51 protein-coding genes, 1 tRNA gene, 1 pseudogene and 1 riboswitch (2 of these 54 running past the window's edge) are annotated in these 56,585 nt (G+C 63.7%); of the genes and pseudogenes, 19 read left to right on the forward strand and 34 right to left on the reverse strand.

Annotation, left to right across the window (positions count from 1 at the left end; genetic code table 11):
• Positions 1-570, forward strand: partial view of an extensin family protein gene (locus L6639_RS20680; protein ID WP_237863476.1) — the 3' portion only. Its footprint begins 531 nt before the window's first position; the window shows 570 of its 1,101 coding nt (coding positions 532-1,101); its start codon lies off the left edge, out of view; it ends in the stop codon at positions 568-570.
• 42 nt (positions 571-612) lie between these two features.
• On the opposite strand, the gene L6639_RS20685 is transcribed toward L6639_RS20680, so the two are convergent.
• Complete coding sequence (locus L6639_RS20685) at positions 613-1,296, reverse strand: L,D-transpeptidase (protein ID WP_237863477.1); 684 nt, start codon at positions 1,294-1,296, stop codon at positions 613-615.
• A gap of 339 nt (positions 1,297-1,635) precedes the next feature.
• On the opposite strand from L6639_RS20685, the gene L6639_RS20690 reads away from it, so the two are divergent.
• Together L6639_RS20690 and L6639_RS20695 are read left to right on the forward strand one after the other, a co-directional pair.
• Complete coding sequence (locus L6639_RS20690; RefSeq protein WP_237863478.1) at positions 1,636-2,613, forward strand: magnesium transporter CorA family protein; 978 nt, start codon at positions 1,636-1,638, stop codon at positions 2,611-2,613.
• Between the two features lie 207 nt (positions 2,614-2,820).
• Positions 2,821-3,039 (forward strand): hypothetical protein, encoded by a 219-nt coding sequence (locus tag L6639_RS20695; protein ID WP_237863479.1) that lies wholly within the window; start codon positions 2,821-2,823, stop codon positions 3,037-3,039.
• Between the two features lie 187 nt (positions 3,040-3,226).
• Here L6639_RS20695 and L6639_RS20700 read toward each other — a convergent pair whose 3' ends face one another.
• A complete protein-coding gene (locus L6639_RS20700; RefSeq protein ID WP_237863480.1) occupies positions 3,227-3,979 on the reverse strand; it encodes an SDR family NAD(P)-dependent oxidoreductase in 753 nt (250 codons plus the stop codon).
• 51 nt (positions 3,980-4,030) lie between these two features.
• Complete coding sequence (gene pdxH / locus L6639_RS20705; RefSeq protein WP_237863481.1) at positions 4,031-4,672, reverse strand: pyridoxamine 5'-phosphate oxidase; 642 nt, start codon at positions 4,670-4,672, stop codon at positions 4,031-4,033.
• Positions 4,673-4,827: 155 nt separating this feature from the next.
• On the opposite strand from pdxH, the gene L6639_RS43490 reads away from it, so the two are divergent.
• On the forward strand, positions 4,828-5,193 hold the full coding sequence (locus L6639_RS43490) for an RT0821/Lpp0805 family surface protein (RefSeq protein WP_377807068.1): 366 nt from the start codon (positions 4,828-4,830) through the stop codon (positions 5,191-5,193).
• A gap of 110 nt (positions 5,194-5,303) precedes the next feature.
• Complete coding sequence (locus L6639_RS20715; RefSeq protein ID WP_237863483.1) at positions 5,304-6,269, forward strand: DnaJ C-terminal domain-containing protein; 966 nt, start codon at positions 5,304-5,306, stop codon at positions 6,267-6,269.
• 318 nt (positions 6,270-6,587) lie between these two features.
• Here L6639_RS20715 and L6639_RS20720 read toward each other — a convergent pair whose 3' ends face one another.
• Both L6639_RS20720 and L6639_RS20725 read right to left on the reverse strand, forming a co-directional pair.
• Positions 6,588-7,361, reverse strand: coding sequence for an anti-sigma factor family protein (locus L6639_RS20720; RefSeq protein WP_237863484.1), 774 nt, complete (start codon positions 7,359-7,361; stop codon positions 6,588-6,590).
• Positions 7,362-7,467: 106 nt separating this feature from the next.
• A complete protein-coding gene (locus tag L6639_RS20725) occupies positions 7,468-7,956 on the reverse strand; it encodes a sigma-70 family RNA polymerase sigma factor (protein WP_128953175.1) in 489 nt (162 codons plus the stop codon).
• A gap of 171 nt (positions 7,957-8,127) precedes the next feature.
• Here L6639_RS20725 and fabI point away from each other — a divergent pair, with 171 nt between their 5' ends.
• The 5 genes from fabI (at position 8,128) to L6639_RS20750 (ending at position 12,633) form a co-directional block, all read left to right on the forward strand.
• Positions 8,128-8,940, forward strand: a complete 813-nt coding sequence (gene fabI / locus L6639_RS20730) for an enoyl-ACP reductase FabI (protein WP_237863485.1) — start codon at positions 8,128-8,130, stop codon at positions 8,938-8,940.
• A gap of 12 nt (positions 8,941-8,952) precedes the next feature.
• Positions 8,953-9,552 (forward strand): histidine phosphatase family protein, encoded by a 600-nt coding sequence (locus L6639_RS20735; protein ID WP_237863486.1) that lies wholly within the window; start codon positions 8,953-8,955, stop codon positions 9,550-9,552.
• A gap of 199 nt (positions 9,553-9,751) precedes the next feature.
• Positions 9,752-10,840 carry a chorismate synthase gene (aroC, locus tag L6639_RS20740; protein ID WP_237863487.1) on the forward strand — a complete coding sequence of 363 codons (1,089 nt, stop codon included), beginning with the start codon at positions 9,752-9,754 and terminating at the stop codon, positions 10,838-10,840.
• Between the two features lie 83 nt (positions 10,841-10,923).
• Positions 10,924-12,114, forward strand: coding sequence for an adenylate/guanylate cyclase domain-containing protein (locus L6639_RS20745; RefSeq protein WP_237863488.1), 1,191 nt, complete (start codon positions 10,924-10,926; stop codon positions 12,112-12,114).
• 18 nt (positions 12,115-12,132) lie between these two features.
• Positions 12,133-12,633: a GNAT family N-acetyltransferase gene (locus L6639_RS20750; RefSeq protein ID WP_237863489.1), complete on the forward strand. Its 501-nt coding sequence runs from the start codon at positions 12,133-12,135 to the stop codon at positions 12,631-12,633.
• Positions 12,634-12,642: 9 nt separating this feature from the next.
• On the opposite strand, the gene clpS is transcribed toward L6639_RS20750, so the two are convergent.
• From clpS to L6639_RS20775, 5 genes are read right to left on the reverse strand one after another with little or no spacing between them, the layout of a single operon-like run.
• Positions 12,643-12,948 carry an ATP-dependent Clp protease adapter ClpS gene (clpS, locus tag L6639_RS20755; protein WP_237863490.1) on the reverse strand — a complete coding sequence of 102 codons (306 nt, stop codon included), beginning with the start codon at positions 12,946-12,948 and terminating at the stop codon, positions 12,643-12,645.
• A gap of 44 nt (positions 12,949-12,992) precedes the next feature.
• On the reverse strand, positions 12,993-13,334 hold the full coding sequence (locus L6639_RS20760) for a DUF190 domain-containing protein (protein ID WP_237863491.1): 342 nt from the start codon (positions 13,332-13,334) through the stop codon (positions 12,993-12,995).
• Between the two features lie 2 nt (positions 13,335-13,336).
• Entirely contained in the window at positions 13,337-13,762 is a 426-nt protein-coding gene (gene crcB, locus L6639_RS20765) for a fluoride efflux transporter CrcB (protein ID WP_237863492.1), read from the reverse strand.
• Positions 13,763-13,768: 6 nt separating this feature from the next.
• A complete protein-coding gene (gene crcB / locus L6639_RS20770; RefSeq protein ID WP_237863493.1) occupies positions 13,769-14,203 on the reverse strand; it encodes a fluoride efflux transporter CrcB in 435 nt (144 codons plus the stop codon).
• Positions 14,178-15,386: an MFS transporter gene (locus L6639_RS20775; RefSeq protein WP_237863878.1), complete on the reverse strand. Its 1,209-nt coding sequence runs from the start codon at positions 15,384-15,386 to the stop codon at positions 14,178-14,180. Before L6639_RS20775 ends, crcB (L6639_RS20770) begins: the two co-directional genes overlap by 26 nt.
• 114 nt (positions 15,387-15,500) lie before the next feature.
• Positions 15,501-15,579, reverse strand: a riboswitch (Fluoride riboswitch).
• Between the two features lie 203 nt (positions 15,580-15,782).
• On the opposite strand from L6639_RS20775, the gene L6639_RS20780 reads away from it, so the two are divergent.
• The 3 genes from L6639_RS20780 to L6639_RS20790 all read left to right on the forward strand — a co-directional run bounded on the left by L6639_RS20780 (position 15,783) and on the right by L6639_RS20790 (position 18,212).
• A complete protein-coding gene (locus L6639_RS20780; protein ID WP_237863494.1) occupies positions 15,783-16,643 on the forward strand; it encodes a DUF1194 domain-containing protein in 861 nt (286 codons plus the stop codon).
• A 171-nt stretch (positions 16,644-16,814) separates the two neighbouring features.
• Positions 16,815-17,450: a hypothetical protein gene (locus L6639_RS20785; protein WP_237863495.1), complete on the forward strand. Its 636-nt coding sequence runs from the start codon at positions 16,815-16,817 to the stop codon at positions 17,448-17,450.
• Between the two features lie 171 nt (positions 17,451-17,621).
• Positions 17,622-18,212: a hypothetical protein gene (locus tag L6639_RS20790; protein WP_237863496.1), complete on the forward strand. Its 591-nt coding sequence runs from the start codon at positions 17,622-17,624 to the stop codon at positions 18,210-18,212.
• On the opposite strand, the gene L6639_RS20795 is transcribed toward L6639_RS20790, so the two are convergent.
• The 9 genes from L6639_RS20795 to L6639_RS20835 all read right to left on the reverse strand — a co-directional run bounded on the left by L6639_RS20795 (position 18,209) and on the right by L6639_RS20835 (position 28,357).
• Entirely contained in the window at positions 18,209-19,288 is a 1,080-nt protein-coding gene (locus tag L6639_RS20795) for an Acg family FMN-binding oxidoreductase (protein ID WP_237863497.1), read from the reverse strand. The genes L6639_RS20790 and L6639_RS20795 overlap by 4 nt on opposite strands.
• A 110-nt stretch (positions 19,289-19,398) precedes the next feature.
• Positions 19,399-20,646, reverse strand: a complete 1,248-nt coding sequence (locus tag L6639_RS20800) for a class I SAM-dependent RNA methyltransferase (RefSeq protein ID WP_237863498.1) — start codon at positions 20,644-20,646, stop codon at positions 19,399-19,401.
• Positions 20,639-21,373, reverse strand: a complete 735-nt coding sequence (locus L6639_RS20805) for a TlyA family RNA methyltransferase (protein ID WP_237863499.1) — start codon at positions 21,371-21,373, stop codon at positions 20,639-20,641. Before L6639_RS20805 ends, L6639_RS20800 begins: the two co-directional genes overlap by 8 nt.
• A 24-nt stretch (positions 21,374-21,397) precedes the next feature.
• Entirely contained in the window at positions 21,398-21,952 is a 555-nt protein-coding gene (locus L6639_RS20810; RefSeq protein WP_237863500.1) for a nucleoside 2-deoxyribosyltransferase, read from the reverse strand.
• Between the two features lie 38 nt (positions 21,953-21,990).
• Complete coding sequence (gene dxs, locus L6639_RS20815; RefSeq protein WP_237863501.1) at positions 21,991-23,919, reverse strand: 1-deoxy-D-xylulose-5-phosphate synthase; 1,929 nt, start codon at positions 23,917-23,919, stop codon at positions 21,991-21,993.
• A gap of 582 nt (positions 23,920-24,501) precedes the next feature.
• Positions 24,502-24,753, reverse strand: a complete 252-nt coding sequence (locus tag L6639_RS20820) for an exodeoxyribonuclease VII small subunit (RefSeq protein ID WP_027554315.1) — start codon at positions 24,751-24,753, stop codon at positions 24,502-24,504.
• 73 nt (positions 24,754-24,826) lie between these two features.
• Positions 24,827-25,756, reverse strand: a complete 930-nt coding sequence (locus tag L6639_RS20825) for a histone deacetylase family protein (protein ID WP_237863502.1) — start codon at positions 25,754-25,756, stop codon at positions 24,827-24,829.
• Positions 25,757-25,889: 133 nt separating this feature from the next.
• Positions 25,890-27,548 carry a bifunctional metallophosphatase/5'-nucleotidase gene (locus L6639_RS20830; protein WP_237863503.1) on the reverse strand — a complete coding sequence of 553 codons (1,659 nt, stop codon included), beginning with the start codon at positions 27,546-27,548 and terminating at the stop codon, positions 25,890-25,892.
• Positions 27,549-27,598: 50 nt separating this feature from the next.
• Positions 27,599-28,357, reverse strand: a complete 759-nt coding sequence (locus tag L6639_RS20835; protein WP_237863504.1) for an enoyl-CoA hydratase-related protein — start codon at positions 28,355-28,357, stop codon at positions 27,599-27,601.
• Between the two features lie 300 nt (positions 28,358-28,657).
• Between L6639_RS20835 and L6639_RS20840 the strand changes: the two genes are divergently transcribed.
• Positions 28,658-29,905 (forward strand): MFS transporter, encoded by a 1,248-nt coding sequence (locus L6639_RS20840; RefSeq protein WP_237863505.1) that lies wholly within the window; start codon positions 28,658-28,660, stop codon positions 29,903-29,905.
• A 148-nt stretch (positions 29,906-30,053) separates the two neighbouring features.
• Here the strand turns inward: L6639_RS20840 and L6639_RS20845 are convergent, their stop codons facing one another.
• Positions 30,054-31,832 carry an acyl-CoA dehydrogenase family protein gene (locus L6639_RS20845; protein WP_237863506.1) on the reverse strand — a complete coding sequence of 593 codons (1,779 nt, stop codon included), beginning with the start codon at positions 31,830-31,832 and terminating at the stop codon, positions 30,054-30,056.
• Positions 31,833-32,077: 245 nt separating this feature from the next.
• Here L6639_RS20845 and L6639_RS20850 point away from each other — a divergent pair.
• Positions 32,078-32,152, forward strand: a tRNA-Gln gene (locus L6639_RS20850).
• An 11-nt stretch (positions 32,153-32,163) separates the two neighbouring features.
• Here L6639_RS20850 and L6639_RS20855 read toward each other — a convergent pair.
• The 9 genes from L6639_RS20855 to L6639_RS20895 form a co-directional block, all read right to left on the reverse strand.
• The gene (locus tag L6639_RS20855) at positions 32,164-33,291 is read right to left on the reverse strand and encodes an ABC transporter permease (protein ID WP_237863507.1); all 1,128 of its coding nucleotides are present in this window, start codon (positions 33,289-33,291) and stop codon (positions 32,164-32,166) included.
• Position 33,292: 1 nt separating this feature from the next.
• Positions 33,293-36,031, reverse strand: coding sequence for a ribosome-associated ATPase/putative transporter RbbA (gene rbbA, locus L6639_RS20860; protein ID WP_237863508.1), 2,739 nt, complete (start codon positions 36,029-36,031; stop codon positions 33,293-33,295).
• Positions 36,018-36,929, reverse strand: coding sequence for an HlyD family secretion protein (locus L6639_RS20865; RefSeq protein WP_237863509.1), 912 nt, complete (start codon positions 36,927-36,929; stop codon positions 36,018-36,020). The genes rbbA and L6639_RS20865 overlap by 14 nt, the downstream gene beginning before the upstream one ends.
• Before the next feature lie 440 nt (positions 36,930-37,369).
• Positions 37,370-38,212, reverse strand: coding sequence for an ABC transporter permease (locus L6639_RS20870; RefSeq protein ID WP_237863510.1), 843 nt, complete (start codon positions 38,210-38,212; stop codon positions 37,370-37,372).
• A gap of 6 nt (positions 38,213-38,218) precedes the next feature.
• A complete protein-coding gene (locus tag L6639_RS20875) occupies positions 38,219-39,145 on the reverse strand; it encodes an ABC transporter permease (protein WP_237863511.1) in 927 nt (308 codons plus the stop codon).
• Complete coding sequence (locus L6639_RS20880) at positions 39,142-40,209, reverse strand: ABC transporter ATP-binding protein (protein WP_237863512.1); 1,068 nt, start codon at positions 40,207-40,209, stop codon at positions 39,142-39,144. The genes L6639_RS20875 and L6639_RS20880 overlap by 4 nt, the downstream gene beginning before the upstream one ends.
• Positions 40,210-40,275: 66 nt before the next feature.
• Positions 40,276-41,457, reverse strand: coding sequence for an extracellular solute-binding protein (locus L6639_RS20885; RefSeq protein ID WP_237863513.1), 1,182 nt, complete (start codon positions 41,455-41,457; stop codon positions 40,276-40,278).
• 49 nt (positions 41,458-41,506) lie between these two features.
• Positions 41,507-42,340, reverse strand: a complete 834-nt coding sequence (locus tag L6639_RS20890) for a GntR family transcriptional regulator (RefSeq protein WP_237863514.1) — start codon at positions 42,338-42,340, stop codon at positions 41,507-41,509.
• A gap of 350 nt (positions 42,341-42,690) precedes the next feature.
• Positions 42,691-43,065, reverse strand: coding sequence for an Ig-like domain-containing protein (locus L6639_RS20895; RefSeq protein WP_237863515.1), 375 nt, complete (start codon positions 43,063-43,065; stop codon positions 42,691-42,693).
• Positions 43,066-43,390: 325 nt separating this feature from the next.
• On the opposite strand from L6639_RS20895, the pseudogene atpC reads away from it, so the two are divergent.
• Positions 43,391-43,510: pseudogene (atpC, locus tag L6639_RS20900) on the forward strand (F0F1 ATP synthase subunit epsilon); the annotation flags it as partial.
• A gap of 210 nt (positions 43,511-43,720) precedes the next feature.
• Positions 43,721-45,127: an OprD family outer membrane porin gene (locus L6639_RS20905; protein WP_237863516.1), complete on the forward strand. Its 1,407-nt coding sequence runs from the start codon at positions 43,721-43,723 to the stop codon at positions 45,125-45,127.
• A gap of 248 nt (positions 45,128-45,375) precedes the next feature.
• Here L6639_RS20905 and L6639_RS20910 read toward each other — a convergent pair whose 3' ends face one another.
• Positions 45,376-46,263: a VOC family protein gene (locus L6639_RS20910; RefSeq protein ID WP_237863517.1), complete on the reverse strand. Its 888-nt coding sequence runs from the start codon at positions 46,261-46,263 to the stop codon at positions 45,376-45,378.
• 172 nt (positions 46,264-46,435) lie between these two features.
• On the opposite strand from L6639_RS20910, the gene L6639_RS20915 reads away from it, so the two are divergent.
• Complete coding sequence (locus L6639_RS20915; RefSeq protein WP_237863518.1) at positions 46,436-47,623, forward strand: CaiB/BaiF CoA transferase family protein; 1,188 nt, start codon at positions 46,436-46,438, stop codon at positions 47,621-47,623.
• Between the two features lie 413 nt (positions 47,624-48,036).
• Positions 48,037-51,144: a DEAD/DEAH box helicase gene (locus L6639_RS20920; protein WP_338076553.1), complete on the forward strand. Its 3,108-nt coding sequence runs from the start codon at positions 48,037-48,039 to the stop codon at positions 51,142-51,144.
• Positions 51,145-52,081: 937 nt separating this feature from the next.
• Here L6639_RS20920 and L6639_RS20925 read toward each other — a convergent pair.
• The 4 genes from L6639_RS20925 to L6639_RS20940 form a co-directional block, all read right to left on the reverse strand.
• Positions 52,082-52,762: an SDR family NAD(P)-dependent oxidoreductase gene (locus L6639_RS20925; protein WP_237863519.1), complete on the reverse strand. Its 681-nt coding sequence runs from the start codon at positions 52,760-52,762 to the stop codon at positions 52,082-52,084.
• Positions 52,763-52,766: 4 nt separating this feature from the next.
• Positions 52,767-53,972 carry a sialidase family protein gene (locus L6639_RS20930; RefSeq protein WP_237863520.1) on the reverse strand — a complete coding sequence of 402 codons (1,206 nt, stop codon included), beginning with the start codon at positions 53,970-53,972 and terminating at the stop codon, positions 52,767-52,769.
• Positions 53,969-55,393, reverse strand: a complete 1,425-nt coding sequence (locus L6639_RS20935; RefSeq protein WP_237863521.1) for a sodium:solute symporter family protein — start codon at positions 55,391-55,393, stop codon at positions 53,969-53,971. The genes L6639_RS20930 and L6639_RS20935 overlap by 4 nt, the downstream gene beginning before the upstream one ends.
• Positions 55,394-55,631: 238 nt before the next feature.
• Positions 55,632-56,585: the 3' portion of a caspase family protein gene (locus tag L6639_RS20940; RefSeq protein WP_237863522.1), read on the reverse strand. Its footprint extends 201 nt past the window's final position; the window shows 954 of its 1,155 coding nt (coding positions 202-1,155); its start codon lies off the right edge, out of view; the stop codon is at positions 55,632-55,634.

Here is a 56,585-nt window from a genome sequence, read left to right on the forward strand (position 1 = left end):
ACCATGGCATCGGCGATTGCGGATTGGGTGCGTACCGACATGGTGCCGCTGGCCACCAGCCTCGGCTCGACCATCACCGATCTGGACAATTTCGACAGCTTCGAGTGCCGCGGCCGCAACCGCGTCGTCGGTGCGATGCTGTCCGAGCACGGCAAGGCCAACGCGCTCGACGTGCGCGCGCTCAAGCTCGCCAACGGGCAATCGATCGGCCTGACCGATCGCACCCTATCCCGCGACGTGCGCGAGCGCGTGCTGCATTCGGTTTGCGCGCGGTTCGCCACCGTGCTCGGCCCGGGCTCGGACTGGTACCACGAGGACCACATCCACCTCGATCTCGCGCAGCGCCGCAACGACTACCGGATCTGCCAGTGGAACGTCTGGGATCCCTTGCCGCAGATTGCGCCCCTGCTGCCGGCGGAGCGCCCCGAGGAGGCGCCGCCGCGCGAGGTTGCGGCCAAATCGGAGGTCGGCAAGGAGGCGGCCGACGATCAGGAGAAACTCACCGCGCCGGCGGACAAGCCGGCACCCGCCTCCGGCAAGAGCAAGCCAGCAACAAAAAAGCGCCGGTGAAAACCGGCGCTTTTCGAAAGCCTTCAGATAACGCTGAAATCGCTAGTTGCTGCTCGGAAAACCGCCGCCGCCCTGCAGCGCGAGGCGCGAATTGTAGGGCGAGTCGCCATGCTTCGGCTCGAGCACCACGACGATGGTGCCGATCTTGACGCGGCTGTAGAGGTCGATGGCGTCCTCGTTGGTCAGGCGGATGCAACCCGACGAGATCGAAGCGCCGATATATTCAGGCTGGTTGGTGCCGTGGATGCGGAACAGCGTGTCCTTGCCGCCCGAGTAGAGATACATCGCGCGCGAGCCCATCGGATTGTCCGGGCCGGGGGCGACATAGGTCGGAACGCCCAGACGCGAGATCTCGCCGGGGGTCGGATGCCACGCCGGCCATTCGGTCATGCTGCCGACCTTGGCGATGCCGGACCAGGCCATGGCCTCTTCGCCGACGGTGATGCCGTAGCGGATCGCCTTGCCGCCATCCATCACATAATAAAGGTAGTGGTTGTCGGAATCGACCACGATCGAGCCCGGCGATTCCTTGCGGTGGTAATCGACAATGGCGCGACGGAACGGCTCTGCCACCGGCGTATTTTCGTACCGGATCTTGGCAAGGAGTTCCTTGTCCTTGGGCTTGAAATTCTGGGTGTTGGTGGCTTCGAAATGCGTGGCCTGCATGCAGCCCGACAGCATGAAGCCGGCAGCCAAAACTCCAACGATAACTTTTAGCGACGACATGGTTTGGTTCCAATCAAAACAATACCGCGCAGGTCCTTGAAACGTAGCACCCAAGGCCTTCGACTCCGTTGATTTCATTATCGTTGAAATCCGCCACAATTCCAGCTTTTAGGGGCTTATCCCGCGCTGCGAGACCCAACCTGTGGCTTTTTTGCCGCAAGTTTTCCGCGTCTGGGCTGGTTCTTTGGCGCGAAAAGCACAGCTGTCGATTCCGTGCCACAGTTGGGCCATGCGGCCGCCACAAATGCAAACGCTCCGTTAATGTGGTTGTCATCATGAACTTGTCAGAATCGCGCTAAGGGCAGTCATTCTGTCGCAGGCCCCGTCTTGGAGTTGTTCATGTTTTCTGTGTTCGTTCCCACCGACTCCTCCCTGAAGAAGGCCGTCGTCAACGATCTCGAGGCGGTGCCCGACCACGCCGTGTGGGTCGACCTGGTCAACCCGACCGCGGCCGAGGACAAGGCGGTGGAACGGCTGCTGGGGATCGCGATCCCGACCCGAGAGGACATGCAGGAGATCGAGATCTCCAGCCGCCTCTATATCGAGAACAGCGCGCGCTATATGACCGCGACGCTGATGTGCCACTCCGATACCGACATGCCCCGGACCACGGCGGTGACCTTCATCCTCGGCGACCATCGTCTGGTGACGGTGCGCTACGACCAGCCCAAGCCGTTCGCTCTGGTCGAGGCCAAGCTGGCCCGCACCTGCGCCCCCGCGATCACAGGCGAGATGGTGCTGATGGAACTGCTGGACGCCGTGATCGACCGTTGCGCCGACATTCTGGAACGCTGCGGTATGGAGATCGACCAGGTCAGCCACGACATCTTCGAGCCGGAGAGCGAGCGCCACGGTCACGCCAAGCAATATTCGCAGATCCTGATCTCGATCGGCCGCAAGGGCGATCTCACCTCCAAGGTCCGTGAGAGCCTGGTGTCGATCGGCCGCGTCGTGACCTTCCTGTCGGCGGTGGTGGAGGGCGTGAAATGGTCCAAGGACATGCGCGAGCAGCTCAAGACCATGCAGCGCGACGTCGCCTCACTGACCGACCATGCTTCCTATCTCTCCAGCAAGATCACCTTCGTGCTCGACGCGATGCTCGGCGTCGTCAACCTCGAGCAGAACAACATCATCAAGCTGTTTTCGGTCATGGCCGTTGTCCTGATGCCGCCGACGCTGATCGCTTCGATCTACGGCATGAACTTCAAATCGATGCCGGAACTCGAATGGGCGCACGGCTATCCATTCGCGCTGGTGCTGATGGTGATCGCCGCGATCGTTCCGTACTGGATCTTCAAGCTCAAGAAATGGCTGTGATCCGGCACGCGCTTCCGAAAATAGTGACCGAGACCTTACGCCGGTCGCCGAGACAAGCCTGATGGTGTCGCAGAATAGAGCGTCATTGCGGCCACGCCGTGATGTGTGTGCCGTGCCCCAATTCCTCCGGTAAAATTTGAGCGGTGGGCTGAACGTTTGCGCGAAACTTGTCTGCGATAAGCAGCGGGTTAGCCGCGAGGAACAACCATGGTTGAAAAACACATAACGACGCCCCCCAACGTCATCGATCTGACGAGCTATCGTCAGGTGGTGGCGAGCGGCAAGGCGCCGTCGTTGTCGGCACGCATGTGCCGGCACTGTGGTGCTCCGCTGCTCGATGGCGAGAACGATGACGACTGCTCGACGGCATTCAACGCAGCCGCACCGCGGTTGCGCGAACGGTCGCGTCGAATTCGCCTGGATTGAGGAAGCGGAAGGAAGGGCGGGCGATCCAGTCTTGCGGCGGCGTTGTCTGGATCGCCTAGCTTCCCGCCTTTCGCGGCAAATTCCCTAGCGCTTTACGATCTCAGCCGTCGAGACGATCGTCTCGGCGACGATGCCGTTGCGACGCCGTACTGGCAAACCGGCCAAAGCGTCACCTTCGATGCGTCACCTAGACGTGCTGGCCGCCGTTGATGTGGATCTCGGCGCCGTTGACGTAAGAGCTGGTGTCCGTGCACAGCACGTAGACGATCTTGGCAACTTCGTCCGGCGTGCCGAGCCGGTGCATCGGGATCTGCTGCTCGACGATCTTCTCGGTGCCCGGCGACAGGATCGAGGTGTCGATCTCGCCCGGCGCGATCGCGTTCACGCGCACGCCGACGCGGCCGAAGTCGGAGGCCATCTCGCGCGTCAGGGAGGCAAGTGCCGCCTTCGAGGTGGCGTAGGCTGCGCCCGCGAAGGGATGCACGCGCGAGCCGGCGATCGAGGTGACGTTCACGACCGAGCCCTTGGCCGCCTTCAATTCCTCGATCAGGCCACGCGCGATCATGATCGGCGCGAAGAAATTGACGTGGAAGACGTGCGTCCAGGTGTCGAGGTCGGTGTCGACAGACCCGAGCCTTGAGCCGCCCGGGCCCTTCGGCGAGATCGCGGCGTTGTTGACGAGTGCGTGCAGCATGCCGCCTTCGAGGCGGTTGCGGATATCGGAGATCGCGCGCGTGGTGTCCTGAGGATTGCCGAGGTCGACCTGGATGTGATCCTCAGGGCCGGCGTCCCACGGGCAATCCTCCGGGAAGGGATGCCGCGAACAGGTGATTACGCGCCAGCCCGCCGACGAGAAGCGGATCACGGTGGCGTGGCCGATACCGCGGCTCGCTCCGGTCAGGAGCAGCGTGCGGCGCGGCGCATTGGACGAATGCGGCATGGACATCTTTCAGGTCGGCCCAAAGATCGAGGCAAAGATCGAGACAAGGCTCTAGGGATACATCCGCGTCTTGGACCACGGCTGGCCGGCCGCGTCACGACGAAATTCGATGCGGTCGTGCAAGCGGAACGGGCGGTCGTGCCAGAACTCGATACGCGAGGGCGCAATGCGCCAGCCGCTCCAGCCGGGCGGCCGCGGCACGTCGCCGATGACGTGCTTGGCCGCGACCTTGGCAATGGCCTGCTCGAAAGCGAAGCGGCTCTCGAGCTCTTGCGACTGCTTGCTGGCCCAGGCGCCGATCTGCGCCTGCTTCGGTCGTGTGGCGAAATAGGCGTCCGCCTCGGCATCCGTTACCGGCGTCACGTTGCCGCGGATGCGGACCTGACGGCGCAGCGACTTCCAGTGAAAAAGTAAAGCCGCCTTAGGATTTGCGGCGAGTTCGCGGCCTTTCTGGCTGGCGATGTGGCTGTAGAAGACGAAACCTTGGGTATCGAAGCCCTTCATCAGCACCATGCGCACGTCGGGCAGGCCATCAGGATCGACGGTCGCGAGCGCCATCGCGTTCGGATCGTTCGGCTCGCTCTTGATCGCCTCGTTCAACCAGGCCTCGAATAGCGCAAACGGCTCATCGGCGGTGGTGAAATCACCGGATGTTAAGGGTGTCTGGTGTTTCATCGAGGTCGTGTCGGTCATGTCTGGAGTCCGAATTGCGTCCCGCGGCCCAAAGCGCGCTATCGTCTGGTACTGCCCTATATAGGGCATGGGGACGCGTTGGCCTATCGGCGATCCGGCCATCCAGCTTCGTCGTGACAATGATTCTAATCGGGCTCGGCGCCGGCGGCTGCAGCATGTCTCGCACCGACACCAACGCCTACGCCAAGGCTGACGACAGCGACCTCACCGGTTCGATCGCGCGACCGGCGAAGGACGCCGCACCGACCGAGACCGACCTTGCCTTTGCCCGCAACGCCGCCTCCGACGTGCTCAGCATCGGCGACAAGGACGCCAGCCAGCACTGGGAGAATCCGGAAACAGGCGCGCGCGGGTCGGTGACGCCGATCGCGCAATCCTATGCCGCCGAGGATGGCCGCAAATGCCGCGATTTCCTGGCGAGCTACGTCAACGGCACCACCGAAACCTGGCTGCAGGGCGCCGGTTGCCAAAGCAGCCGTGGCCGTTGGGAGATTCATACGCTAAAGCCGTGGCGGAGCTAGGAATCAGCCCCATCGACTAGTTGCAAAAATGCCACTCGCCCCCCACATGAGGCTCAGGTGGGGCGGGGAGCCCTTTGAACATTTCGATTTCCTAAGAGGAGACGTGACGGATGCGCGACCCCTATGAGGTCTTGGGGGTGCCGCGGAGCGCGACCGCTGCCGCGATCAAGAGCGCCTATCGCAAGCTGGCCAAGAAGCATCATCCTGACAGCAACAAGGATGACCCCAAGGCCGCGGAGCGCTTCTCCGAGATCAATTCGGCCAATGAGATCATCGGCGACGAGGACAAGCGCAAGCAGTTCGATCGTGGCGAGATCGACGCCGAGGGCAAGCCGCGCTTCCAGGGCTTTCCGGGCGGCGGTGGGCCGCGCGGGCGGGCGGGAGCAGGCCCCGGCGGCTTCGAGTACTCGTTCCGTGGCGGCGCTGGCCCCGGTCAGGGAGCCGGCGCGTTCGAGGACATCCTCAACAGCATGTTCGGCGGCGGGATGCGCGGTGCGCGGCCCGGGGCCGGCGGCGGTGCGCAGTTCGAATTCGACACCGGCGGGATCGGGCTCGATCTCGACGTCAATGTTGCCATGTCCGTCTCGCTGGAAGAATCGGTCAAAGGCGGCGAGAAGCGCGTCCGGTTGCCGAACGGCAAGGAGCTCAACGTCAAGATTCCGGCCGGCGTCATCGAGGGCCAGCAGATCCGTCTGCGGGGACAGGGCGAGACCGCGCAAGGCCATCCACCCGGCGACCTCCTGATCACCATCAGCATCGCAGCCCATCCGTTCTTCAAGATCGATGGCTCCGACCTGAGGGTCGACCTCCCGGTCACGCTCTACGAGGCTGTGCTCGGCGGCAAGGTCCGCGTGCCCACGCTCGGCAATGCCGTGGAACTGTCAGTCCCGAAGAACACCTCCAGCGGCCGGACCTTCCGCCTCAAAGGCAAAGGCCTGCCAAAATCTGGCGGGACCGGGGATCTCTTCGTCACCATCAGGATTATGCTACCGGACGGGAACGACGCCGAGCTTGAAGCATTGATGGAAAAGTGGCGGGACCAACACCCCTACAATCCACGTAGCGGGCTTGGTTAGGGCGAGATCGGAACTGAAGGGGTTCTCCTAAAGGCCTAGCGCATCTCCGAACGGATGATGCTCATCATACGCGTGAAGCGTGGTAGCGCTTCGCTTACTCGACGTGTCGGCTGTCCGGCGGGGCAGTCGATAAAAAGGTGCGGCCTCGAGAGGGGGACCAGCGCGGTACCAAAAACCCCAATCGAGGCCGCCCGCGTCGATCGGCGGATCGAACGCTGCTCATTTTCGCGTGAACATCCGGTGCGATAATGAGACGCGCCCATGTCTTGATTCCAAATTTTCAATGACGGAATCTGGGCACGGCGTTTGCGCGGTTGTCTAGGTGCCGTTTTTCTCGGCCTGGTCGTACACGGCCTGCGCCACCTTGGTCAGGCGATCGCGGTCGGTGCCGCCGCCGCTGACGACGTAGCCGACGCCGCGCTCGGCCCAGAACAGCGCCCCATCCTTGTCCGTCCTGGCGTAGCGCATCTGCGTTGCGCCGGTCTCGGTCTTGGCGGTGTAGATCGTGTAGCGCTCGCCCGAGGCGCCCTCATACATCAGGAAGGACGCCGGGCCGTTCGGCCCCGGCAGCAACCGTCCGCCGACGAGTTTTAGCCCGCTCGCCTCCAGATTGGGCGCGAACACGGTCCAGCCGCAGCGCCGGGTCAGCCAGGCCTGGAGGTGGTCGCGCTCATTGCCGGGCACTTCGACCGGATGGCGGACCTCGACGACATAGAGGCGGTGGGCGTCGAGTGCGTCCTCGGTAAAGCTCTGGAATGTCGAGGGCGCATTTGCGGCGCCATGTGCCACCCAGCCGGCGGTGCCGCCGGCGACGAAGGCAACCAGCGTGGCGGCGATGGCGCCATAGAGCCATTGCCGCGGACGGCGTTCCAGCCGCTCGAGCTCCAGCCGGGCCGGCACCGGCTCCTGCGCGACGCCGTCGTAACGGGCGTGCAGCATCTCGGCCATGGTCCGCCAGGACTGCACCCGCTCGGCATCGTCGGGATGGGCGGCAAGCCAGGCCTCGACGTCGGCGCGGCGCTCGGGCGGCAACTCGCCATCGACAAAGGCGTGCAATTCGTCTTCGGTCACTGGAATATTGTGGTCGTTCATATCGGTCGTCTCTGGCTCTGCGGCCCAAAATATCTGACGCGGTTCAACTGCGCTGCTTCTCTCTCCGTGCAGGGGACTCGGCATGCGCGATGCATTAATCCTGCCATCATTTCACCCGCCTGAGCGCCGGGCGCTCACCCTCCAGCGACGCTTTGACGTGGGCTCTCGCACGCGCCAGGCGGGACATGACGGTGCCGATCGGCACGCCCTGGATGTCCGCGACCTCTCGGTAGCTCATACCCTCCAGCATCACCAGCAGCAGCACCGAGCGTTGCTCCTCGACCAGCGTCGAGAGGGCTCGCTCGATGTCGCGTCCCTCGGCCTCCGTCCCGCTGGCATCCGGGTTGTTCTCCGTCAGCTGCATGAATTGCGGCCGCCTTGCCAGCGAGCGTCGCCGGTTCTTGTTGAGGTTGGTCAGGATCGTGTAGAGCCAGCTCCTGACGTCACCTCCCAGAAACAACCGCTCCGAGCGCAATGCACGCACCAGCGTGTCCTGCACCAGATCGTCGGCCGCATCCGCATCGCGCGTCAGCGCGCGGGCGTAGCGGCGCAACGCGGGGATCATGGCTTCTACACTCTGGCGAAACGCACTCATGCCGTCTTTGATGTCCTGCCATTCGGCGCGAGCGCCTATAACAATCATAACACCCGAACGGAACGGCTATTCCGGCGCTGGAAACAGCGTTAACGCCGCGTATTAGGACTGTACCGCAGGGGAGGGCTGGTGTACCTCCAGACCTGAACGAGAGCTACAGGACGTGAGCAAATGGCGCAGAAATCAGGTCTGATGCAGGGTAAGCGCGGGGTCATCCTCGGCGTTGCCAACAACCGCTCGATCGCCTGGGGTATCGCCAAGGCATGCCAGGCGGCTGGCGCCGAGATCGCGCTCACCTATCAGGGCGATGCGCTGAAGAAGCGCGTCGAGCCGCTGGCTGCCGAGCTCGGCGCGCTCGTGCTCGGCCATTGCGATGTCACGGATGCTGCGACCATCGACGCGGTGTTCGATGTGCTGAAGGAGAAGTGGGGCAAGATCGATTTCGTCGTGCACGCGATCGCGTTTGCGGACAAGGACGAGCTCGAGGGCCGCTACGTCGACACCACCGCGGACAATTTCTCCAAGTCGATGTTGATCTCCTGCTACTCGCTGACCGCGATCGCGCAGCGCGCCGAGAAGCTGATGACGGACGGCGGCTCGATCATCACGCTGAGCTATTACGGCTCCGAGAAGTGGATGCCGAATTACAACGTCATGGGCGTTGCGAAAGCAGCGCTGGAGGCGAGCGTACGCTATCTGGCCGCCGATCTCGGCGTGAAGGCGATCCGCGTCAACGCGATCTCGGCCGGTCCGATCAAGACGCTGGCATTCGCCGGCATCGCCGATTCACGCCTGCTGCTGAAATACAACGAGGTCAACGCGCCGCTGCGGCGCAACGTCACGATCGAGGAGGTCGGCGACAGCGCGGTGTATTTCCTCTCGGACATGTCGCGCGGCGTCACCGGCGAAGTCCATCATGTCGATTCCGGCTATAACGTGCTGGGCATGATGCGGCCTGAAGCGTCGGACACGTCGAAGGACTGACCACCGCCAGCAATGCCCGCGCCCACGATCTATTATCTTCGCCACGGCGAGACCGAGTGGAATGCGCTCGGCAGGCTTCAGGGCACCAAGGACATTCCGCTAAATACGCGCGGCCGCGACCAGGCCGTGCAGGCAGGCCTTATTCTGGCCGATCTCTTCAGGCGCGACGGCCACAACAAGGCGACGCTGCCCTATGTGTCGAGCCCGCTCGGCCGTGCCCGCCAGACCATGGAACTCGCGCGCGGCAAGCTCGAATTGCCCGTGACGGACTATGCACTCGACGATCGTCTGCGCGAGATCGGCTACGGCGTCTGGGAAGGGCTGACGCTGGCCGAGAGCGAGGCGAGAGATCCCGAGATCTATGCCAGGCGTCTCGCCGACAAATGGACGGTCGGGCCCGCTGGCGCCGAAACCTATGCCGACGTGCAGGTCCGCGTCCGTGCCTGGTACGACGAGCTCAAGGGCGACACCGTCGCGGTCGCTCATGGCGGCACCTGCCGCGCCCTGATGGTCTCGCTCGGCCTGGAGACGCCGGCCAGCGCCGCCGATCTCTATATCGAGCAGGGCGCCGTCTACGTGTTTCGCGACGGCCGGCTGGAGAAGTGTAGTTAAGCCAACCCGCCGTCATTCCGGGGCGCCCGAAGGGCGAACTCCGGTGCGCCCTTGCGCACCTGAGAATCTCGAGATTCCGCGTTCTATGCTTTGCATCGCCCCGGAATGACGGAACTAGGGTTGAACCTGATCCTCCTCGGCGCTACGACGTTGACAAACAAAGTTTATGCAGAACGTCAACGCTAGGCGGCAGCTCGGTATGTCCTTCAACACCTTCGGCCACATGTTCCGCGTCACCACCTTTGGCGAGAGTCACGGAGTGGCGATCGGCTGCGTGGTCGATGGCTGCCCGCCGATGATCCCGCTCAGCGAGGCCGACATCCAGCAGGACCTCGATCGCCGCAAGCCGGGGCAGTCGCGCTTCACCACCCAGCGCCAGGAGCCGGACCAGGTGAAGATCCTATCGGGCGTGATGGCACATCCCGAGACCGGCGTGCAGGTGACGACGGGTACGCCGATCGGGCTCCTGATCGAGAACACCGACCAGCGCTCGAAGGACTATTCCGAGATCAAGGACAAGTTTCGCCCCGGCCATGCCGACTTCACCTACGAGGCGAAGTATGGCCTGCGCGACTATCGTGGCGGCGGCCGCTCTTCCGCGCGCGAGACCGCGATGCGCGTCGCCGCCGGTGCGATCGCGCGAAAGGTGCTGCCCGACGTGAAGGTGCGTGGCGCACTGGTGCAGATGGGCCCGCACAAGATCGACCGCGAGAAGTGGGACTGGGACGAGATCGCGAACAACCCGTTCTTCTGTCCGGACAAGGACAAGGCCGCGTTCTTCGAAACCTATCTCGACGGCATCCGCAAGAGCGGCTCCTCGATCGGTGCCGTGCTCGAGATCGTCGCCGAGGGCGTCCCGGCAGGCCTTGGCGCGCCGATCTACGCCAAGCTCGATTCCGATCTTGCCGGCGCGATGATGACCATCAATGCGGTGAAGGGTGTCGAGATCGGCGCCGGCTTTGGCGCCGCCGAATTGACCGGCGAAGAGAACGCCGACGAGATGCGCACCGGCAATGACGGCACGCGCTTTTTGTCCAACCACGCGGGCGGGATTCTGGGCGGCATCTCCACGGGACAGCCGATCGTGGTGCGCTTCGCGGTGAAGCCGACCTCGTCGATCCTGCAGCCACGCCTCACCGTCGATCGCCAGGGCGCCGACACCGAGATCATGACCAAGGGCCGCCACGACCCCTGCGTCGGCATCCGCGCCGTCCCGGTTGGCGAGGCCATGATGGCCTGCGTGCTGGCCGACCACTTCCTGCGCGACCGCGGGCAGGTAGGGCGGTAGAATCCCAGCTTGAAGCTTTTGGGCCGCGGTATCAGTCCACCGCGCAGCTTGACGATTCCACAACTTCGTCGGCTAATGTGGGCATGGAAAGCTCCGACCTCCAGCGCATCATCAATTGGCTGATCGACGGTGCCCGGTCGTCGCGCGGGTCGGCCGAGATGATCTCGGACGCCTGCGAGCAACTGGTTGCGGCCGGCCTGCCATTGTGGCGGTTCGGCGTCTTCATCCGCACCCTGCATCCCGAGATCTACGGCCGCAATTTCATCTGGCGGCAGGGCGAGGAAGTCGAGATCGGCACTGTCGATTTCGAGATTCTCGCCACGCCCGAATTTGCGCGGAGCCCGCTTCGGATCGTGTTCGAAGAAGGGCTGGAGGTGAGGGGACGCATGGATGACCCCGACAGCAAACGCTTTCCGTTCCTGGACGACATGCGTGCCGAGGGCGTCACCGACTACATCGCGACGCCGATGCGATTTCTCGATGGTTCGATCCATGCCATCAGCTGGACCACGCGGCATCCCGGCGGTTTCAGCGAAGACGACATCGCGACGATCCGCTCCATCGTCGCGCCGCTCGCGCGCGTCAGCGAGATCGTCACCCTGCGTCGTACCGCTGTGACGTTGCTCGACACCTATGTGGGAAATCGCGCCGGCGAGCGCATCCTCGGCGGCCAGATTCGCCGAGGCCACAACGACACCATGCAGGCCGCGATTTGGCTGTCGGACTTGCGCGGCTTCACCGCGCTATCCGACCGGCTGCCGGCCGAAACGGTCGTCGATATCCTGAACCGCTATTTCGACTGCCAGGTCACGGCGATCCGCGGCCATGGCGGCGAAGTTCTGAAATTCATGGGCGACGGCCTGCTCGCGGTGTTTCCGATCGACGAATATGTCGGCGATGCCAACCATGTCTGCGCGCGCACGCTGGAAGCGGCGCGCGAAGCCCGCGCCAGCGTCGAGGCGTTGGGGCATCCGGTCGGCGATGTCGTCGAACGCTTTCGTTTCGGCGTCGCCCTGCATGTCGGCAACATCCTCTACGGCAATATCGGTGGCGGCAACCGGCTCGACTTCACCTGCATCGGCCCTGCCATCAATCTCGCAGCGCGGCTGGAGAAGATCGCCGGCCGCCTCGGGCGGACCGTCGTGGTGTCCGAGGGCTTTGCCAAAGTCTGCCAGCATGACTGGCGCAATCTCGGCGAGTTTCCGATCGCCGGGTTCTCCAAGGCGCAGCGCGTGTACGGGCTCACCGAGGAAACGCCGGTGGTGATGGCGTAGCGTGCGCGAGGCTCGCTTATGACCGTGGAATTCCGCCAGATCGAAATCGCTGATACCGACGCCTTTCGCGCTGCCGTCGATACCGTGGCCCGCGAACGCAAATACATTGCGCTGACGGAAGCGCCGCCGGTCGAGCAGGTTCGCGCTTTCGTTGCGCGCAATGTCGAGCGCGGTTATCCGCAGATCGTCGCCATCGCCGACGGCGCCGTGGTCGGATGGTGCAACGTGCCGCCGGCCAGCCGCGCCGTTTCGGCGCATGTCGGCGATCTCTTCATGGGGCTTGTTCCGGATTTCAGGGGCAAAGGTTTTGGCGAGCGGCTGTTGCGGCGAGCGATTCAAGCTGCAGATGTGTTCGGCTTCCGTCGTATCGAGCTCGGCGTGTTCGCGACCAACACAGCGGCTGCCTCGCTCTATCGCAAGGTCGGGTTTGTCGAGGAGGGCACCAAGCGGTTGGCGATCCTTGTAGACGGCATCTATCATGACGAAATCATCATGGCGCGCCTCAAGGGCCAGCCTTAAAGCGCTGGCCTATTCCTCCGGCTCCGTCGTGAACAGCAGCGGATAACCCTTGGCGCGGCCGGCGTCGGTGGCGCGGGTGGCCTTGGTTTCGGCGACGTCCTTGGTGAACACGGCGACGACGCAGGCGCCGAGCTTGTGCGCGGTGATCATGACCTTGTAAGCCTGATCCTCGGTCATCCGGAATTCCGCCTTGAGCACCATGGTGACGAATTCACGCGGCGTAAAGTCGTCGTTGATCAGGATGACCTTGTGCAGCTTCGGCCGCTCGACCTTGGTCTTCGTCCTGGTTTTCGGCGTCGTAACAGTGTCGTTCATTCCGCCTCCTGGACACGGCGGGCTCGGGTTCCCGGCCGGAGCGATCAGCTCGCGGTCTTCGCACCATATTGCAGGACCTGCACCTTCTCCAAGGTGATCAGGCCGCTCGACATCATGCCATCCAGGATGGGCAGGAATGCGTTGATGTTGTCTTCGCTGTCGACGATCTCGATCAACAGCGGCAGGTCTTCCGACAGCCGCAGGATTTTCGACGTGTGCAGCCGGCTCGACTTGCCGAAGCCCATCGGGCCGCGCAGCACGGTGGCGCCGGCGAGATGGCGCTCGCGCGCCGTCATCACGATCGCTTCATAGAGCGGCTTGCCGTCGTAATGGTCGCTCTCGCCGATGAAGATCCGCAGCGAAACAGCCTGATTGGGGATTTGCATGGTCAGCTCCTCGTCAAGCGGTTGTAGCGGCTCGCCATCATATGCCCTGCCCATACCGACACCAGCCAGCAGACGAGCGACGCCGCGACATAGGCGATGGCGGTATATTTCATGCCGCCGTGGAACAGGCGGAAGGTCTCGAGGCTGAAGGTCGAGAAAGTTGTATAGCCGCCACAGAATCCGGTCATCACGAACTGCCGGTGCTCGGGCCGCGCCAGCATGCGGCCGTCGGGGCCGGTCAGCGTCGCATAGAAGCCGATGATCAGCGAGCCCATGGCGTTGATGAACAACGTCGCGAAGGGAAAGCCCGGGCCGGTATCGAGGGCGAGCCCGACCAGATAACGGGTCAGCCCGCCGACGATGCTGCCGGCAGAGACCCAGGCATAGAGGATTGCGGTACGCCAGCGGTCGGCGGAGGAAGCCTTCATCTGCCTTTATCCTCCAAGACTGTCTGCAAGGAGGAAGCCGCAGCTCACCGCCGCAAGGCACAGTCCGACTGAGAACACGACGTTGCCGAGCGCGTGCACCGGCTCGCCGTTGCGCGCCAAGGTCAGCGTTTGCAGGCTGAACGAGGACACCGTGGTGTAGCAGCCGAGGAAGCCTGTTACCGCGAACAGCCACGGATTGGGCGTCGCGAACATCGAGCCGGGATGGGTCGCCAATGCGCCAAGAATGCCGATCAGGAAGGCGCCGGTGACATTGATGGTCATGGTGCCCCAGGGAAAGGTCTCGCCCAGCCGCCGCGCGATGGCGCCGGAGACAAAATAGCGCGCGCAGCCGCCCAGCACGCTGCCGACCACGATAGCGATCGCTCCGCTCAGCACGATGAACAGCCCCCCGTCATCACTTGTTCTCCATGGCCAGGCCATTGCCGATGGTCAACAGTCCCACCAGCGCGGCCAATGCGAAGCCGAGCCCGGCAAGGAACGTGCCGACCGGACCATAGGCATCCCAAAGCGCGCCGGCGATCACGCTCGCGGCCAGCATCGCAAGGCCGGTGAACAGGTTGAAATAGCCGAAGGCGGTGCCGCGTAGCGCCGAAGGTGCAGTATCGGCGACGAGCGCCGAGAGCAAGCCTTGCGTCAATCCCATATGCAGGCCCCACAGCACGACGCCGAGCGCCAGTCCGGCGAGATCGGGCAGCAGCGCCAGCGTAACGTCCGCGCCAGCGAGGAGGATGAGGCCAAGCGCGAGCAGGGCGGTCCGGTTGATCCGGTCCGACAGCACGCCGGCCGGATAGGCGGAGAGAGCGTAGGTGATGTTCATCAGCACCAGCACCGCCGGCACCCACATGGCATTGAGCCCGATGTTCTGCGCCCGCAGGATCAGGAAGGCCTCGCTGAAACGTGCCAACGTGAACACGACGCCGATCGCAACGACGCGCCAATAGACCGGCCCGAGCTGCCGCATCGCGGCCGCGTTGAGCGGGTTCTTCGTGGGCTCGCGGCTCGCATCCGGCTCCGGCTCGTTCACTGCGAACGTGATCAGTCCGAACGACAGGAATGCCGGCAGCACCGCCACCCAGAACACGATGACAAAATGATCTGATGTCCACCACATCAGGCCGATTGCGGCGAGTGGCCCGACGAAGGCGCCGATCGTATCGAGCGACTGCCGCAAGCCGAAGCTCGCGCCGCGCAGGCCCATCGGCGAGATATCGGCGATCAATGCATCGCGCGGTGCGCCGCGAATTCCCTTGCCGACGCGATCGATGAAGCGCGCTGCCACCAGCCAGCCCACGCTGGGGGCAAGCGGGAACAACGGTTTTGTCAGCGCGGCCAGCCCGTAGCCCAGGGCCGCGAGCAGCTTGCGGCGGCCGAGCCAGTCGGACAGGGCGCCGGAGAAGATCTTCGTGATCGCAGCGGTGGCCTCCGCGATGCCCTCGATGAACCCGACGGTGAGGGTCGAGGCGCCGAGCATGGTGACGAGATAGACCGGCAGCAGCGCATGAATCATCTCGGAGGAGATGTCCATCAGCATCGAGACGAAGCCGAGCACCCAGATCCCCCTGGGCAGCTTGGCGTGCGCAGCGTTCGGTGTGGTCGTCGCCATGTCGTGGACGGTCTCCTTGGCCTTCGTTTCAGGCAACAAAGTTTCAGGCAACAAAAAACCCGCCAGCGGCGGGTTTGTCCATGCTCCCGCCAAAGGCAGAGGCCGATTGCCTCACCTTGGGCAGGAGTCATCAGCCCATTACAGTTACGCGACCGCCGGGCGGTTGTCGGGGGACTCCATCCCCATCTGTTCGCTCAGCCTAGCATGGAAATCAGGGGGAACAAGTGGGCGCCCGGTCACGCGGCGCGATCGCGTGGCGGCGCAAGCGTGGCGACATGGCGGCGGTTTCGCGCTGGCGTGTGAAAATCCTAACCTGAATGTGAAGCACAAGCGATCTTCGCGCTTTGCGGTAAGGCGTTTGCATGTCACCATCGCGTCATACGACGGGAGACCGCGATGCGCTTGCTGTTCTCGATCGGGGCTGTGCTGGTGGCCGGCGTGCTTGCCGGGGGGGACGTCGCGGGCATCGCGGCACCAGGGCCGAAGTTCGAATCGCCAAAGCAGCGGCAGGCGGCCGATGGCGATGCGCAGTCTGTCGATATCGAGTTGATCCTCGCGGTCGACGTCTCCTACTCCATGGACATGGATGAGCTCGCGATCCAGCGCGAGGGCTATGCCCAGGCGATCCAGTCCAAGGAGTTCTTGCAGGCGCTGAAGGCCGGCCCCAACGGCAGGATCGCGGTGACCTATTTCGAATGGGCCGCATCCAGCGACCAGAAGATCATCATTCCCTGGCGCCTCATCGACGGACCGGAGACGGCGGATGCAGTCTCGGCCGAGATCTTGAAGACGCCGATCCGGCGCGCCTCACGCACCTCGATCTCGGGTGCGATCGGATTTGCGATGCCGCTGTTCGACGAGGATCCTTATCACGGGCTTCGCCGCGTCATCGACATTTCGGGCGATGGCCCCAACAACAATGGCGGCCCCGTCACGGTGGCGCGCGATCTCGCGCTCGAGAAGGGGATCGTCATCAACGGCCTGCCGATCATGGTGAAGGAGCCGTCCTATTCGACCATGGATATCGACAATCTCGACTACTACTACGAGGATTGCGTGATCGGCGGGCCCGGCTCCTTTGTGATTGCGATCAAGGATCGCGAGAAGTTCAAGGAAGCGATCCGCACCAAGCTTCTGATGGAGGTGGCCGGCCGCACGCCCGAGCGTCCGGTGGTGCGCGTTGCGGACAAGGACAAGGAGCCGCGCGTGAGCTGCATGATCGGCGAGAAGATCTGGTCGGATCGTTGGGGCCGCTGAAGCGCATCTGCGATGAGACCATTTGCCCATCACACCAGCGGTTGAAATTAACCGCTTGTTAACGACGGCATGGCCCTAATCCAAGCGTTTCTGAATGTTTCCGACTCTCCCTGGCCAGTGTTCGAAGGCCGGCGGGTTCGTCCGATCCATTCGTCGAGCAAGCCCAAGCCCATGGCCATCGTCACGCAAAGCACCAGCCAGATCTCGCCCGCTAACGAGCGGCTGTATCACCAGAGCGCTCTAGTCGGCGACTGGAAGGGCAATTGGGTGGGGAACAACCAGCCCGTCGATTTCAAAGTCGTGAACATCAGGGGTAACCGGGCGCAGGTCGAGTATACTCACAACGGGCACACCGAGCGCGGCTTTGCCCAGGTCCAAGGCACGCTCATCACCTTTGGCGGAGTTACGGTCGGCACCAAGGACGGCAAGAACATGGTGCTCCTGTTCTCCTTTGGGGGCGCTGGCAAGCAGACCGCCAACCTTCAGAAGCAAGCGCCGCCGGCCTCCGACAGCCGGCTGATGGGAAGCTGGGGCGGCTATTCCAGCGACAACGGCAAGAGCGCGAGCTTTCGCGTGCTATCCGTCGACGGCAACGAAGCGCAGGTCAGCGTCACCACCGACGGCATCACCCGCCAGGGCACCGGCATCGTCTACAAGAACGTCATCATGTTCGGCCAGGCGCAGATCGCGACGGACGACGGGCAGAACGGCAAGATCATCTACCAGGTCGGCACCAAATCCTTCATGGTGCCGGTCACGAAATATCCGCCGGCGGATTCGTCGTCTTCGGTGGACAAGACGGCGTAGCCGCTTGCGACTTCGATTATGGCATGCGCGCCGTCGACATGGCCGATGCCGACGGCAATCAGGTCACATTCAGATGGGCGTCTCTGGAACCGCCTCACGCCCGTCCCGGCTCAGCTGGTATTTGCCGCGTGCATCCCGTATAATTTGCGTACCATCCTGACGGTTAGCCGAATGTCCAGCCTTGTTCGTTCCTGCGCTCTTGCAACTCTCTTCGCGATGTTTTGCCTTGGCGGCGCGCCTGCTCATGCCCAGGTCGCGCCTCTGCAGTATTGGATTCCCGGTGGGGGTTTCGGTTATGGCGGTAGCGCCGAGAGCTACGGCAACTTTCCAAGCTTCAACACTGGTGCCGTCAACAATGGCTACGATTTCCGTCCCGGCTTTTTCGTCGGAAGCCAGCGCGGCAGTCTCGGTCTGAACGGTTTCACGCAGGCTGGATCTTCAGCCAATTTCAGCGCGCTCTCCTACGACAGCACGCAGTTCGGCTACAACATGAAGACCGCGGGCGGCTCGCCCGTGACCTTCTTTGCCGGCTTCGACACACTGAAATACGGCAACGGCATCGGCAGCTCGGTTGCGCCGCTGACCTCTGCCGCCGGGCCCGGCTACGGCGGATTTGCCGGCGTCGAATTCAAGCCGACCTCCAACCTCAGCCTGTCGTTCGGGGCCGGGTTCACCCAGCGCGACTCGAGCCGCATGGACAGCGATATCAGGTCGGACATGCTGCCCGGCGAGTCGCCGGCGCTGGGCCAACTGCGACGCTAGAATTGCATCACTTGTTCCGGGGGACGCCGCAGCGATTTTGGCAAGTCCGGGCCTGCTCCGAAACGCATCACGATGTCGGGGCGCCGTGCGCCGAGACCGAGCGAGGTCGCGAATTGGGGTCTCAGGGCCGTCACCTCGACCGGTTGGTTCACGAATGAATGTTTGAGACCCAGCGCGGTCGCCTGCAAACCGAAACGCTGGCAGGCGCGGCCGACCGCGATCCAGTGCGCCTTGTCGCTGCGGTCGGCTGCGAGCACGACAACACCGGCAGAGCTGTCGAGTTGGTCGCGGTACTTCTTGTTTTCCCCTTCTTCGGTGAAGAAGAGCCTCAGCAGCGGCCGGGCGACCCATGCGGGCAGGGATGGATTTCCCGAGACACGCGAGAACAGCCCGTCCATCGTTGCGAGCGCATCGGCCTCGTTGAAACGCATCCAGCTCACGAGCTCGCGCATGAAGGCCCGATCGCGCATCTGTGCCGAATTGCCTTCGAGCACATAGTCGGTCACCTTCTTGATTGCGGGACGGTCGGTCATCAGCATCGCGGCGACACCAGGTTCGCGGCAGGCGTTCTCGAGCTGATGCAGGATTTCGGGCGCGGCCGGCCTGCCGTCGAAAGCCGCGCGCGTGCATTGCCTGACTGGAATCGCATCGGCCAGCGCCGCTGCTGCCGGCGAGGCTTCCTCGAGCGCGATCACGATCCGCTCGCCGTCGAAAACGGAGTTGGCGCGCCAGCCGAGCGCGGATGCGGCGAGGCAGAGATTTTCGGCGGCGCATCCAAGACTGACGAAGAGGTGATGATCGTCGGGATCGACGGCCGGACAGCGGCGCTTGAAGTCGGGCGCAATCGCGATCTCATTGCCGTGGGCGGAAAAAATCCAGGGCTGCGTGTTGTGACTGTTGGCCGCAAGCGTCGCACAACGCACGAGCTCGCGGTCCCGCGGCGCAGCTCGCAAGGGGGCGCGTGACGACCTGATGGCCTCGTCGTAGGTCATGCCGGCCGCGCCAGCAGGGAGGCCGCTGACGGCGGGCGCAGAAAGCCCGAGCGTGGCCGCGATGAACTGTCGTCGGTCAACCACAAGCGTCCGCTCCGCGTACCATTGCCCAGCAAGCTTCTAGCGCCCACGAAGCACGGGGCGATTGAGCAGAATCAAGCTTGGAGCGCGTTGACGCGATCGGGACTTCGGCCCTAGCGGGTAAACCGCGCGACGATCTCGACATGGGGCGTGTGGCGAAACTGATCGACCGGAATGACATTCTCGATCTTGTAGCCGCCGTCGATCAGAAGTCGCGCGTCGCGGGCAAACGTTGCGACGTTGCACGAGACAGCCGCCACCACGGGCACCTTGCTCGCGGCGAGTTTCAGCGCCTGTGCCTGTGCGCCCTGGCGTGGCGGATCGAATACCACGGCATCGAAATCGCGCAGCTCCGGTGGCACCAGCGGACGGCGGAACAGGTCGCGCGGCTCGCACCTGATCGGCTTCAGTCCCGGCGTGCGCGCTGCTTTCGCCAGTGCGGCGATAGCGCCGGCGTCGCTGTCATAGGCGGTGACGCGGGCCTTCTCGGCGAGCCTGAGCGCAAACGGGCCGACGCCACAGAAGAGGTCGAGAACCTCTTTCGCCTTGCCGACGCGCTCGGCAACGAGAGCGGCAAGCGTCTCTTCGCCCGCGACGGTCGCTTGCAGGAACGAGCCTGGCGGCAGCGTCACCTCGGCGCGGCCCATTTTCAGCGTTGGCGGCAGGCGTTGCAGCACCAATTCGCCATGCCGCGTCAGCCGCGCAAGACGATGCTGCTCGGCAACGCGCGACAGCGCCGTGACCAGCGGCGTCGGCAGCGGGCCGGAGCCGCGCACGTCGACATCGAGGCCGTTGGCGGTAGCCGTTACCTGGATGTCGAGCGGCTTCGTCACCGGCATCTTTGACGTCAGCGGCTCGGCGAGCGCCCAGGCGGCATCGAGCGCGCCTTCCAGCGCGGGATCGAGGATCGGGCAGCGGTCGATCGGGATCACGTCATGCGAGCTCGTCGCGGAGAACCCGACCTTGAGCACGTCATGCGTGCCGAACCGGCCGTGCAGCGTGACGCGCCTTCGCCCGGCGCCATGCGCATCGACCAGCGGCGCCACATCGCAGTCGATGCCGGCCTGCGCCAGCGTTTCGACCACGATGTTGCGTTTCCAGGCATGATACGGCTCAGTCGCCCAGTGCTGGATCGCGCAGCCACCGCAGACGCCGAAATGCGGACAAAACGGCTCGATGCGCTCGGGGCTGGCGATATCGACCGCCAGCAGCTTGCGACGATCGGGATGGTGGCCGGCGACGTGGTCGACCTCGACGGTCTCGCCGCCAAGCGTATAGGGCACATAGATCGCATCGCCGGCGTCGAGCGAAACGCCGTCGCCGCGATGGCCGACATGATCGATCGTGACGCGTTCAACCACGGCGCGCGCCCAGGAAGAATTCGATATTGCCGTCGCCGCCTGCGATCGAGGATGGAAACACCTCGATGCCGGTGCAGCCGAGTGACTTGGCAAAGGCCTCAATGTCGTCGCAGATCTCCTGATGCACCGCGGCGTCGCGGATGATGCCCTTCTTGTTGTGCTTTCTGTCAGCCTCGAATTGCGGCTTGACCAGCGCCAGCAGGCTCATCGGCGCTGCCGCGAGCGACAGCGCGACCGGCAGCACGGTCTTCAGCGAGATGAAGCTGACGTCGATGACGACGACATCCGGCCGCGCCGGAAGCCGCTTGCCTTCATAGGCGCGAATGTCGGTCTCCTCCATCGAGACGATTTTGGGATGACCGCGCAGCGAGGGATGCAGCTGGCTGGTGCCGACATCAATGGCGAACACCAGGCTCGCGCCGTTCGCCAGCAGCACCTCGGTGAAGCCGCCGGTCGAGGCGCCGACATCGAGGCATACGTGATCCTCGATCTCGATCGGGTATCGCTCCAGCGCACCGGCGAGTTTGACGCCGCCGCGCGAGACATAGGGATGCGCAGGCTCGGCCTGGATCACCGCGTCCTCGGCGATCGTCTCCGACGGCTTGGCGACCTGCTTGTCGTTGGCCGTGACGAGCCCGGCCTCGATCGCCGCGCGCGCCCGCGCCCGGCTCTCGAACAGGCCGCGCTCGACCAACAGAACATCCGCGCGCTTGCGGGCAGGGGACATGATCTCTCCGGGGTGACTGAAGCGCTATGTAGCGATCAATCGCGCGGCCGCCATCCGGACGCAAGTCTCGAACGCGGCAAGATCGTGCCAGACGTCGACAGGCTGAGCTGCCGGCGTCACCAGCGGGCAGCCATGCAGCTCCAGCGCGTGGATCATCATGAGGTTGTCGACGAGGCCAAAATCCTCGACCGTCAGCCCCTGCGCATCGACCAGCCGTCCGCCCTCGGTGGTGACGTCCATGAAGCGGCCGAGGCGGTCGGCATAGGTGGCGGGATCGTTGGAGTAGGCCAGGCAAAATTTGCGGCGGCCGGCCATGTAGCCGAGCTCGTAGACGGTGCCAGGATCCGCGCCGGCACCGCGGAACGGCGTCAGGTTCGCAATGATGGCGTCGGCGTGGTCCATCATCGCCTCATTGCCGCAAAAGATCTGCCGCGAGGCGTCTGAAACGGTGAGGTCGATAGCGTTGTCGAGAGGGTAGAGGCCGGTGAGTCCGTACGCGCCGCACATCGCCGCCTTGCGGCGGCCAATCTCGACCGCATCCGGCAGGAACACGTCGGGACCTGCCAGATAGATTTTCATGAACGTCGCGCTGGTTCGCGGAAGGTCGAAGCTCGCCCTCAGGCGAGCTTGACCGTCTCGGTCTTCACATCCTTGCCGAGGGCTTCGAAGACCTTGGCGACGATGCCCTTGGCGTCGAGACCGGCACGGGCATACATCGCGGCCGGCGTGTCGTGATCCTGGAACACGTCGGGCAGGACCATCGTGCGGAACTTGACCATGCCAGTGTCGAGCACGCCCTGGTCTGTCAGGTATTGCGCGACATGCGAGCCGAAGCCGCCGACCGAACCTTCCTCGACCGTGATCAGCACGTCGTGGTCGCGGGCAAGCTTCAGCACCAGCTCGGTGTCGAGCGGCTTCATGAAGCGCGCATCCGCGATCGAGGTGGAGAGACCATGGGCGGCGAGCTCGTCGGCCGCCTTCTCGCATTCGGCCAGGCGCGTGCCGAAGGAGAGCAGGGCGATCTTGTTGCCCTGGCGGATCATGCGGCCCTTGCCGATCTCCAGCGGGATCCCAACCTCGGGCATCTCGATGCCGCGGCCTTCGCCGCGCGGATAGCGCAGCGAGCTCGGACGGTCGTTGATCGCGACCTGGGTCGCCACCATGTGCACGAGCTCGGCTTCATCAGCCGCAGCCATGATCACCATGTTGGGCAGACAGCCGAGATAGGCGTTGTCGAACGAGCCGGCATGGGTCGCGCCGTCGGCGCCGACGAGGCCGGCGCGGTCGATGGCGAAGCGCACGGGCAGGTTCTGGATCGCGACGTCATGGACGATCTGGTCGTAGCCGCGCTGCAGGAAGGTCGAGTAGATCGCGCAAAACGGCTTGTAGCCCTCGGTCGCGAGACCGGCGGCGAAGGTCACCGCGTGCTGCTCGGCGATACCGACGTCGAAGGTGCGGTCCGGGAACGCCTTGTTGAAGATGTCGACGCCGGTGCCTGACGGCATCGCCGCGGTGATGGCGACGATCTTGTCGTCCTTCTGCGCTTCCTTGACGAGGCTCTGGCCGAACACGTTCTGGTAGGCCGGCGCATTCGGCTTGGCCTTGGCTTGCGTGCCGGTGGCGACGTCGAATTTGACGACGGCGTGGTATTTGTCGGCGGAGGCTTCAGCCGGGCCGTAGCCCTTGCCCTTCTGCGTCACGACGTGGACCAGGATCGGGCCGGTCTCCATGTCGCGCACGTTCTTCAGCACGGGCAGGAGATGGTCGAGGTTATGGCCGTCGATCGGGCCGACGTAATAGAAGCCGAGCTCCTCGAACAGCGTGCCGCCGTCCATCATGAAGCCGCGGGAATATTCCTCGACGCGGTTGGCGCGGTTGGCGAGGATCTTGGGCAGGCGCTTGTTGATCTGCTTGGCCGCATCGCGCAGCGTGCGATAGGTCTTGCCGGAGTAGAGGCGCGACAGATAGGCGCTCATGGCGCCGACCGGCGGCGCGATCGACATGTCGTTGTCGTTGAGGATCACGATCAGGCGCGAGTTCATCGCGCCGGCATTGTTCATGGCCTCATAGGCCATGCCCGCCGACATCGCACCGTCACCGATCACGGCGATAACGTTGTTCTTGCCGCCGGAGAGGTCGCGCGCGACGGCCATGCCGAGACCGGCGGAGATCGAGGTCGAGGAATGCGCGGCGCCGAACGGATCGTAATCGCTCTCGCTGCGCTTGGTGAAGCCGGAGAGGCCGCCGCCGGTGCGCAGCGTGCGGATGCGGTCGCGGCGTCCGGTGAGAATCTTGTGCGGATAGGCCTGATGGCCGACGTCCCAGATCAGCCGGTCGCGCGGCGTGTCGAAGACGTAATGGATCGCGGTGGTGAGCTCGACCACGCCGAGGCCCGCGCCGAAGTGACCGCCGGTCACCGAGACGGCATCGATCGTTTCCTGCCGCAGCTCGTCGGCGACCTGGCGGACCTGCTCGACCTTGAGCTTGCGCAGGTCTTCCGGCGTCCGGATGGTGTCGAGAAGCGGCGTTTTACTGTATGCGTTCACGGCGATTTCCAATTTGTCAGCGCCGGAAGGTCATTCCGGTGCGCGATGGGTTTGCACAATATCGGCGCAGCGCGAGTCCTTAAACCGTCGGAGCCACCTGCATGGGGCAAAGCCCCGTCTTCAAGCTTAGGTGAGCTTAAGTGCGCTCCGGTTCAGTCTCTGTGATCCCTGTCACGTAGATCGGCTTCGTCCGTCCCAGCCAATTCATCAGCGATTTGAGGCACTTGACATCGAAAATCGGTCCCCACGTCAAGGCTAACAAAAAGCCACACTCCGCGCAGCTTTACACCAAAGCTTGGGCCAAAGCCAACCCACAGGGCCGATTACGGGTATGCAGGTGCAACCGGCGGGCCAATTTGGTTAATCGCGGCGCCGGTAGGAAGGTTCCAATCCTGCCCGGTTCCTTGGCAGGATTTTGGGCGCAAGAACAGCCTTTTCGGTGGAATTTCGCGGGATGACAACACCGGCGCGGGAACTCTTCCGCCCTGGCGCCCGGCGTCCTTACGCCCAGCCAAAACGGGGGCGTGCGATCTTGAAAAATTGCAGGCGGCCGATGCGCGAGGCGGGGGGCTGCGCGCGCCCTTACTGCACGTCCAGTGGGGCCGTGCCGGCGGCCTGGCCACTGGCATCGGTGGTGATCTTGTCGACGCGCGCCTCGGCCTGGCGCAACAGCTCCTCGCAGCGCCGCTTCAGGGCTTCGCCGCGCTCGTAGATCGTGACGGATTCCTCGAGCGGCACCTTGCCGTCCTCGAGCCGCTTCACGATCGTCTCGAGTTCCTCGATCGCGCGCTCGAAGGTGAGCCGGGAGACGTCGATTTGGGTATTTTCGGCCATATCCGTTTCCGATTGCCCGATTCGCTTCTGCTGCAAAACAGCAGAGTTTTGCGGGCTTAATGTGGCGGGTCTCTCAAGCGCCCATCAGGGCGCCGACATGCGCCGTAACAGATTCTTTCAGTCCTTGCAGGTCGTAGCCGCCTTCGAGCACAGAAACAACGCGGCCGCCTGCGGACTTGTCCGCAAGGTCCATCAGTTTGCGCGTGACCCAGGCATAATCCTCCCCGCGTAAATTCAGCGAGGCCAGCGGATCGCGGTAATGCGCGTCGAAGCCGGCGGAAATGATGAGCAGCTCGGGGCTGAATTTCTCCAGCCGCGGCAGGATCAGGTTTTCGAACGCGGAGCGGAATTCGGGCCCGCCGTCTTCAGACGCCAGCGGCGCGTTGACGATGGTGTCATGATCGCCGCGCTCGCTCTTGGCGCCGGTGCCCGGAAACAGCGGCATCTGATGGGTCGAGCAGTACATCACGGTCGGATCCGACCAGAAGATGTCCTGGGTGCCGTTGCCGTGATGCACGTCGAAATCGACGATGGCCGCGCGCTTGATGCCGTATTTGCGCTGCGCGTGGCGCGCGGCGATCGCGACATTGTCGAAGAAGCAGAAGCCCATCGGCTTGCCGATCTCGGCGTGATGACCGGGCGGGCGCACCGCGACGAAGGCGTTGCGGTGCTCGCCGTTCATCACAGCCTCGGTCGCGGCCACTGCGCCGCCGACGCCGCGCATCACCGCTTCCCACGTGCCAGGGGACATCGAGGTGTCGCCGTCGAGATAGACTTGGCCGCTTGTCGGCGCGACGTGGCGCAGTTCGGTGACGTAATGCTCGTTATGGCAAAGCGTGACGAGATCGAGATCGCCCTCCGGCGCCAGATCGCGCGCCAGGAACTGGAAGCGCTCGACCGACAGCGCTTCCTCCACTGCACGCAGGCGGTCCGGGCGCTCGGGATGCCCCGGCGGCGTGACGTGGTCGAGGCAAGCCTTGTGGGAAAGGAGAAGCGTGCTCATCAGGTCGGCCTCGCTGGGAACGTACTCTCGACGTCGCTTGGCGCATCCGGCGCCAAAACGCAATGCAAAACCCAATCTAGGCGTTCCCTGCGGAATGGCAAAGGGCCGCCCGTTCAGGCCCGTTTGATCCAGATCAATTGACGCGCACGATGCGGGTAGGCGGCAACGGGCCGATCGGACCATGCGCCTTAAAGAAGGCAAACAGTGCGTCGGAATCGTACCCGCCATATTGCGGCGAAGTGCCTTGCTTGGCGACGGTAAAACCGTCGCCTCCGACCGCCAGATAGTCGTTGAGGGTCACGCGGTAGCCGGTGGCCGGCTCGATCGGCCTGCCGTTGAGCGTCATCTTGTCGGCCACGATGCGTTCACCGTATGGCTTTGACGCGTCCCAGCTGTAGTTGAATCCGATCGAGACCTGGAGGATTCGCGGCCGCTTCGGATCGAGCCATTGCTGCTCCAGCATGTCCTTGAGCTGACTGCCCGTGAGCGTCATGGTGACGAGGCGGTTGCGGAACGGCTGGCTTGCGAACAGCTCGCCGTAGGACACCGCGCCATTCTCCTTCGGGATGAGATCCGTGCGGATGCCGCCGGGATTGGTCAGCGCAATGACCGCGCTGCCGTCCTTGGCATCCTTCGTCGCGGCGAGCTGTGCATCCGCAATGATGTCGCCGAGGGCGCTTTCGCCGGCCTCGTTCGGAACGCGCGACAGCGTCTGCGTCACCGATCCGGCCGGCCGGTTGGCAATCGGCGCCGAGAGCTTGTCATAAGCGTCGATCAGCGCGGTCTGCTCGGGATCCCTGGCGAGCGAGGCATTGGCGACGATGACGTTCTCGGCCTTGGCGCTGACGATGTCGCGGGTCGCAGGATCGAGCTTGAGGTCGATCGCGGTGACCAGCGTGCCGTATTTGTCGCCGCTGGTGACGAGCCGCCCGTCGATCTCGCAGACGTAAGCGCGATGCGTGTGGCCGCTGACGACGACGTCGACGGCGCGGTCGAACTTCTTGACGATGTCGACGATCGGCCCTGTGATGGCAGGGCATTCATTGTAATCGCCGGCGGGCTCACCGCCCTGGTGGATCAGCACCACGATCGCCTCGACGCCTTTCGCCTTCAGTTGCGGCACCAGCGCATTCACCGTCTCGGCCTCATCGCGAAATTCCAGTCCGGCAATGCCCTTGGGCGAGACGATGCCGGCGGTCTCCTTCAAGGTCAGTCCGATGAAGGCGACCGGGATGCCCTCGAAGTCGCGGATCTCGTAGGGCGGCAGCACGCTCTTGCCGGTGGCGGCCTCCACGGTGGACGCCGCGAGATAGTGGAATTTGGCACCTAGGAAAGCATGCGGCCCCTGGCAGCCGTCCTCGGGATGGCAGCCGCCATTCTGCATCCTGATCAGCTCGGTCTTGCCTTCGTCGAATTCATGGTTGCCGACCGAGGTGATCGCGAGCCCCATCATCGAGAGCGACTCGACCGAGGGCTCGTCATGAAACATCGCCGACAGGAACGGGCTCGCCCCGATCAGATCGCCGGCGGCGACGAAGATGGTGTTCTTGTGCCCCTCGCTCAGTTGCTTGACCAGCGTCGCCATGTATTCGGCGCCGCCGGCGGCGACCATCACCTTCTTGGTTTTGTCTTCAGGGTCATTGATGCGAATGCCGCCCGGCGGCGGACGGAGGTTGCCGTGGAAATCGTTGATCGCGAGAATCCGCAGCTCGACGGGCGGTGCGGTCTGCGCCGCGGCAGGCAAGGCGCAGAGCGCGAGCGAAAGCGTGGCAAGGATCGATTGGTATCGCATGGAACAAGATTAGTCGCTCCGCGCGAAGATTTCACGAAGGTTCTCGTTATCTACCGCTTCTTCCTGTTCGCAAACGCATTGAACGCGGCGACAGCTTCATCCGATTTCAGCCGCTCGCCGAACAGATGGCCCTCCTGATCGATGCGGCGGGTGAGCTCTTCCGGCGGGGTGCGCAGCAATTTGCGCGAGGTTGCGACGGCCTCGGCCGGCAGCCGGCAGATCTCGCGCGCGACCTTGCGGGCCTCCACCTCGGTATGTCCAGGCGAGACCACGGTATTGACGAAGCCGGCGGCATGGGCCTCGGCGGCGGTGAAGCTGCGGCCCATCGCCAGCATGGCGAAGGCGCGCTGGTAACCCATGGTGCTCGGCATCAGGAGGCTCGCGGCACCGACCGGCACGAGCCCGAGATTGATGTAGGGCGCCGAAAAGGTCGCGGCGTTGGAAGCGAGCACATAGTCGCAGTGAAACAGCATCACGGTGCCCATGCCGATCGAGGCGCCGTCCACGGCGGCGATGATCGGCTTGACGTTGAGCGCCAGCGAATAGAGGAATTTGACACCGTCCGACAACGTCTCCGGACGCGCCGCATCGGCGTGCATGAAGTCATCGATGTCGTCGCCGGCGGTGAACACGCCGGAGCCGCCGGTGATGATCATGCAGCGAATATCGGGGTTGTTCTGCGCGGTGTCGATCGCGCGGCTCATCTCGCGATACATATGCTGCGTGATCGCGTTCTTCTTGCCGGGACGGCGCAGGGTGATGATGCGTGTGCCGCGCTCGTCGGTGACGATGATGTTGCCGTTCGGCATGAGCACTCCCTGCGGTCGCCGCGGCGGCTGCCGTTGGCGAGTCTTGCACGGCTGAGCCTACATGATCCCGCAGGCGTGCCAATCCTGCCGCGCGATCATTTCGGCAGTGATGCCGTCGAGTGGTTGCATGACACCCGCCAGATGGCGGCATGTGTCGGGGAACAAACCAGCAGCGAAGGCTGCATCGCGCCTCCTGCGACGATTTGCGCATTGCAACAATTGGCTACAACGTTTCATTTGAAAAACCGGTGGTTGTACGTCACGATCAGCTGTTTCGTTCCATCAGGCCGATATTTGACGATGATCGCCGCAACGGAGGTTGACGAGTCCTCGCTGCGTTACCGCGGCTGGCGCGTGGTGCTGGCCTGCTTCCTGATGGCCTTCTTCATGTTCGGCTTTGGCCTGTATGGCCAGGGCGTGTATCTCGCCGAGCTCCAGCGCGCTCATGGCTGGTCCGGCACGCTGGTGTCCTCGGCCAGCACCTTCTCGTTCCTGCTGAGCGCCGTCCTCGTGATCTTTACCGACGATCTGCTCGTCCGCATCGGGTTGCGCGCGCTGATCCTGTGCGGGCTGGCCGCGCTTGGCGCATCGACCGCACTGCTCGGGCTGATGCAGTTGCCGTGGCAGCTTTATCTCGCCTATGCGCTGATGTCGGTCGGCTGGACCGGAATGGGCTCGGTGGTGATCGCCACCGTGCTGAACTCCTGGTTCGAGCGACGGCGCGGGCTCGCGCTCAGCCTCGCCTTCAACGGCGCCACCTGCGGCGGCATCATCCTCGTTCCCGTCCTGCTGGCGCTGAGCACCAGCATCGGCTTCCGTTCGGCCATGCTGGCGGCGACCGTCGTGATGGTGGTGCTGGTATTGCCGGTGGTTGTCGTCTTCACCGGTTGGCCGGTCGGCGCGTCGCTGCATGCGGCAGGTGCCTCCGGCGGGGGCAAGGCCGCGCGTCATTCGCGCCGGACGCTGCTCGCCAATGCATCATTCTGGACCATGGTGCTGCCGATCGCGATCGCGCTGCTGGCGCAGATGGGATTCATCATCCACCAGGTGACGTTTCTCGAACCATTGATCGGCCGCGCCAGTGCGGGCCTCGCGGTCACCATCATGGCCGCGATGGCGGTCGTCGGCCGGCTCACGCTCGGCCTGTTCGTCGACCGGCTCGATCCGCGGCTTGCCTGCTCGGCGTCGATGATCAGCCAGGCTGCGGCGCTGCTTGTGCTGCTGCAAAGCCAGAGCCCGATCGTGCTGCTGTTGTGCTGCGCGGTCTACGGCTTCTCGATCGGCAACATGATCACGTTTCCGCCCCTGATCATCCAGCGCGAGATCGGCAGTGCGGCCTTCGCTGCCGCGATGGGGCTGGGAACGTCGATCAGCGGCATTGTCAGCGCATTCGGTCCCGGCCTCGTCGGCCTCGTGCGCAGCGTGAGCGGCGATTACACCATGGCCTTTGCGATGTGCGTGGTGCTCGATGTCGTCGCCGCCGGCATCGTGCTGTGGCGGCCGGGGAAGAGGGCGGAGCAGACGCGCAATCTATCACCGTCACCCTGAGGTGGCCGCTTCTTCAGCGTCCCTCGAAGGGCGACGGCCCGGCTGCAACATCTCGGCCGGTCATCCTTCGAGGCTCCCCACGCGGCGCTTTGCGTCGCATGGCTCGTACCAGCGACAATGGCTTCGCCACTGCGCGGGGATGACGGGTCTACCCCAACAGCACCGCATCCGCCGCCGCGACCGACTCCGCGCTCTCCGTCACGGTGCGCTCGAGCGCGCCTGCCTGCACGGTGATGTTCTCGGCGAAGAAGCGCGCGAGCGAGACGTAGCGCTGCGCATCCGCAACACCTTCACTCTTCGCGGCAAGCGCCTCGGAGGCCAGCATGCAGCCGCCGAGCGTGGCACCGAATTGCTGCAGATACGGCGTCGCGCCGGCCAGCGCCTCGTTCGGCGCAGACGTGACGCGCTCGAGCAGCCACTTGCTGGTGCGCCTCAAGGCCTCCAGCGCCTCGCGCAGTTTCACGCCCGTGGTGCCGAAGGCGGGATCGTTGGACGCCTCGACCTGCTTCACAATGGCTGAGAGCTCATCGAGCAGCGCCCACACCGATGCACCGCCATTGGCGGCGAGCTTGCGCGTGACGAGGTCGATCGCCTGGATGCCGTTGGTGCCTTCGTAGATCGCGGTGATGCGCGCATCGCGATAATGCTGGGCGGCGCCGGTCTCCTCGATGAAGCCCATGCCGCCATGGATCTGCACGCCGAGATAGGCGACCTCGTTGCCGATATCGGTGGAATAGCCCTTCGCCATCGGCGTCAGCAGCGCGGCGCGTGCGGCGGCTTCAGTGCGCACCTTCGGATCCCTGGCGCGCATGGAGACGTCGAGTGCGACCGCGGTCGCATAGCAGATGGTGCGCGCGGCCGCAGTCTGGGCCCGCATCCGCATCAGCATGCGCTTGACGTCGGGATGCACGAAGATCGCATCCGAGCCGTCGCCCTTCTTGCCGATGGCGCGGCCCTGCTTGCGCTCCTGCGCATAAGACAGCGCCAGCTGATAGGCGCGATCGGCGACGCCGACGCCTTCGAGGCCGACGCCGAGACGGGCCTGGTTCATCATCGTGAACATGCAGCGCATGCCCTGGTTCTCTTCGCCGATCAGGAATCCGATCGCGCCGCCATGGTCGCCCATGGTCATGGTGCAAGTAGGGGAGGCGTGCATGCCGAGCTTGTGCTCGACGCCCGAGGCAAAGATATCATTGCGCGCGCCAAGCGAGCCGTCGGCATTGACCATGAATTTCGGCACCAGGAACAGCGAGATCCCCTTGGTGCCCGCGGGCGCATCGGGCAGGCGCGCCAGCACGAAATGCACGATGTTGTCGGTCATGTCGTGCTCGCCATAGGTGATGAAGATCTTCGTCCCCTTGATGCGATAGGTGCCGTCCGCCTGCTTTTCGGCGCGGGTGCGCAGTGCGCCGACATCGGAGCCGGCCTGCGACTCGGTCAGCTGCATCGTGCCGGTCCATTCGCCGGTGACGAGCTTTTCGAGATAGATCTTTTTCAGCTCGTCGCTGCCATGCGCGTCCAGCGCCTCGATCGCGGAGGCCGTCAGCAGCGGACAGAGGCCGAACGCGACGTTGGCGGCGCTCCAGATCTCGGTGCAGGCGGCGTTGATCGCCATCGGCAGGCCCTGGCCGCCAAAACCTTCCGGGCCCGAAACCGCGTTCCAGCCGCCTTCGGTCCAGCGCTTGTAGGCGTCCGGCCAGCCCGGCGCAGTCGTCACCTTGCCGGCATCGAGCTTGATGCCGTGCTCGTCGCCGACTTTGTTCAGCGGTGCCAGCACATCGGTCGCGAACTTGCCGGCCTCTTCCAGCACGGCAGCAGCAATGTCAGCGTCGAAATCGCCGTAATGGCCGGCGTCCACGGCGGCCTTGAGGCCGGCGCCATGGTTGAGCGACAGCAGCATGTCAGAGATCGGCGCGCGGTAGGTCATGGCTCACTCCCGAGGACAGGTTTGCCGTCGTATTCCCATGAAATGGCTGAGGCCTCAATGGGTGCGATACGGGACCGCATCGGGCCTTTGCCCCCGCCTATATTAAGGTGTGGCGCGACCGCGCCCCGGACGGTGGTATTTTGCCCCTCCAGGCGGTTGAAATGCCGCGCCGCACCCTATAGACCGGCTGCGACCAAAGGGAATCTGCGGGTGCCAGCCCGTCCGTCGTTCCCGTGGTTGCCTGATGGGGCGTAGCCAAGCGGTAAGGCAGCGGATTTTGATTCCGCCATTCGGAGGTTCGATCCCTCCCGCCCCAGCCAGCTCCCAGGATCTACTGCGCCCGCGCCAGCATCCGGCGGAATCGGGCAAGTGCGGCCGCCAGGAAGATTGCGCCAAGCCCGACAATCGCGGCGAGATGCGGCCAGACCTGGTCGATGCTGGCGCCCCGACACAACACCGACTGCGTGAACTGCACGAAATGCACGGCCGGCGAAATCTGAATCGCGACCTGGAGCGGCTGCGGCATGGCTTCGAGCGGAGAGGCCCCGCCCGACAGCATGTTGAGGATGAGGAACACCGGGATCGCGAGCAGCGCGAACTGCGGCATGGTGTTGGCGATGGTCGCGAGAAGGATGCCGAGCGAGGCGATGGCGAAGAGATAGATCACCATGCCGGAGACGAATAGCGGGATCGAGCCCGCGATCGGCACGTGCAATATGCCCTTGATCACGACAAGCAGCGAGAGCGTGCCGAAGAATGCCACCACCAGCGCGTTGGCCCAGATCTTTCCGACGGCGATCTCGTGCGCGCGGACAGGCATGACCAGGAGGTGCTCGATGGTGCCACGCTCCCGCTCGCGAATGACCGCCGCGCCGACCAGCAGGATGGTCAGCATCGTCAGGTTCTCCACCAGCGCATTGATCGCCATGTGCCAGAAGCCTTCCAGGTTCGGATTGAAGAAGGCGCGTTCGACGCTGCGCAGCGGGAGTTCGCGCGCGATGCCGCGGGAATGCACGTAGTTCGTCGTTTCCTGCTGCAGGATCGAGGACACGTAGCCGGCGCCGACTGCCGCCTGTGTCATGGCCGTGGCGTCGATGTTGAGTTGCACCGCCGGATCGCGCCCGTTCAGCACATCGGCCTGGAACCGTGGCGGGATGTCGAGCACGAAGGCATACTGGCCTTCATCCATGAGGCGGTCGACGGCAGAACGGTCGACCGGGACCGGACGGCGGAAATAGGGCTGCAGTAGCGCGTCGGCGATGCGGGTGGACAGCACCGAACGATCGGAATCGACGATGGCGATCGGTGCGTTGTTGACCTCGGTCGTGATCCCCGTCGATTCGCTATAGACGCTGAACGAGAAGGAATAGACCACGAAGAAGGCCAGCACCACGTCACTTGCGAGACTCGCAAGCTCCTTGACGCCGAGGCGGAACACGTTGGAGAGCCAGCGGGTCATTTCAGCCGTCCTGTTTGCGCAACAAGAGGCTCGCGGCCACGAGATAGGCAAGACCGAAGGCGAGCAGGATGAGATGGTTCGGATAGAGTTCGACGAAGCTGCGCGCCTTGGTGATGGTGCCCAGTGAAATGTTCTGGAACCAGAGCGAGGGAAAGCTCATGCCGATGAATCGACCGCTGCCCTGCAGGGCGGCGGCCGGGTAGAGGTAGCCGGAGAAATTGATCGCCGGGACGGTGCTGACGATGGCGGTGACGATGATCGCAGCCACCTGGCTGCGCACGAAGACGGACACGAGAATGCCGAAGGCAGTAGAGGCGAAGATATAGAGCAGGCCGCCCAGCGCGAGCGCGGCAACCGAGCCCTTGACGATTACGCCGAAGGCAAGGCTCGCCAGCACCAAGAGGCTGACGAAACTCGCGCAGCTGAAGAGAATGTAGGGCAGCTGCTTGCCGAGCAGGAACTCCGCGACCGTCGCCGGCGAGGCGTAGAGATTGGTGATCGATCCGAGCTCGCGCTCGCGCACCACGCCGAGGGCGGCGAGCATTGACGGGAAGAGCACCATGAAGATCATGACCAGTCCCGGCGTGAGCGCAAACACGCTGCGGAAATCCTGGTTATAGCGAAAACGCGGCTCGAGCGAGGCCGCCACGAGCTTCGGCACAGCGCCGCGGGTGCGGCGCGCGAGGTCCTCGACATAGGAGAGCACGATGCCGTCCACGTAGTTGCGCGTCGTCTCGGCGTGGAAGGGCGTCGCACCGTCGAGGAAGAAGGCGACCTCGGGCTGGCGGCCGGCGACGAGATCGCGGCCGTAGCCGGGCGGGATGTCGATCACCAGGCGCAGGTCGCCGGCGCGCAGACGACGATCGACCTCCGTCTCGCTGTGCAGGGGCGTCATCTGTCTGAAATAGCGCGAGGCGGCGAAGCTCTCGACCAGTTGCCGGCTGTCGGCGCTGTGGTCGCGATCGAGCACGGCGAAAGACAGGTTCTCCACGTCGAAGGTGATGCCGTATCCAAAGGTCAGAAGCAGCAGCAGCGGACCGAGCAGCGCAAAGCCCAGTCGTACCCAGTCGCGTAGCAGTTCGCGCATCTCGCGGTAGCTGAATGCCCACATGCGGCGCAGCGATGCCCGCAGGCTGTCATTCGGCAGCGGACGGGCTGCCGCCGACGTCGTCCAGACGGCGTGCGCCCCTTCGTCGACCGTCCCGTCGGGATCGGCCTCTTCGAGATAGGCGATGAACGCGTCCTCCAGGCTGGCCGTGTTCCTGGCCTGCCGCAGCTCTTTTGGCGTGCCGACAGCAAGCACCTTGCCGGCGTGCATGAGGGAAACGCGATCGCAGCGCTCGGCCTCGTTCATGAAATGCGTCGACACGAAGATGGTCACGCCGTCGCGGCGGGACAACTCGCCAAGCAGGCGCCAGAACATGTCGCGCGCGGCGGGATCGACCCCGGAGGTCGGCTCGTCGAGGATCATCACCTCGGGGCGATGCAGGCATGCCGCAGCAAGCTGCAGCCGCTGCCGCATGCCGAGCGGCAGGCTCGGCGGCTTGCTGCTTGCCGCCTCGACCAGGCCGAAATGTTCCAGGGCCCGATCGGCAACCTGCTTCACCTCCGCTTCCGCAATACGATAGAGGCGCGCATGCAGCTCGAGATTTTGGCGGACTGTCAGCTCCTCGTAGAGCGAGAAGCCCTGGGACATGTAGCCGACGCGCAGGCGCGTGGCGAGGTCGCCCGCCTCGACGGGACGTCCGAGCAGTTCGGCGCGTCCGTCGCTGATGTCCAACAGGCCGGTGAGCATCTTCATCGTCGTGGTCTTGCCGCAGCCGTTCGAGCCGAGGAACCCGAAGATCTCGCCACGCCGGATGCTGAAGCTGACATGATCGACGGCGACGAAGTCGCCGAACCGGCGCGTCAGCCCCTCGGCCACGATGGCCGGCGTGTCGTCAGCGCTCGGTGGCAAAGGCGCGATGGGCACCATCTCAGGTGCGACGCTGCCGCCGTGTAGCGCGATATAGGCCTGTTCGAAGTGCTGGGTTCCGGTCTGCTTGAGGAGCTCGGACGGAGCGCCCTGCGCCAGCACGCGGCCGGCGTCGATGGCGACGACGTGATCGAAGCGCTCGGCTTCCTCCATATAGGCGGTCGAGACCAGCACTGTGAGCTGCGGACGCTGGGCGCGAATGTCGTCGATCAGCCGCCAGAACTGTCGCCGCGACAGGGGGTCGACGCCGGTGGTCGGTTCGTCGAGGATGAGCAGGTCGGGATCGTGGATCAGCGTGCAGCACAGCGACAGCTTCTGCTTCATGCCGCCCGAGAGATTGCCGGCCGGCCGGTCGGGAAACGGAGCAAGGCCGGTCGCTCTCAACAATTGCTTGATGCGAGCCGCGCGCTCGGTCGCCGACTGGCCGAACAGGCGGCCGAAATAATCGATGTTCTCGGCGACCGATAGGCTCGGATAGAGATTGCGCCCGAGGCCCTGCGGCATGTAGGCGATGCGCGCCATGATGTCGTCGCGGTGGGCGCGCGAAGCGATGTCGCCGCCCAGTGTCCGGATGCTGCCCGCCTGCAAGCGGCGGACGCCGGCGATCAGCGCGAGCAGGGTCGATTTGCCGACGCCGTCAGGCCCGACCAGCGCCGTGGCGCTGCCGGCGCGGACGGACAGGCCGATGTCGGCCAGCGCCGTTACCTTGCCGTAGCGGTAGGCGACCTCGCTGACTTCAACGGCGAAAGGCTCAGCCGGCGACATTGGGCAGCCGGATGGCAAGCCAGGCGGGCCAAGTCGCGTTCGGAGTCACCTGGACATAGGCGTTGCCGCTGAGGCCGGCTTTGACATAGTCCCGGTAGGTGTCGAGCAGCTTCGGGTCGATGGAGAGCTTGACGCGGTACATCAGCTTCTGCCGCTCGTTCTGCGTCTCGACCGTCTTCGGCGTGAACTGCGCCTCGGCAGCGACGAAGGAGACAGTGGCAGGGAACACGGCGTTCGGAACCGAGTCGAGCACGATGCGCGCCTGCGAGCCGAGTGCGATCCGGCCGCTCTCGCCGGTCGGCAGGAAGACGGTCATGTAGACGTCGGAGAGATCGAGGATAGTGACCACACGACCGCCTGCCGCGACCACTTCGCCGGCCTGCACCAGCTTGTACTCGACACGGCCCGACACCGGCGTGTGCAGTTCGGAATCGCTGAGCGTCGCCTCGATCTGCGCGACCTGGGCATCGGCGGCCTCCCTGGCCGCATTGGCTTCGACCATCGCCGCGCGCGCACCCTCGATTTGTGCGGCGGCGACGAGGCTTTGTGCGCGGCGCCGTTCGAGATCGGCCCTGGTTCCGGCGGACGTCTGCTCAAGACGCGTCGCGCGCTGCGTCTCGATCTCGGCCAAGTCGTACTCCGCCTTGCGGATATTGATGTCGGCCTCGGCATGGGTGATGGAGGCTGCGGCGCGCTGAACCGCGGCCTTGGCGCCGGCAAGCTGTGCGCGCAGCTCCGTGGTATCGAGCGCGGCGATCAGCTCGCCCTTCTCAACGGCATCACCTTCCTTGACGCGGACTTGCGCCACCCGCCCGGGCAATTTGGAGGCGATGTCGACGCGCGTCACTTCGATGCGGCCGTTGGCGGTCGCAAGCCCGACAGGGGTCTGCACCGCCATCACTTGCGTCCAGTAGATATATCCGCCTGCAGCAAGCGTAAGCAAGGCGGCGATAGCAAATACTGCGGGGCCACGCATTGTTAGGCGCCATATCTCAACGGTCCGATCGAATGTCTTGAATAGCCTGAGATCGTCGGACCAGCTTGAGTTAGCTCAATGAGGGCGCTGCTTGGCTGGCCTCGTGGTCGACTTGGCAATGACTTGCCCAAGATTTACCCACCGCCCCAGACGCGCTCGCGGTTGGATTTTCGCTGTCAACGGTTGATCCACGATGAGAGGATCTTGGCTCAGAAGAGGGGACTTTTCGGCCTTCTTCCAAACGCCCCTTGAAATCGTTGAATTATCAAACTGATTTTGATTCCGTCATTCGGAGGCCCGGACCCACTTAGCGCGAAGCCCGCGGCGCACTCGCAACAGCGCGGCGGAATTTTTTTGTCATCTTACCTCGCTGCTTCCTGCTTAGCGCGGGCGACCATCTGGGTGGGATCGACGAAACGTAGCGCGATCAGCAGCCAGATCAGCGTGGTGATCATGTAGATGACCGCCATCGCGTCGATCGACTGGCCCGCCCTCACGCCGGCTGCATAGACGGCGTAGTAAAGCGCGACAACCAGCGTCTGGCTATCGGGCCCGGCGGTAAAAAAAGTCAACTCGAACATCGCAATCGTGCGTACCAGTACCAGTAGCAGCGCTGCCAGAATGCCCGGTGCGAGCAGCGGAACCAGGACGTAAACAAACAGCTGCCCCGTCCCGGCGCCGAACACGCGGGCCGCGGACTCGATACGCGGGTCGATTTGCTCGATAAAGGGGATCATCACCAGGATGACGAAAGGCACTGTCGGCACGAGGTTGGCAATGATGACGCCCCAAAATGTTCCGCCGACGCCGAGCCGATAGAGCACGGTCGCGAGCGGAATGCCGAACGTGATCGGCGGGATCATCAGGGGGAGCAGAAACAACAGCATGACGAGCTGCTTGCCGGGGAAGTTGCGGCGGGCCAGCGCATAGGCTGCGGGCACGCCGAACAGCCCTGATAACAGCACCACAGCGCCAACTACCTGGAACGTGGTGATCAACACATCACCGAGCTGAAATTCGTCCCACGCCGAGCGGTACCAGCGAGTCGTGTAGCCGGCCGGCAACCACGTTCCGAGCCATCGCGTGCCGAAGGAGTTGATCACGACCGTCGCAATCATCGCCATGAAGTTGATGATGAAGAAGATAACGGCTGCCCAGATCGCCACGGCCCACAGTCGCTCGGAGATGGTCTTGTCCTGGCCCATTGCCCTTTAGCCCTTTCCGCCACCCGCCGCGCCACGGTAGAACAGGTTTCGCCCCGCGAGTGCCAGCACGACGACGGTGAGTTGCACGAAGCCCATGATCATTGCGATCGTCGCGGCCATGGACGCGTCGTACTGCTCGTAGGCAGCCTGATAGGCAGCGATCGAGATCACTCTTGTATCGCCGGCCGGCGCCCCCAGCAGCACCGCCGACGGAAACACTGAAAACGTTTGAACGAAGGAGAGGCAGAAGTTGACAGCGAGCCCCTGCACCAGCAGCGGCAGCACAATATGGCGGAAGCGCGCTCGGGCCGTGGCCCCGAGCGTTGCGGCGGCCTGCTCGAGCGAGGCATCGATCCCGGTGATATAAGAGAGGGTCAGCAGAAAGGTGAAGGGGAAGCCGGACAGAATCAGGGAGATCATCACGCCGGTGTAGTTGTGCACGAGCCGCAGCGGCGCGCTGATCACGCCCAACAGCATCAGCGTGCGATTCAGCCAGCCCTGCGGACCGAGATAATTGAGCAGGCCCTCGGCGATCAGCACCGTGCCGAGCGTGATCGGGATGACGAGGATTGTCGTCAACAGCCGGCGGCGGTGCAGCTTGCGCACGCGAAGCGCGACCGGAATCGAAACCAGTACGTTGATGATGGTCGCCGGCAGCGCGAGCCGCAATGTCGCGTAAATAGTGTCATAGAGGAACGGGTCGGAGAAGAATTTTCTGTAGTTGGCAAGGAAGTCCCCGGCACGCGGCTTGAATGACAACACCAAACCATAGAGGAACGGATAGACGAAGAGACCGAGCACAAAAAGCACCGCAGGCACCACCAGAAGGGTGATGCCGTCGATGTCATGGAGCGCAAGCCGGACGCGCCAGGGAGTGCGTTCATGAGTACTCTCTTGCGTGGCGCGCGCCAGTCGATCGGAAGTATGGGTCATGATGTGCCCGCATAAATCAGCACGCGGGTCGGATCGGCGGCCAGGAGCACCCGCTCGCCCTTCCGTACTGGTTGCGGTGAGCAGAAATAGAGCTCGGTACCGTCGCTTGCACGTCCGGAGCAGTAGAACTCGCGTCCGTGGTACTGCGCGCTCTCCACAATCGCGGCTACTGGCCCGTCGCTGGCGGGCCTGAGATCGTCGGGCCGAACGGCAACGATCGCCTGATCGGCGGGGCGTTGTTCGATGGCCATCCCTTTGAGCGCAGCGCCGCCGACAGACACCTGAATGCAACCGCTGCCGCCGCCGTCGAGCACGCGCGCGGGCAGCACGTTGCGATAACCCATGAACTCCGCAACATCGGCATGCGCCGGCCGGCCGTAGAGCTCCGCCGGCGTGCCGACCTGGCGCACCGTGCCGTCGCGCATCACGACGATCCGGTCGGCCAGCGAAAGCGCCTCCTCCTGGTCGTGGGTGACATAGATGGTGGCCGAGCCGATCAGGTCATGGATGCGGCGGATCTCCGAGCGCATTTCCAGTCGAAGCTTTGCATCCAGGTTGGACAGCGGCTCATCCATCAAGACCAGCGGCGGTTCGATCACGATGGCACGTGCGATCGCCACGCGTTGTTGCTGACCGCCCGAAAGCTGACCCGGCAGCTTGTCGCCCTGCTGGCCGAGGCGGACGATGGCAAGGGCTTCCTCGACCTTGCGCGCGATCTCCTCCTTTGGCCTGCGTTGCATTGTGAGCCCGAAGCCGATGTTGCGGCGGACTGTCATATGCGGAAACAGCGCATAGTTCTGGAACACCATGCCGAAGCCGCGCTCTTCCGGCTTGAGCCGGTCGATCCGGGTCTGGTCGAGCCAGATGCTGCCGCCGCTCAGCGTGAGCAGGCCTGCGAGGCAGTTGAGTGCGGTCGACTTGCCGCATCCGGACGGGCCGAGGAGTGCAATGAACTCGCCCCGTTTGACGCTCAGGCTGACGCCCTTGAGGGCGTTCAGCATGCCAAAGCTGCGATTCAGGTCCTCCAGCCGGAGCTCGCGGAAGTCACGTCCTGCAATCGACATGTATCAAGAACTCCAGGAGAACCAGGCTGCTCTCATCTGAGGGCCATAAAGGCAGGCCACCCCGCGTCATTTCTTCTTTTGGGCGCCGATCTGCTCATCCCAGCGACCGAAGGCGTAGACGAGCTTATCGGGTGTCAGCGGCAGCTCCTGTGGGTTGCCAGTGATCGCGGCCTCATATTCCGCGCGACCGAATTCCTTGATGACGTCTTGGCTGTCCTGTGGCGCCATCGCCAGCGTGACATCCTTCACTGCCGGTCCCGGATAAAAGTAGCCGGTGTCGTAGGTGGTGGCCTGCGCGTCTTTGCCGAGCAGATAGTTGAGGAGATCGAGCAGCACCGCGAGCTTGTCAGGGCTGACGCCCTTGGGGATACACAGATAGTGGGCGTCGAGAATCCAGTGGAAGCCTTTCAGGAAGAAGACCTTTGCTTCTTTCGGCACAACGCCGAGCGCACGCGGGTTGATGTCCCAGCCCATCTGTGAGGGGATCATGTCGCGCGAACCTTCGCCGAGCTCCTTCATCACCGCGCCCGTACCCGCGGGATAATATTCGACGTTTTGCCCAAGCTCCTTGAGGAACGACCATGTCTTGTCCCAGCCGTCCTTTGGATCCTTCGGGTCTTTGTCCCCGAGGATGTAGGGAAGCCCCATCATGAATACGCGGCCCGGACCCGAGTTGGCGGGACGTGCGTACATGAATCGGTTGGGATTGGCCTTGGCCCAGGCCAGCAACTCCTCGGCCGTGCCCGGCACCTGCTTCACCTTCTCGGGCATGTATTCCATCACGGGGCCTGCTGGACAGAAGACAATGCAAACGCCCTGATTGGCCGCGAGCCCCTGCATGGCGCGCGCGCCCGGCAGATAGATATCGTCGAGCTTCGGCAGCTTGTCCGCGTAGTCCTTCACGGTCGGAATCCAGAGGTTCTGGTCGACTCCCGCTGAGAGCGCATCGATGCCGGTCAGCACGCCGTCAATGTCGACCCGGCCAGCGTCCTGTTGCGCCTTGATTTTGCCGGGCAGCTCCGGCGCCGGCGCCTTGGTAAAGGTGATCTTGGAGACGAGACTGGGCTTCTTGGCGCGGTAGGCCTCGATCGCCTTCTGCGTCAAAGCCAGGTTGCCGGCAACGTCGACGATGTTCAAGGAAACGGGGGAGGACGGCAGCGGCGGAGACGCCGCGAAAGCGCGACCGTTGAAGGCGAACGAGCCGGCGAGGCCCGCGACGACGTTGCGGCGAGTAGGTGCAAATGTCATGGCCGTTCTCTCTCCCTTTTGAATTGGCGCGCAACGTCTTGCGCGATGCTTATGGTAAGTTGTCGGCTTGTACTTTCCGCGGCCGCTTCCGGGCTTCTTGATCGAGTGCTTCGCGCCGCGGCTGCAGATTTCCGTCCTCTTCGGCGAAATAGTCGTACTTCCCACCCTTGAGAATCTCGATGGTCTTCAGAATTCCCCGCGTGTGGGTGCGCATGGCCGCGACAGCGCCCTCGCGATCCCGGGCGCAGAGCCCGTCGATGATGAGGGCGTGCTGGGCGATGACAGATGGTTGTTTGTGCAGGATCGTCATAGCGAGATAGCGCACGCGATCCATCTGTGCCTTGGCACCGGCCACAAACTGCCAGGCTGTCGGATGGCCGGCGATCGAAAAAATCCGGGCATGCATGGCCTCGTCGGCGCGGATAAAGCCCTCCTCGTCGCCGCTTCGCTGCAATGCGCGCTGGCGATCCAGAAGAGCCTTCAGGTCATCGGCCTGCCTGGAATCCATCTGCGCGACCGCCTTTTCGACCGCGGCGCATTCCAGCGTCTCGCGAACGAATTGGCTGTCCAAGACCTCGGCGAGTTTGATCGGTGCGACGAACGAGCCATATTGCGGAAATATCTCGACCAGGCCTTCATCAGCGAGCTTGATCATGGCCTCCCGGATTGGCGTTCGCGATACGCGAAAACGTTGGACCAATTCCTGATCGGTTAGGCCGGCGCGTGGCGGCAGGCGACCGCAGATGATGTCGCGGCGCAGGAGGGCATGGATCTGCTCTGCGATGGTATTGCGCCTCAACAGAATTGCGTCGGCCTCGGCGGGTGCGGAGCTGATTGGACGGCCGCCTTGGCGACCGCGATCGCGCGCCGTGCGTCGGTCCAAGCTTTCCTCCCATCTTAGAATTGGAACACTAGTATATTAGTCCGCCCCGTAGCGTCAACTCGTTGGAAATCTGGGTCAAGAGAGCGCCGAGCATCGAAACGGCCGTCAAATTGCTCAAAGAGGCCGGCAGGCCAGCTTACGGCCGAAGATTGTTTTGCTAACGCTACTGCTCTTGGGAGCGGACGCCGCGGCCCGAGCGGGTTATGCGAGAACTTGTCCGCATGAATCAGTTTTGCTGTTTCTGCCGTGACTCGCGCGGTCCGGCTCATCGCTTCGATAGCGAACAGCCGAACGACCGCGGGCCTGATTCCTGACGTGCCGCATGATTTCGAGATCGGTGTCCCAAGCGACTATTGCACAGTTGCATTCATAGTAATGATAGACGTGCCATGACCTGTTGGACCCTTGCCCGTCGCGGCGACCGCGAAGCTATCCGGACCTTTGTAGCCGGCCTTCGCCGTGTACACATAGGTCGTTACGTTAAGCTTCGTCAGGGTGCCGTGCGCAGGCTTTGTCGCGATCTTCGAACTCAGCATTTCGCCGGCGATTCTGACGGGAAACTGGCAGCTTCCACCTGAAGCGACGGCGAAATAACCGGTCGAGTTGACTCCCCAGTCGGACAACGTCCCGGTGGCCGGGCACTCCGAGGCTGCGAACGCCGGCGAAGACGCAAGTCCAATGTGTGCGAAGATTGCGGCAAACGTACAGACCGTAAACTTGTGCATTGTCGTCCTCCTCCAGATGGTGAGTATCAATGTCGCCAATCTGTGACACTGGGACGTTCTGTCTCTTGCGATAAGTCAAAGGTGCGAACGTGATTTGGCGTGAGGCTCAAGTGTAAGGCGCCGCAGAACCTGCGCGTATTCTGTCTGTCGCTTTGCCGTTCCCGAAGATGGTTGCGGGCCGCGTGAGAACGCGAGGATGGATGGAAGTCCAGATGCTTGCGACACGAGGGGAGCCATAGCGGTGAACACAAGCGTCTTCGCCGAGACGGGGCGAACGAGGAGTAAGCTGCGGCAAATTGCGCGGGAGCTCTTGAGGGGGACTGGCATGTCTGCGTTTGAAGTGTCTTTGGTCAGTCCGGCAGGGATCGTGTTTCTCGGCGAGGCTCATCAGGTCGATCTGCCGGGAATTGAAGGCGATCTCGGTGTCCTTGCCGGACACGCGCCGACGTGGCGCTCTAGCACTGCAGTCTCGGCGAGGTTCGCGTAAGCACCTTCGGGACGAGTAACCCAATCTGGCAAGCAGTGCTTCGATACCGCTGACGGTACTCAGGGGGAGCTGAGGTTGATCTAAGTCAAAGGTTGGACTGAGAGAAATGCTGTCGTGATCCTTAACCAGCATGCGATCAATCCGCTCCCGGGGACAGGAGAAGGAAGTATGCACAGCATGTTTCGAATCAGGTGCAGCCGCTTCGTTGCTTCAGCCGGCCTCGTTGCAATTTGCTTCTGCGCCGCGCCGCTGGCAACAGCCCAAGAACTTCTGCTGCCCGCGTCGCGAGATGAAATTGCCGATCGCGAGCGTCTGTCCTCGTGGACGCTGGACAAGTTCCCCGCGCAACCGTTCATGAAGGAAATCTACTGGGGCCGGAATGCACAGGAACTGCCGGCGTTTTTTCGAGATTCACTGGTGCAGTACGTCGCACGAACCTACTACATGAACCGCGACAATTTCGACGGAACCAAGTCGCAGGCTTATGCCGCAGGTGGATGGCTTGCGATCCGATCTGGTCTGATCGGCGACCTGTTCGGCGTTCACGCCGCATTCTATGGATCGGAGAAGATATTTGGTCCTCCGGACCAAGACGGTACGAAGTTGTTGGCGCCGGGCCAGAACAACATCAATACCTTGGGGCAGATCTACGGACGGATTCAACTTGGCGACCAGGAAATCCGTGGCGGCCGGCAATTGGTCGACACGCCATTGATCAATCCTCAAGACAATCGGATGGTGCCCAATACGTTCGAGGCCGCGACGCTTGTATCGTTACCGGACAAGGATCGCCTCTACGACTACGCCCTTGGTTACATCTGGAATATCAAGCCGCGCGATTCGAACGATTTCATTTCGATGTCGAATGCGCTTGCCGGAACCGGTACAGAGGGCACGCCATTTGGAATGATGAGGCTGCGCCCGATCCCTGGCCTCGTGCTGACGGCGATGGATTACAACGTCCAGAATTTCATCAATTCCGGTTTCGGCCAGGCGGAGTATGACTTCAGGCAGCCAAAGGGAATGCCAAACTTCATCTTGGGCGGCAATGTCATCGCCCAGACGAGCGTCGGCGACAACCTGCTGACGGGCAATTCATTCGAGACCTATCAGGCTTCTGCAAAGGCACAGATGGCGTATGCCGGCTGGACGCTCTTCGTTGCGGGATCGGCGACAGGAAACCAGTCCAAGATCTATTCGCCTTTTGGCACCAAACCGAACTACACGGACATGCAGCAGGTGTCCTTTGACAACGCCGGCGAGAAGGCAATCGGCGGCAGCGCGGCCTATGATTTCGCGGCCTTTGGGCTCCCCGGATTGAGCACCGGTGCCTGGTATAGCCAGGGGTGGGGAGCCCTGAATCCGCTGACCAACGTGGCGATCCCCGACCGTCGAGAACTGGACGTATGGTTGCAGTACCGGCCGACCGAAGGCCCCTTGAAAGGCCTGCGGCTGAAGACGCAGTACTCAAATGCTTGGCAACAAGGCAACTTGCGCCCCACACAGCAAGAATTCCGCTTGATTGCCGATTACACTGTTCTCTTCAGGCCGGAACCGTCGGTGTCGAAGCAATAGGGGAGCCACTTTCTCCTGAACACAATTAAGCGTAGCGCGAATACACGGGCTCGCATTGCACCGATGTGTCACGAGTTCGACGGCGCTTCTCTGTCTGTCGAGGCTCCCGGGGGACGGTCCGATGGCAACCGACAGGCCGGCGCGCGAAGGCTGGTCAGATGGCCCCGGTGATCGCGTCGCCTGAATTTTTCAGGGTATTCAGGCATATGGTCTTGGCGTGGTACCCTCCCGCCCCAGCCAAGTGCTCCCTAACCCTCGTATTGATCCGGTCCCATCGCCCACGACGCCTGGTCGTGGCCGTAGGCGTAGTTGCGGTTGTTGACGGCGGGATTGCGATTGACCAGCGGCCGCATGAACATCGGGTGCGTCGCGCTGCGCACCTCGTGCTCGACCGTGAAGAGAGGCTTGCCGCTGTCGAGATCGACGATGTCGCAGAAACGGTACTGGTACTGATTGTCCTCGCGCGAGATCAAATCGTGCGCCAGCAGCTTGCGATAGGGGCCCGAGAAATCGGTGATGTACATCTGCACATGGTGGCCGTCATAGCCGGGCTGCGGCCGGTCGGTCTCGCGGAACAAGAGGTGCTGGTCGCGGCCGGTCTGCACCGCGGCAACCTTGCCGTCACCGTTGCGCAAGGCCGCGGGCATGCCCATGATTTCTGGATAGAAGGCGCAGATCGCCTGCGCCGATCCCACCGGCACATCGAACTCGACATAGGGGATGCCGATCGTGATGCGCCCGAAGCGCGCGGCGTCGGGTTCATGGACGCGAATGCGGTTGCCCCAGGGGCAGGTCGCCTCGACATAATCATTGTGCTCGGCGTAGGCGAAGGCCGTGCCTTCGAGCTTGCTCTTGACCGAGGCCAGTCGCGCCAGCAGCGCCTCGCGTCCTTCGATGACGAGCCCGGTATGGCCGCGCAGCACCTGTGGCTTGCCCTGCGGCAGGTGAAACTGGCTCCGACCGGCGTTGATCCACATGTTGGTGTCTGAGACCATCAGATAGGGATCGCGGGTCAGCCCGAGGCCCGTGACGTAGAACAGCGTGGCGAGGCGCTGATCCGGAACCGTGATGTTGACGTGCTCGAAATGGATGGCGTTGCCGAGATCTTCTGCGGATCGATCGAATTGTTGCGGCATGGGTGTGCGCTTCCGGCTGGAGGGACTGCTGGCTCCATACTAGAGCAGAATTTCCGCCAGCCGAAACGGGTTGTCCGATCACATCTTGAGAGCGAGGCCGGTTGTGGGCTGCCACCTTGCCGCGGCACCCATTCCCTGTAATCTGCCGGGAAAGACATAAGGAATGAGGCCGATGGGGGGAGTTCTGGACGGCGTGCGCGTCCTCGATTTCGGGCGCTATATCGCGGGGCCATATTGCGCGACATTGCTGGCCGAGTTCGGGGCCGAAGTCATTCGCGTGGAGAAGCGCGACGGCAGCGAGGACCGCTTCGTGGCGCCGGTCGGCGAAGGCGGCGAGGGCGCGCTGTTTCTTCAGATCAACCGCAACAAGAAGTGCATCACGCTCGATCCGATGACGGACGAAGGGCAGGAGGTGATGCGCAAGCTGATCGCGACCGCGGACGTCGTCGTCGCCAATCTGCCACCGCAGACCCTGCGCGCGATGAAGCTCGACTATGAGCGGCTCAAGGCGATCAAGCCGGACATCATCCTGACGACAGCCACAGCGTTCGGCGGGCCGGGCCCCTGGTCTGACCGCGTCGGCTTTGATGGCGTCGGCCAGGTCATGTCGGGCTCGGTCTACATGACCGGTGCCGGCGATCCGCCGTATCGGGCCGCGGTGAACTGGGTGGATTTCGGCACCGCGCTGCATTGCGCCTTCGGGACGCTTGCCGCGCTGATCGAGCGCGGCAAATCCGGACGCGGGCAGATCGTCGAGGGCGCGCTGCTGGCGACCGCTCTGTCCTTCACCAATGCGACGCTGATCGAGCAGGCGGTCATCAACGTCAGCCGCGTTCCGACAGGCAATCTCGGCCAGACTGCCGCGCCTGCGGATATCTATCGCACCAAAGATGGCTGGGTGCTGTGCCAGGTCACGGGTCATCCGCTGTTCAAGCGCTGGGCGAAGCTGATGGGCGAGGAGGAGTTTTGGCTGAACGATCCGCGCTTTGCCGACGATATCAGCCGCGGCAACAACGGCCCTGTCATCAGCGAGCGCATGGCGCGCTGGTGCGCGATGCGCACCACGCAGGAGGCTGTCGACACGCTCGGCAAGGCGATGATACCGACCGGGCCGGTCTTAAGCCCGCAGCAGGCGCTGGATCATCCGCACATTCGCGCCGCCGGCTTCTTGCAGGACGTCGACTATCCCGGCTTGCCGAAGCAGGCGCCGGTTGCGCGCGCTGCCGTCAGGCTCTCGGAAACGCCCGGCGAAATCGCATCGCGTCCGCCGACGCTTGGCGAACACACTGATTCCGTGCTCGCGGAACTCGGCTATGACAAGGCCGCGATTGCAGCGCTGCGGCAGAGCGGCATCATTTAGCCGCGACGTGATCACAAGAGTGGAAATCGGCCGGCGCGTCTGCTAGACGACTGGCGGCTCATCCTCGCGCATTGTGCGTTTGCCGGCGACCTCTGCGTCGCACGAGGTTGGTGGAGAGGCGCATGTTCGTGCGCCCCATCCCATATGCATGACCATTCGCAACCGAATCAACATGAGCTCGGTGGCGCCTGGCATTGACGATTGCTTACGACGAGAAACGGATTCACGTGCGTCATTCCAAGCCATTGCGGCCAGCCAAGAACGCGGCAATCAAGAAAGCGGCAGTCAAGAGTTCGCCCAAGAAGCGCGCGCTCGCAAAGAGCCCGACAAGCAGGCGCACGCCAGCCAAGGCTTCGCCGAAGCCGGGCAAGGGCGCGCCGCGCGCCACGATCTCCTCGTCGTCGCCGCTGGGCATGATGGCGCTGCATCTGCTGGCACAATGGAAAGAGTCCGGCCGCGGCGGTCTCGCGTTCCTCGCCGAGAGCGAGAACAGGGCGGAGCGACTCGGCAGTATCATTCATGCGCTGGACCCGTCCTGCGAGGTCCTGGTGTTTCCGCGGCTGAACACCCTGCCGTTCGACCAGTTGGAACCATCGCGCGAGATCGCTGGCCGTCGTGCCTCGGTGCTGCGGCGCCTGGCGAAAGCCAAGCAGCCGATCTTCCTCATCTCCACGGCCGAAGCCGTGATGGAGCGCCTGCCGCTGCCGGCGAGCCTGTTGCGTCTGAACACGGGTTTGAAGGTCGGCGGCACGTTTTCCGAGGGCGAGCTTCGCGCGCGCCTGGAAGAGCTGGGCTATGATCTCGACGACGAGCCGGATTACCCGGGCGGTGCGCTGTTTCACGGCCAGACTTTCGAGATCTTTCCGGCCGGAGCGCTGGGGCCGTTCCGGGTGGAGCATTCCGGGCGCGCCATCAAGCGGATCGTGGCGTTCGACCCGCAACAGCACGACATCATCTTCGAGACAAAGGAGCTTCTCGTCGATCCCATGTCGGAACGAACAGCCCTATCGGGGGCGCGCGCGAGGCGTGCGACGCTGTTCGACTATTGCGGCAAGGCCAGGTGGATTGCGGACGCCGGCGTGTCTGATCATGCCGATGCCTGGTTGAGCACGATCGAGGAGGCCGCCGGCCGCGCGGACAGGGAGCGCGAATATCTGGCGCGCAGCGACTGGAAGCAGGCGACCCGCGGCATGAAAGTGCTGGCGCGCATCTCTCCATTCCAGCCAACGCCGGAATTCTCAAAGCTGTCGTCCGCCAGGAAGTCTCTTCGCGCCTTCGTCGAGGAGACCAGGCGCGCCGGCTCGCGCTTCATCCTCGTCGCCGCGCAGGAGGAAGATTTGCGCGCGATGGAGCGGATGAGCGGCGTCAAGACGGAGCGCGTCACGGATTGGGCGGAGGTTGACGAGGCGCGCCATCGCGACGTCGCGCTGCTCGCCGATCTCGATGGCGGTTTCGTCATTCCAGGCAAAAAGCCTGCTGTCGTCCTGACCGCGACCGACGTGCTCGGCAGCCGCGCGCACCATCCGCAACCGATGGCGCGAAGCTGGAGCGCGGCATTCGATCATGCCGACGTGCCGGAGCAGGGCACGGTGGTCGTGCATCTGCAGCGCGGCATCGGCGTGCTCGATGGCCTGCAGACCGTCAACACCGGCGGCGGGGCCATGCGCGAGATGGTCCGCCTGTCCTTCGCCGGCGACAATGCGGTCCTCGTGCCGCCGCCCGATCTGGCGCTGATGTGGCCGTATTCGACCGAGCGCGGCAAGCTCGCGCTCGACAAGGCCGATGGCAGCACATGGTGGGCGCGCCGCAGCGCGGCCGAGCAGGAGATCCAGGCCGCCGGCAAGGTGCTTGCCAAGCACATCAGCCAGCGCAAGCGCCGCAAGGCAGAAAAGCTGGTCCCGCCGGGGGCGCCTTACGAAAAATTCGTTGCGCGCTTTCCTTATTTCACCACCATCGATCAGGCCAAGGCGATCCACGACGTTCTGGACGACCTCGCATCCGGCCATCCCATGGACCGTGTGATCTGCGGCGACGTCGGCTTCGGCAAGACCGAGGTGGCGCTGCGCGCGGCGGCGGCCGTGGTGCTTTCGGGCAAGCAGGTCGCGATCGCGGTGCCGACGACCGTGCTGGCGCGGCAGCATGTTGCGACCTTCCGCAAGCGCTTTGCGCCCCTCGAAATCGAGGTCGGCAGCCTGTCGCGCGCCACCTCGGGCGCCGAGGTGCGGGAAACCAGGGAAGGCCTGCGCAGCGGCCGGATCAAGATCGTGGTCGGCACGCAGGCGCTCACCTCGAAGGACGTGAGGTTTGACGATCTCGGCCTCGTCATCATCGACGAGGAGCAGCATTTTGGTGCGGCCGAGAAGGCAAAACTCTCCGGGCTCGCCAAGAACGCCCATACGCTCTGGATGAGCGCCACGCCGATCCCGCGCACGCTCGCCGCGGGTCTTGCCGGTTTCAGGGATCTCAGCCTCATCGCCTCGCCGCCAGTGCATCGCTTGCCGGTCGCAACCAAGATCGCGCCGCTGTCGGATGCCGCCATTGCCTCGGCTTTGCTGCGCGAGCAGCGGCGGCACGGCCAAAGCTTTCTGATCTGCCCGCGCATCCAGGATCTCGAGCCGATGCTGGCCCGCGTGCAGGCGGTGGCGCCCGATCTCAAGATCGTCTGTCTGCACGGCAAATTGCCGGCCGATGAGATCGACGAACGCATGATGACCTTCGTCGAGGGCAAGGCCGACGTGCTGCTTGCCACCAACATCGTCGAGAGCGGCCTCGATATCCCGCGCGCCAACACCATCGTGGTGTGCTGGCCGGAAAATTTCGGCCTTGCCCAGTTGCACCAGCTGCGCGGGCGCGTCGGGCGCGGCGGCATCCGCGCCTTCGCCTATCTCCTGACCGAGTCGGCCTCGGGGCAATCAGAGAAGCGGCTCGCCGTGCTGGAAGAGTTCAGCCGGCCGGGCGCGGGCTTTGCCATCAGCGAGCGCGACCTCGATCTACGCGGCGCGGGCGACCTGTTCTCGGAGCAGCAATCCGGCCACGTCCAGGTGTTCGGCCCGGTGCTCTACAGCCATCTGCTCAAGATGGCCTCGGAGAAGGTCGACGACGGCATGTCCGTGGTGTGGGTACCCGACCTCAATCTGCCGATCGCGGACATGCTGCCGCCGAGCTACGTGCAATCCAACCCCGTGCGGCTGGAGCTCTATGCCCGCGCCGCACGCTGCGCCAGCGAGGACGATCTCGACGATCTCGAGGAGGAAACCTCGCGCCGCTTCGGACCGTTGCCGCAGGCCGCCCGCGATTTCTTTGCGGCGGCGCGACTGCGGCTGGATTGCAAGCGCCGCGGCATCATCCGCCTCGACGTCGGGCAAAGCGCGGTGGCCGCGACGTTCCTGCCGGGACGGCTGCGTAAGTCCAAGGGCAAGTCGCTGCAACGCGATGGCGACCGCGTCATCTACCACAGCCAGACCCGCGATGCCCCGTTCGACATGGTCGAGGAATTGTTCGAGGTTCTCGACGAGACGTGAAGGGGGCGTGGACTCATAGAGGCCATGTCTGGTCCGGAGGACCGAGCGGAAAGCATCTACGTGGTTTGAGCTTTACAGGTTTTGACCCGAAGCGAACTCTTTGGTCATGGCTTTCTGGACCTTACGTAAGCCGAAATTGACGTTAATCCAAAAGGAATGGCGATTGCGGCTACGAAAACGAAAAGGAAGAATGCCGAGTAGACCAAGGCATCTAGCCCAATACTAAATATCCGATAAAGCGCGCCCGAAATCAGCGTCGCCAACAGCGTCAAAAGGACCAGCACGTACGGGTGGATGGGACGAAGTGTGAAAACTCCGAACCAAAGGAGTGCGAGCGCAGGGTAGCAGAGTGTTTTCGGGTCTTGATATCCGCCGAATAGAAGCCCGAGGCCTAGAGCCGCAACCAAGATCAAGCCAAGTGCTTTGCCAGCCCACATCTCCTTTCTCCACGATCAGTCGCTAGAAGAGTTCATCAGCAATTCGAAACCGCTACGGGCCGTGCATCAGTTGATTGCGACAATCCTGAATGTATGCCGCCAATACGATGAGGGAACCGCCTAACCAGACAATCATTGGCAAAATCCGGCTATGCCAAAACGCTCGGTATTTCTCGTCGGTTCGCCAACTACGTCGGCGACGCCATCGCTCCTGAGCCAATTTCCCGGCTGCTAAGAAGCCGATTATTGCCATACCCCCAGCGACAAACATTCCGACCTCGGGAGAGCGAATGTACGCCATCAAAATCCTCTCCCAAGAGTTGAATTGTTGGAATAATACACTCCTTTAGGAGAACGCCAACTTTGATCTCAAATACGGATACCGCGAGGTAAAGAACGCTGGCCAATTGCGACCTCAGAGAATGTCCAGTTCTGGTCCGGTATTTGGAAGTTGACCGGAGATCGGTCGACCTGCCCCTCAAATGCGGACGCGCCCTGGCCTAGAGCGAGCTGCCGCCACAGATCACGAACTGCTGCCCGGTGATGGCGGCAGCTTCGTCCGAGAGCAGGAATGCCACGGCGGCCGCGACTTCCTCCGGCTGAATGAAGCGGCCGATCGGCGGCAGCTTTGGCGCGATGGTGGCGCGCGTCGGGTCCTTCAACATCGGCGTCTCGGTCGCGGCGGGCGCGACGACATTCACCGTGATGCCGCGTGGCGCGAGCTCGATCGCCCAGGATCGCGCCAGCGCCACCAGCGCCGCCTTCGTTGCGGCATATTGACCGCGGCCGGCTGCGCCCGATGCGGTGCGGCTGCCGATGAAGACGATGCGCCCGCCCTTCGGCAGGCGCGGCGCCAGCGCATCGGCGAGGCGTTCGGCGACATCGACATGTAGCCGCCACATCGCAGCGCCGTCGTCATGGTCGAGCGATCCGAGCGGGGCGACCTTCAGCAGGCCAGCGGCATGAACCAGCGCCGTCGGCGCGAGATCGGCGACGGCAGCGGCAATGGAATCGACCTCTGCAAGATCGAGCGACAAATGCTCGAACGCCGGATGATCGAACGTGACAGGCCGGCGGCTGATCCCGGTGACGCGCCAGTCGTCGCGCAGCAGGCGCTCGACGATCGCTGCGCCAATCCCCGAGCTGGCGCCCGTGACGAGCGCGTGTGGCCGCTTGTCCATCGCTTCAGCCCCGCGTCACCCATGGCTCGGTCACGCGGACATATTTGATCGCGCGGCGATGGAACGTGAAGGCCATGTGGATCGCGCCGTCGGCGGTCTGCTTGACGGAGGGGTAGGACAGCTCACGATTGGTCTGGTCGCGTGAATTGTTGGTCATGCAATAGCCGTCGCCAATTTCCACATTGCGCTTGCGCCAGCTCTTGCCACCGTCGGCCGAGATCGCCAGCGTCATCGGCGCCCTCGGCGCGCCCCAGAACGCAGTGCGTCCATCCGCCTTGCTGCCGTCGCCGGCGAGCACGGGCGGAAGGTCGTCCTCGATCTCGTCATAGAGCGAGAGGCGCCGCCCGGTTGCGTCCTTGGCGCTGGAATCGTTGAAGACCAGCGCGAGATGGCCGTTGCCGAGCCGCGTCAGTTGGATCGAGGAGTTGTTGTTGGGCAGCGCGGTCGCTTCAGGCGCCGACCAGCTGCGGCCGTGATCGGTCGACCGGCTCTGATAGATGTTGTCGGCCCAGCGGCTGCGATACATTGCCAGCAGCGAGCCGTCGTCGAGGCGCACGATGCTCATATGCACGCAGCCGCGGCTGCCTGATACCTCGACATCGCGCCAGGTCTTGCCGGCATCGGACGAGATCTTCACCGCGCTGGTGTCCTCGTCGCCGTTCCATTTTTGGCCCGGCGTGCTGTGGCAATAGAACACCGGCAACAGCCAGTCGCCATTGTCGAGCACGACGATCGGCTGGCGGATGAAGGTGCCGCGGCCGCGATATTCAGGAAACAGCGTTCCGATCGGGCCCCAGCTCTTGCCATGATCGCGCGAGAGGCGGCGGCGGATGATGGCGGTGTCCTGGTTGCCCGCAAGCTGCGCCGTCCACATCAGCCACAGCGTGCCGTCGGGGGCAGGGAACAGCACCGGGTTCTGCTCGGAGCGGCCGGAATCATCCGACAGTTTTTTCGCGGGCGACCATTGCGTCGCGCCGCGCGGAAGCCGCGAGAAATAGACCGAGATGTCGGACATGCCCTCCTGCGTGCCGCCGAACCAGACGCAGGCGAGATCGCCATTGGCGAGCGGCATCAGATTGGCGGCGTGGTTCTGTACACAAGGCGAGGGAATGAAGGCGTCGAACCTATCGGGATCGCCGGCCGCCTGGCGAACGGCGCCGTCGGCCGCGATCTCGAGTTCGGTGGTCACGACCTCGGTCCCGATGGTCATGTCGAAGTCCTTTCAACGAAAGCATTGGATTGCGCGGCCGGGGCGGCGGGCGCGGCGCCCATCACCAGGCGCTCGATCGCCATCACCAGCAACGGCGTCACCGCGGCGATGTACATGTTGTCGATGCCGAAGGGATTGCCGAGCAGGTACCAGACCGTGGTCGAGACCGCAGCGCCGATCAGGCCGGCTGTGGCGCCGCGGTTGCTGGCGAACAGCGGCAGATAGAAACCCAGCATCGCCACCATCGTGATCGACAGCCGCAGCGCGCGCGTGAAGAACGACAGTTTCAGGATCTCCGGAATGAAGAACACGAACACCAGCGGCACGATCGCGATCACGATCGAGAACACGCGCGTCATCTTCAGCTCGCGCTCCGGCGTAGGCTTCCAATAGGGCACGTAGAAATCGCGCACCACGAGCGAGGCGATCGCGAGCGCCACGGTGCAGACGCTGACGAAGATCGAGGCGACCAGCGAGGTCGTCACGAAGGCGGAGGCCAGCGGCGGCATCTTCTCCAAAAATACCGGCAGCGCGTAGAGGCTGTTCATGTCGGGATAGAGATACTTCGCGGCAACGCCGATCAGCGCGAGCAGGAAGCCGAGCGGAAGGCAGAACGCCGCCGCGTAGTAGGTCGCCCTGCGGGCCTCATTCGCGCTCGGCGTCGAGGAGATCGCCTGCACGATGAACTGCGTCGAGAAGATCGCGCCCACGGTGCCGAAGGTCCAGGCGAAGATGGTGGCAAAGCCGATCTTGCCGTCCCAGCTGAAATAATAGGCCGGCAGCCTGGCCTGCATCGGCGCGATGCCGCCGGTCAGCGACATCGCGACCGCAAAGATGATGATGACTCCGACCACCTTGAAGGCGCTGTGCAGGATCGTCACCCAGGCGACGCCCTTCAGTCCGCCGAACACATAGTAGAAGGTCGAGACCACGGCGATGATGCACATCGCAACCGGCAGGCTGACATGCAGCGCGGTGGCGATCGCAGCGGCGCCGCTGACGTAATTGCCGACATTAACCAGCAGCAGCGCGTAGATCATGATCACCGACACCGTGAGCATGGTCGACTTGCCGTATTTCTGCGCGATCGCCGCCGAGATGGTGTATTCGCCGGAATTGTAGAGCTTCCTCACCATCAAGAGGCCAAACAGCAGGAAGCCGATTGAGGCGCCGAGCACGGCCCAGCCTGCGGCCATGCCCGACTGGAACGCTTCCTGCGCGGTGCCGACGGTCGATTTGGCGCCGACGAATTCGCTCATCATCAGCACGCCGACGACCACGGCCGGCATCGCGCGCGAAGCGGTCATGAACTGATCGCTGGTGCGGCTGCGCAGCTTGAACGTGAGCCAGGAGGTGAAGGCGATATAGGCGACGATCATCGCGATGACGAGCGTGCTGTCGCCGTTGAGGATGGCTTGCATCGGTGACGTTTCCTCTGGTGTTGCGGACGCGGTGTTGTGATCCCGCTTTGCCCAGCCAATAAAAATGTTCGGAATGCGAACAAATGTTGTTGAAATCCATTAAACCTGCCCGTGCACGGCGCGTCAAGGCGCGGGGGGCCGAGCAGTCGGGAAAATCCGGGTTCCAGGAGCAGGGTTGGCGCTATGACGCCGCCGTAACTGCGGCCAGCGGGGCGCCATCATCGTGCGAATGTGCGAGCTACTCGGCGCCACGCTTCCAGGCGCCGGTGCCGAGCTTGCCTGTGATGACAGCCAGCGTGTCGTGGATCTCGTAGGCGCCGCCATCGCTGTAGTTCGACAGGCCCCTGGTCGCGTGCAGGGTCCAGCGGCCGTTCGCGGCGGTGATCGTGCCTTCGTGTGGACGCGCCGAGCGCTGCGGCTCGGCGTGGAATCTGTAGGTGCCGTCGCCCATGATCTGCCAGATCCAGCGTGATTGGCCGCGGCCGCTCGGCACCATGATCTCCCAGGTGCCGACCAGCGCGGGATCGATCGCTGGCGGCGTCGGCGTTTGCGGAGCAGGGGACACGGCAGCTGGTAGCGGGCCGGGCGGGGCCGCCTGCTCGCTGCCATCAGCTGGCCGGCCGGCGAGGTAGATTGCCTTGCGCGACAGCGAGCCGTAGACGAACGGCTGCTGCTCGTTGCGCGTTGCCTCCATCACGTCGTCGCGGACATTGCGGAACATGAAGGTGACCTCGACGCCTGATACCTCGATATTGCGCAGGAGCGCCGCCGCAAACGGGCTGTTGCGCGCGTCGCCGTCCAGCGCCGTGGTGCCGTCGCGCGCGGCATAAGCGACGAGAACGTTACCAACAGGCTCGATGCGGCCGAGCCCGCTCGCGGGAGCTGCGCGCGTGGCGATCGACCTGTTCATCTTTGCCGCAAACGGATTGTTGCGGCAGGCGTCGAGGATGACGAGGCCGAGGCTCGTGGTGTTCGACACCTGCAACATCACGCTCTGCAAATTGATGGCTTCATTCGCCGCGTCCGTATCCCGCTTCAGCTCCGCGTCAACGGGGATCAGCCAGTTCTCGCCATTGATCTCCATGCCATGGCCGGCGAAATACACAGCCGCCATGTCGGCTCCGGCGGCCTCGCGCCCCAGCGCGATCAGGCCGCGCCGCATCTCGTCGAAGCTCGCATTCGTTGCCAGGGT

It is taken from the genome of Bradyrhizobium zhengyangense, from assembly GCF_022012555.1.
GTDB lineage: Bacteria > Pseudomonadota > Alphaproteobacteria > Rhizobiales > Xanthobacteraceae > Bradyrhizobium > Bradyrhizobium zhengyangense.

What these genes read in the sequence shown, in the direction of transcription:
- L6639_RS20685 (WP_237863477.1), bottom strand. Translation starts at nt 1,296, where the DNA reads ATGTCGTCGCTAAAAGTTATCGTTGGAGTTTTGGCTGCCGGCTTCATG.
- L6639_RS20690 (WP_237863478.1), top strand. Translation starts at nt 1,636, where the DNA reads ATGTTTTCTGTGTTCGTTCCCACCGACTCCTCCCTGAAGAAGGCCGTC.
- L6639_RS20695 (WP_237863479.1), top strand. Translation starts at nt 2,821, where the DNA reads ATGGTTGAAAAACACATAACGACGCCCCCCAACGTCATCGATCTGACG.
- L6639_RS20700 (WP_237863480.1), bottom strand. Translation starts at nt 3,979, where the DNA reads ATGCCGCATTCGTCCAATGCGCCGCGCCGCACGCTGCTCCTGACCGGA.
- pdxH (WP_237863481.1), bottom strand. Translation starts at nt 4,672, where the DNA reads ATGACCGACACGACCTCGATGAAACACCAGACACCCTTAACATCCGGT.
- L6639_RS43490 (WP_377807068.1), top strand. Translation starts at nt 4,828, where the DNA reads ATGTCTCGCACCGACACCAACGCCTACGCCAAGGCTGACGACAGCGAC.
- L6639_RS20715 (WP_237863483.1), top strand. Translation starts at nt 5,304, where the DNA reads ATGCGCGACCCCTATGAGGTCTTGGGGGTGCCGCGGAGCGCGACCGCT.
- L6639_RS20720 (WP_237863484.1), bottom strand. Translation starts at nt 7,361, where the DNA reads ATGAACGACCACAATATTCCAGTGACCGAAGACGAATTGCACGCCTTT.
- L6639_RS20725 (WP_128953175.1), bottom strand. Translation starts at nt 7,956, where the DNA reads ATGAGTGCGTTTCGCCAGAGTGTAGAAGCCATGATCCCCGCGTTGCGC.
- fabI (WP_237863485.1), top strand. Translation starts at nt 8,128, where the DNA reads ATGGCGCAGAAATCAGGTCTGATGCAGGGTAAGCGCGGGGTCATCCTC.
- L6639_RS20735 (WP_237863486.1), top strand. Translation starts at nt 8,953, where the DNA reads ATGCCCGCGCCCACGATCTATTATCTTCGCCACGGCGAGACCGAGTGG.
- aroC (WP_237863487.1), top strand. Translation starts at nt 9,752, where the DNA reads ATGTCCTTCAACACCTTCGGCCACATGTTCCGCGTCACCACCTTTGGC.
- L6639_RS20745 (WP_237863488.1), top strand. Translation starts at nt 10,924, where the DNA reads ATGGAAAGCTCCGACCTCCAGCGCATCATCAATTGGCTGATCGACGGT.
- L6639_RS20750 (WP_237863489.1), top strand. Translation starts at nt 12,133, where the DNA reads ATGACCGTGGAATTCCGCCAGATCGAAATCGCTGATACCGACGCCTTT.
- clpS (WP_237863490.1), bottom strand. Translation starts at nt 12,948, where the DNA reads ATGAACGACACTGTTACGACGCCGAAAACCAGGACGAAGACCAAGGTC.
- L6639_RS20760 (WP_237863491.1), bottom strand. Translation starts at nt 13,334, where the DNA reads ATGCAAATCCCCAATCAGGCTGTTTCGCTGCGGATCTTCATCGGCGAG.
- crcB (WP_237863492.1), bottom strand. Translation starts at nt 13,762, where the DNA reads ATGAAGGCTTCCTCCGCCGACCGCTGGCGTACCGCAATCCTCTATGCC.
- crcB (WP_237863493.1), bottom strand. Translation starts at nt 14,203, where the DNA reads ATGGCCTGGCCATGGAGAACAAGTGATGACGGGGGGCTGTTCATCGTG.
- L6639_RS20775 (WP_237863878.1), bottom strand. Translation starts at nt 15,386, where the DNA reads ATGGCGACGACCACACCGAACGCTGCGCACGCCAAGCTGCCCAGGGGG.
- L6639_RS20780 (WP_237863494.1), top strand. Translation starts at nt 15,783, where the DNA reads ATGCGCTTGCTGTTCTCGATCGGGGCTGTGCTGGTGGCCGGCGTGCTT.
- L6639_RS20785 (WP_237863495.1), top strand. Translation starts at nt 16,815, where the DNA reads ATGGCCATCGTCACGCAAAGCACCAGCCAGATCTCGCCCGCTAACGAG.
- L6639_RS20790 (WP_237863496.1), top strand. Translation starts at nt 17,622, where the DNA reads ATGTCCAGCCTTGTTCGTTCCTGCGCTCTTGCAACTCTCTTCGCGATG.
- L6639_RS20805 (WP_237863499.1), bottom strand. Translation starts at nt 21,373, where the DNA reads ATGTCCCCTGCCCGCAAGCGCGCGGATGTTCTGTTGGTCGAGCGCGGC.
- L6639_RS20810 (WP_237863500.1), bottom strand. Translation starts at nt 21,952, where the DNA reads ATGAAAATCTATCTGGCAGGTCCCGACGTGTTCCTGCCGGATGCGGTC.
- L6639_RS20820 (WP_027554315.1), bottom strand. Translation starts at nt 24,753, where the DNA reads ATGGCCGAAAATACCCAAATCGACGTCTCCCGGCTCACCTTCGAGCGC.
- L6639_RS20825 (WP_237863502.1), bottom strand. Translation starts at nt 25,756, where the DNA reads ATGAGCACGCTTCTCCTTTCCCACAAGGCTTGCCTCGACCACGTCACG.
- L6639_RS20830 (WP_237863503.1), bottom strand. Translation starts at nt 27,548, where the DNA reads ATGCGATACCAATCGATCCTTGCCACGCTTTCGCTCGCGCTCTGCGCC.
- L6639_RS20835 (WP_237863504.1), bottom strand. Translation starts at nt 28,357, where the DNA reads ATGCCGAACGGCAACATCATCGTCACCGACGAGCGCGGCACACGCATC.
- L6639_RS20840 (WP_237863505.1), top strand. Translation starts at nt 28,658, where the DNA reads ATGATCGCCGCAACGGAGGTTGACGAGTCCTCGCTGCGTTACCGCGGC.
- L6639_RS20845 (WP_237863506.1), bottom strand. Translation starts at nt 31,832, where the DNA reads ATGACCTACCGCGCGCCGATCTCTGACATGCTGCTGTCGCTCAACCAT.
- L6639_RS20855 (WP_237863507.1), bottom strand. Translation starts at nt 33,291, where the DNA reads ATGACCCGCTGGCTCTCCAACGTGTTCCGCCTCGGCGTCAAGGAGCTT.
- rbbA (WP_237863508.1), bottom strand. Translation starts at nt 36,031, where the DNA reads ATGTCGCCGGCTGAGCCTTTCGCCGTTGAAGTCAGCGAGGTCGCCTAC.
- L6639_RS20865 (WP_237863509.1), bottom strand. Translation starts at nt 36,929, where the DNA reads ATGGCGGTGCAGACCCCTGTCGGGCTTGCGACCGCCAACGGCCGCATC.
- L6639_RS20870 (WP_237863510.1), bottom strand. Translation starts at nt 38,212, where the DNA reads ATGGGCCAGGACAAGACCATCTCCGAGCGACTGTGGGCCGTGGCGATC.
- L6639_RS20875 (WP_237863511.1), bottom strand. Translation starts at nt 39,145, where the DNA reads ATGACCCATACTTCCGATCGACTGGCGCGCGCCACGCAAGAGAGTACT.
- L6639_RS20880 (WP_237863512.1), bottom strand. Translation starts at nt 40,209, where the DNA reads ATGTCGATTGCAGGACGTGACTTCCGCGAGCTCCGGCTGGAGGACCTG.
- L6639_RS20885 (WP_237863513.1), bottom strand. Translation starts at nt 41,457, where the DNA reads ATGACATTTGCACCTACTCGCCGCAACGTCGTCGCGGGCCTCGCCGGC.
- L6639_RS20895 (WP_237863515.1), bottom strand. Translation starts at nt 43,065, where the DNA reads ATGCACAAGTTTACGGTCTGTACGTTTGCCGCAATCTTCGCACACATT.
- L6639_RS20905 (WP_237863516.1), top strand. Translation starts at nt 43,721, where the DNA reads ATGCACAGCATGTTTCGAATCAGGTGCAGCCGCTTCGTTGCTTCAGCC.
- L6639_RS20910 (WP_237863517.1), bottom strand. Translation starts at nt 46,263, where the DNA reads ATGCCGCAACAATTCGATCGATCCGCAGAAGATCTCGGCAACGCCATC.
- L6639_RS20915 (WP_237863518.1), top strand. Translation starts at nt 46,436, where the DNA reads ATGGGGGGAGTTCTGGACGGCGTGCGCGTCCTCGATTTCGGGCGCTAT.
- L6639_RS20920 (WP_338076553.1), top strand. Translation starts at nt 48,037, where the DNA reads ATGATGGCGCTGCATCTGCTGGCACAATGGAAAGAGTCCGGCCGCGGC.
- L6639_RS20925 (WP_237863519.1), bottom strand. Translation starts at nt 52,762, where the DNA reads ATGGACAAGCGGCCACACGCGCTCGTCACGGGCGCCAGCTCGGGGATT.
- L6639_RS20930 (WP_237863520.1), bottom strand. Translation starts at nt 53,972, where the DNA reads ATGACCATCGGGACCGAGGTCGTGACCACCGAACTCGAGATCGCGGCC.
- L6639_RS20935 (WP_237863521.1), bottom strand. Translation starts at nt 55,393, where the DNA reads ATGCAAGCCATCCTCAACGGCGACAGCACGCTCGTCATCGCGATGATC.